Annotated in this window: 48 protein-coding genes and 5 pseudogenes (1 of these 53 running past the window's edge); 31 read left to right on the top strand and 22 right to left on the bottom strand. The window is 50.9% G+C overall.

The window, feature by feature from the left end:
• Positions 1–706, top strand: partial view of an FxSxx-COOH system tetratricopeptide repeat protein gene (gene fxsT / locus K3T82_RS19285; protein WP_236031558.1) — the end only. The gene continues 1,826 nt to the left of window position 1, outside the view; only the last 706 of its 2,532 coding nucleotides appear in the window; its start codon lies beyond the left edge, outside the window; its stop codon occupies positions 704–706.
• 156 nt (positions 707–862) lie between these two features.
• On the opposite strand, the gene K3T82_RS19280 is transcribed toward fxsT (K3T82_RS19285), so the two are convergent.
• Positions 863–2,755, bottom strand: a complete 1,893-nt coding sequence (locus K3T82_RS19280; protein ID WP_268886668.1) for a DUF7779 domain-containing protein — start codon at positions 2,753–2,755, stop codon at positions 863–865.
• Between the two features lie 200 nt (positions 2,756–2,955).
• Between K3T82_RS19280 and fxsT (K3T82_RS19275) the strand changes: the two genes are divergently transcribed.
• Complete coding sequence (gene fxsT, locus K3T82_RS19275) at positions 2,956–5,412, top strand: FxSxx-COOH system tetratricopeptide repeat protein (protein WP_220195185.1); 2,457 nt, start codon at positions 2,956–2,958, stop codon at positions 5,410–5,412.
• Between the two features lie 49 nt (positions 5,413–5,461).
• Here the strand turns inward: fxsT (K3T82_RS19275) and K3T82_RS19270 are convergent, their stop codons facing one another.
• On the bottom strand, positions 5,462–5,614 hold the full coding sequence (locus tag K3T82_RS19270) for a hypothetical protein (protein WP_220195184.1): 153 nt from the start codon (positions 5,612–5,614) through the stop codon (positions 5,462–5,464).
• Between the two features lie 372 nt (positions 5,615–5,986).
• Between K3T82_RS19270 and K3T82_RS19265 the strand changes: the two genes are divergently transcribed.
• Both K3T82_RS19265 and tnpB read left to right on the top strand, forming a co-directional pair.
• Positions 5,987–6,217 carry a hypothetical protein gene (locus K3T82_RS19265; protein ID WP_220195183.1) on the top strand — a complete coding sequence of 77 codons (231 nt, stop codon included), beginning with the start codon at positions 5,987–5,989 and terminating at the stop codon, positions 6,215–6,217.
• A gap of 1,217 nt (positions 6,218–7,434) precedes the next feature.
• Positions 7,435–8,613: an IS200/IS605 family element RNA-guided endonuclease TnpB gene (gene tnpB / locus K3T82_RS19260; RefSeq protein WP_220195182.1), complete on the top strand. Its 1,179-nt coding sequence runs from the start codon at positions 7,435–7,437 to the stop codon at positions 8,611–8,613.
• 242 nt (positions 8,614–8,855) lie between these two features.
• Here the strand turns inward: tnpB and K3T82_RS19255 are convergent, their stop codons facing one another.
• Both K3T82_RS19255 and K3T82_RS19250 read right to left on the bottom strand, forming a co-directional pair.
• Positions 8,856–9,011, bottom strand: a complete 156-nt coding sequence (locus K3T82_RS19255) for a hypothetical protein (protein ID WP_220195181.1) — start codon at positions 9,009–9,011, stop codon at positions 8,856–8,858.
• Between the two features lie 1,243 nt (positions 9,012–10,254).
• Positions 10,255–10,746: an Lrp/AsnC family transcriptional regulator gene (locus K3T82_RS19250; RefSeq protein ID WP_220195180.1), complete on the bottom strand. Its 492-nt coding sequence runs from the start codon at positions 10,744–10,746 to the stop codon at positions 10,255–10,257.
• A gap of 135 nt (positions 10,747–10,881) precedes the next feature.
• Between K3T82_RS19250 and K3T82_RS19245 the strand changes: the two genes are divergently transcribed.
• Positions 10,882–11,748, top strand: coding sequence for a TIGR03560 family F420-dependent LLM class oxidoreductase (locus K3T82_RS19245; RefSeq protein ID WP_220195179.1), 867 nt, complete (start codon positions 10,882–10,884; stop codon positions 11,746–11,748).
• Positions 11,749–12,061: 313 nt separating this feature from the next.
• On the opposite strand, the gene K3T82_RS19240 is transcribed toward K3T82_RS19245, so the two are convergent.
• The 4 genes from K3T82_RS19240 to K3T82_RS19225 all read right to left on the bottom strand — a co-directional run bounded on the left by K3T82_RS19240 (position 12,062) and on the right by K3T82_RS19225 (position 16,316).
• Positions 12,062–12,892 carry an alpha/beta fold hydrolase gene (locus tag K3T82_RS19240; protein ID WP_220195178.1) on the bottom strand — a complete coding sequence of 277 codons (831 nt, stop codon included), beginning with the start codon at positions 12,890–12,892 and terminating at the stop codon, positions 12,062–12,064.
• 690 nt (positions 12,893–13,582) lie between these two features.
• Positions 13,583–13,837: a hypothetical protein gene (locus K3T82_RS19235; RefSeq protein WP_220195177.1), complete on the bottom strand. Its 255-nt coding sequence runs from the start codon at positions 13,835–13,837 to the stop codon at positions 13,583–13,585.
• A 604-nt stretch (positions 13,838–14,441) separates the two neighbouring features.
• Positions 14,442–15,209 (bottom strand): SDR family NAD(P)-dependent oxidoreductase, encoded by a 768-nt coding sequence (locus K3T82_RS19230; protein WP_220195176.1) that lies wholly within the window; start codon positions 15,207–15,209, stop codon positions 14,442–14,444.
• Between the two features lie 174 nt (positions 15,210–15,383).
• Positions 15,384–16,316 carry an SDR family oxidoreductase gene (locus tag K3T82_RS19225; protein ID WP_220195175.1) on the bottom strand — a complete coding sequence of 311 codons (933 nt, stop codon included), beginning with the start codon at positions 16,314–16,316 and terminating at the stop codon, positions 15,384–15,386.
• Between the two features lie 316 nt (positions 16,317–16,632).
• On the opposite strand from K3T82_RS19225, the gene K3T82_RS19220 reads away from it, so the two are divergent.
• The 6 genes from K3T82_RS19220 (at position 16,633) to K3T82_RS19195 (ending at position 20,503) form a co-directional block, all read left to right on the top strand.
• Complete coding sequence (locus K3T82_RS19220) at positions 16,633–17,568, top strand: AraC family transcriptional regulator (RefSeq protein ID WP_220195174.1); 936 nt, start codon at positions 16,633–16,635, stop codon at positions 17,566–17,568.
• A gap of 617 nt (positions 17,569–18,185) precedes the next feature.
• Positions 18,186–18,563 carry an SDR family oxidoreductase gene (locus tag K3T82_RS19215; protein ID WP_220195173.1) on the top strand — a complete coding sequence of 126 codons (378 nt, stop codon included), beginning with the start codon at positions 18,186–18,188 and terminating at the stop codon, positions 18,561–18,563.
• Positions 18,560–18,706: a hypothetical protein gene (locus K3T82_RS19210; protein ID WP_220195172.1), complete on the top strand. Its 147-nt coding sequence runs from the start codon at positions 18,560–18,562 to the stop codon at positions 18,704–18,706. The genes K3T82_RS19215 and K3T82_RS19210 overlap by 4 nt, the downstream gene beginning before the upstream one ends.
• Before the next feature lie 180 nt (positions 18,707–18,886).
• Positions 18,887–19,162, top strand: a complete 276-nt coding sequence (locus K3T82_RS19205) for an SDR family NAD(P)-dependent oxidoreductase (protein ID WP_220195171.1) — start codon at positions 18,887–18,889, stop codon at positions 19,160–19,162.
• A complete protein-coding gene (locus K3T82_RS19200) occupies positions 19,150–19,452 on the top strand; it encodes a putative quinol monooxygenase (RefSeq protein ID WP_220195170.1) in 303 nt (100 codons plus the stop codon). The genes K3T82_RS19205 and K3T82_RS19200 overlap by 13 nt, the downstream gene beginning before the upstream one ends.
• A 166-nt stretch (positions 19,453–19,618) precedes the next feature.
• Positions 19,619–20,503, top strand: a complete 885-nt coding sequence (locus tag K3T82_RS19195; protein WP_220195169.1) for an alpha/beta fold hydrolase — start codon at positions 19,619–19,621, stop codon at positions 20,501–20,503.
• A 166-nt stretch (positions 20,504–20,669) separates the two neighbouring features.
• Here the strand turns inward: K3T82_RS19195 and K3T82_RS19190 are convergent, their stop codons facing one another.
• Positions 20,670–21,401: an MBL fold metallo-hydrolase gene (locus K3T82_RS19190; RefSeq protein WP_220195168.1), complete on the bottom strand. Its 732-nt coding sequence runs from the start codon at positions 21,399–21,401 to the stop codon at positions 20,670–20,672.
• Between the two features lie 442 nt (positions 21,402–21,843).
• On the opposite strand from K3T82_RS19190, the gene K3T82_RS19185 reads away from it, so the two are divergent.
• The 5 genes and pseudogenes from K3T82_RS19185 to K3T82_RS19170 form a co-directional block, all read left to right on the top strand.
• The gene (locus K3T82_RS19185) at positions 21,844–22,359 is read left to right on the top strand and encodes a MarR family winged helix-turn-helix transcriptional regulator (protein ID WP_220195167.1); all 516 of its coding nucleotides are present in this window, start codon (positions 21,844–21,846) and stop codon (positions 22,357–22,359) included.
• Positions 22,360–22,397: 38 nt separating this feature from the next.
• Complete coding sequence (locus K3T82_RS19180; RefSeq protein ID WP_220195166.1) at positions 22,398–22,619, top strand: hypothetical protein; 222 nt, start codon at positions 22,398–22,400, stop codon at positions 22,617–22,619.
• The gene (locus K3T82_RS19175; RefSeq protein ID WP_307811176.1) at positions 22,523–23,119 is read left to right on the top strand and encodes a DUF6544 family protein; all 597 of its coding nucleotides are present in this window, start codon (positions 22,523–22,525) and stop codon (positions 23,117–23,119) included. Before K3T82_RS19180 ends, K3T82_RS19175 begins: the two co-directional genes overlap by 97 nt.
• Before the next feature lie 445 nt (positions 23,120–23,564).
• Entirely contained in the window at positions 23,565–24,398 is an 834-nt protein-coding gene (locus K3T82_RS50875) for a PAS domain-containing protein (RefSeq protein WP_476630038.1), read from the top strand.
• Positions 24,353–25,785: pseudogene (locus K3T82_RS19170) on the top strand (ATP-binding protein); the annotation flags it as partial. The gene K3T82_RS50875 and the pseudogene K3T82_RS19170, both read left to right, overlap by 46 nt.
• A 487-nt stretch (positions 25,786–26,272) precedes the next feature.
• Here K3T82_RS19170 and K3T82_RS19165 read toward each other — a convergent pair.
• From K3T82_RS19165 to K3T82_RS19155, 3 genes are all read right to left on the bottom strand, one after another.
• The gene (locus K3T82_RS19165; protein ID WP_220195164.1) at positions 26,273–30,160 is read right to left on the bottom strand and encodes an FHA domain-containing protein; all 3,888 of its coding nucleotides are present in this window, start codon (positions 30,158–30,160) and stop codon (positions 26,273–26,275) included.
• A 24-nt stretch (positions 30,161–30,184) separates the two neighbouring features.
• Positions 30,185–30,628, bottom strand: a complete 444-nt coding sequence (locus K3T82_RS19160; RefSeq protein WP_220195163.1) for a CBS domain-containing protein — start codon at positions 30,626–30,628, stop codon at positions 30,185–30,187.
• 579 nt (positions 30,629–31,207) lie between these two features.
• Positions 31,208–33,064, bottom strand: coding sequence for a glycoside hydrolase family 15 protein (locus K3T82_RS19155; RefSeq protein WP_220195162.1), 1,857 nt, complete (start codon positions 33,062–33,064; stop codon positions 31,208–31,210).
• A gap of 159 nt (positions 33,065–33,223) precedes the next feature.
• Between K3T82_RS19155 and K3T82_RS19150 the strand changes: the two genes are divergently transcribed.
• The 3 genes from K3T82_RS19150 (at position 33,224) to K3T82_RS19140 (ending at position 35,919) form a co-directional block, all read left to right on the top strand.
• Entirely contained in the window at positions 33,224–33,652 is a 429-nt protein-coding gene (locus K3T82_RS19150) for an RNA polymerase sigma factor (protein ID WP_220195161.1), read from the top strand.
• 12 nt (positions 33,653–33,664) lie between these two features.
• Positions 33,665–33,868, top strand: coding sequence for an RNA polymerase sigma factor (locus tag K3T82_RS49950; protein WP_420799325.1), 204 nt, complete (start codon positions 33,665–33,667; stop codon positions 33,866–33,868).
• Positions 33,869–34,203: 335 nt separating this feature from the next.
• The gene (locus K3T82_RS19140) at positions 34,204–35,919 is read left to right on the top strand and encodes an HAD family hydrolase (RefSeq protein WP_220195159.1); all 1,716 of its coding nucleotides are present in this window, start codon (positions 34,204–34,206) and stop codon (positions 35,917–35,919) included.
• A 286-nt stretch (positions 35,920–36,205) separates the two neighbouring features.
• Here K3T82_RS19140 and K3T82_RS19135 read toward each other — a convergent pair whose 3' ends face one another.
• Positions 36,206–36,595 (bottom strand): hypothetical protein, encoded by a 390-nt coding sequence (locus K3T82_RS19135; RefSeq protein WP_220195158.1) that lies wholly within the window; start codon positions 36,593–36,595, stop codon positions 36,206–36,208.
• A gap of 435 nt (positions 36,596–37,030) precedes the next feature.
• Between K3T82_RS19135 and K3T82_RS19130 the strand changes: the two genes are divergently transcribed.
• The 3 genes from K3T82_RS19130 to K3T82_RS19120 all read left to right on the top strand — a co-directional run bounded on the left by K3T82_RS19130 (position 37,031) and on the right by K3T82_RS19120 (position 39,125).
• Positions 37,031–37,219: a hypothetical protein gene (locus K3T82_RS19130; protein WP_220195157.1), complete on the top strand. Its 189-nt coding sequence runs from the start codon at positions 37,031–37,033 to the stop codon at positions 37,217–37,219.
• 153 nt (positions 37,220–37,372) lie between these two features.
• Positions 37,373–38,242, top strand: coding sequence for an alpha/beta fold hydrolase (locus K3T82_RS19125; RefSeq protein WP_236031557.1), 870 nt, complete (start codon positions 37,373–37,375; stop codon positions 38,240–38,242).
• A 442-nt stretch (positions 38,243–38,684) separates the two neighbouring features.
• Positions 38,685–39,125, top strand: a complete 441-nt coding sequence (locus K3T82_RS19120; protein ID WP_220195155.1) for a hypothetical protein — start codon at positions 38,685–38,687, stop codon at positions 39,123–39,125.
• A gap of 286 nt (positions 39,126–39,411) precedes the next feature.
• Here K3T82_RS19120 and K3T82_RS19115 read toward each other — a convergent pair whose 3' ends face one another.
• The gene (locus K3T82_RS19115) at positions 39,412–39,864 is read right to left on the bottom strand and encodes a hypothetical protein (RefSeq protein ID WP_220195154.1); all 453 of its coding nucleotides are present in this window, start codon (positions 39,862–39,864) and stop codon (positions 39,412–39,414) included.
• A 548-nt stretch (positions 39,865–40,412) separates the two neighbouring features.
• Between K3T82_RS19115 and K3T82_RS19110 the strand changes: the two genes are divergently transcribed.
• Complete coding sequence (locus K3T82_RS19110) at positions 40,413–42,971, top strand: tetratricopeptide repeat protein (protein WP_338001098.1); 2,559 nt, start codon at positions 40,413–40,415, stop codon at positions 42,969–42,971.
• Between the two features lie 170 nt (positions 42,972–43,141).
• On the opposite strand, the gene K3T82_RS19105 is transcribed toward K3T82_RS19110, so the two are convergent.
• Positions 43,142–43,471: a zinc-binding dehydrogenase gene (locus K3T82_RS19105; protein WP_220195152.1), complete on the bottom strand. Its 330-nt coding sequence runs from the start codon at positions 43,469–43,471 to the stop codon at positions 43,142–43,144.
• Positions 43,472–43,576: 105 nt separating this feature from the next.
• Positions 43,577–44,596 carry a Gfo/Idh/MocA family protein gene (locus K3T82_RS19100; protein WP_220195151.1) on the bottom strand — a complete coding sequence of 340 codons (1,020 nt, stop codon included), beginning with the start codon at positions 44,594–44,596 and terminating at the stop codon, positions 43,577–43,579.
• A 149-nt stretch (positions 44,597–44,745) separates the two neighbouring features.
• Here K3T82_RS19100 and K3T82_RS19095 point away from each other — a divergent pair, with 149 nt between their 5' ends.
• Both K3T82_RS19095 and K3T82_RS19090 read left to right on the top strand, forming a co-directional pair.
• Complete coding sequence (locus K3T82_RS19095) at positions 44,746–45,318, top strand: TetR family transcriptional regulator (RefSeq protein WP_220195150.1); 573 nt, start codon at positions 44,746–44,748, stop codon at positions 45,316–45,318.
• A gap of 299 nt (positions 45,319–45,617) precedes the next feature.
• Entirely contained in the window at positions 45,618–46,973 is a 1,356-nt protein-coding gene (locus K3T82_RS19090; protein ID WP_220195149.1) for an NAD(P)/FAD-dependent oxidoreductase, read from the top strand.
• A 117-nt stretch (positions 46,974–47,090) separates the two neighbouring features.
• Here K3T82_RS19090 and K3T82_RS19085 read toward each other — a convergent pair whose 3' ends face one another.
• Positions 47,091–48,038 carry an AraC family transcriptional regulator gene (locus K3T82_RS19085; RefSeq protein ID WP_220195148.1) on the bottom strand — a complete coding sequence of 316 codons (948 nt, stop codon included), beginning with the start codon at positions 48,036–48,038 and terminating at the stop codon, positions 47,091–47,093.
• A 301-nt stretch (positions 48,039–48,339) separates the two neighbouring features.
• Between K3T82_RS19085 and K3T82_RS49945 the strand changes: the two are divergent.
• The 6 genes and pseudogenes from K3T82_RS49945 to K3T82_RS19060 all read left to right on the top strand — a co-directional run.
• Positions 48,340–48,465, top strand: a pseudogene (locus K3T82_RS49945) (helix-turn-helix domain-containing protein); the annotation flags it as partial.
• A 494-nt stretch (positions 48,466–48,959) separates the two neighbouring features.
• A pseudogene (locus tag K3T82_RS47765) lies at positions 48,960–49,118 on the top strand (transposase); the annotation flags it as partial.
• Between the two features lie 10 nt (positions 49,119–49,128).
• A complete protein-coding gene (locus K3T82_RS47760) occupies positions 49,129–49,506 on the top strand; it encodes an RNA-guided endonuclease InsQ/TnpB family protein (RefSeq protein WP_307811174.1) in 378 nt (125 codons plus the stop codon).
• Positions 49,507–50,174: 668 nt separating this feature from the next.
• Positions 50,175–51,846 (top strand): annotated as a pseudogene (locus K3T82_RS19075) (nuclease/transposase family protein).
• A 445-nt stretch (positions 51,847–52,291) separates the two neighbouring features.
• Positions 52,292–52,678 carry a hypothetical protein gene (locus K3T82_RS19065; RefSeq protein WP_220195144.1) on the top strand — a complete coding sequence of 129 codons (387 nt, stop codon included), beginning with the start codon at positions 52,292–52,294 and terminating at the stop codon, positions 52,676–52,678.
• Entirely contained in the window at positions 52,576–53,592 is a 1,017-nt protein-coding gene (locus tag K3T82_RS19060; RefSeq protein ID WP_220195143.1) for an erythromycin esterase family protein, read from the top strand. Before K3T82_RS19065 ends, K3T82_RS19060 begins: the two co-directional genes overlap by 103 nt.
• Before the next feature lie 271 nt (positions 53,593–53,863).
• Here the strand turns inward: K3T82_RS19060 and wrbA are convergent, their stop codons facing one another.
• The 5 genes and pseudogenes from wrbA to K3T82_RS19035 all read right to left on the bottom strand — a co-directional run.
• Complete coding sequence (gene wrbA / locus K3T82_RS19055; protein WP_220195142.1) at positions 53,864–54,481, bottom strand: NAD(P)H:quinone oxidoreductase; 618 nt, start codon at positions 54,479–54,481, stop codon at positions 53,864–53,866.
• Positions 54,482–54,503: 22 nt separating this feature from the next.
• On the bottom strand, positions 54,504–55,265 hold the full coding sequence (locus K3T82_RS19050; protein WP_220195141.1) for an SDR family NAD(P)-dependent oxidoreductase: 762 nt from the start codon (positions 55,263–55,265) through the stop codon (positions 54,504–54,506).
• A gap of 102 nt (positions 55,266–55,367) precedes the next feature.
• Positions 55,368–55,802 (bottom strand): MarR family winged helix-turn-helix transcriptional regulator, encoded by a 435-nt coding sequence (locus tag K3T82_RS19045; RefSeq protein ID WP_220195140.1) that lies wholly within the window; start codon positions 55,800–55,802, stop codon positions 55,368–55,370.
• A gap of 166 nt (positions 55,803–55,968) precedes the next feature.
• Complete coding sequence (locus K3T82_RS19040; protein ID WP_220195139.1) at positions 55,969–57,054, bottom strand: DUF4037 domain-containing protein; 1,086 nt, start codon at positions 57,052–57,054, stop codon at positions 55,969–55,971.
• Between the two features lie 426 nt (positions 57,055–57,480).
• Positions 57,481–57,671 (bottom strand): annotated as a pseudogene (locus tag K3T82_RS19035) (putative immunity protein); the annotation flags it as partial.

The following is a 57,671-nucleotide window of genomic DNA, read 5'->3' as shown; positions in this document are numbered from 1 at the left end:
TAACCACCTAGTTCTCACCGATACATTGAATAATTTGGGGCTTCTCTACTGGAAACAGGGGAAATACTCACAAGCCGAACCACTCTACCAGCGTACCTTGCAGATACGTGAACAGATGCTGGGACCAGAGCATCCTGAAATTGCCCAACCGTTGACCAATCTCGCTGCGCTTTATTGCAACCAGAGAAGGTATGCGCAAGCTGAGTCGCTGTATCAGCGAGCACTGTGTATTCAAGAGCGAGCGTTGGGGCAACTGCATCCTGGAGTTGCCCTCATATTGAACAACCTCGCCACCCTTTATCGCTCATTAGGCCAAATGACGCACGCTGAGCCCCTCTATCAACGAGCGCTACAGATCCGGGAACATGTCTTGGGCCCGAAGCATGCTCTCGTCGCCTTCTCACTGAATGGCTTGGCTGATTTGTACACAGAGCAGGGCGAGTATGAGCAGGCAGAACCGCTTTATAAGCGAGCGCTAGACATTAGAGAGCAGGCGCTAGGGCTGGAGCATTCTGATGTTGCCCTCTCGCTTGGTGGTTTAGCAAGACTCTACACAAAGCAAGATAAGTGTGCGCAAGCTAAATTGCTCTATGAGCGGGCAATCCATATCTCTGAACTGAGCCTCGGTCACTCTCATTCCAAAACTATAGAGATAAGGACTGCATATCATGCGATGTTGGGCACAGAAGAATCCGTCAAGGGATGAAGGTTTCTGAGCGCAGGCGCAAGCTCGATTAGCTATGGTTGAGTATCTCAAATGCTTTTTGGGCCTCCACAAATTTAGGTGATGGTCAGTCGATGGAATTTAAATGGAGTACGTGCTAGGCTCCGAGCTTTTTTTGGAAAAACTCGGGAAGCCTACTTAGGAGCCCGTCCCTTTTACGTGATGTGGAGCACTATTTGGAAACTCTGTCCAATGAAAATGATCTAACTCCATGAGCTGTTTGTGAAATTGAAGGATATCATGGTGGAGGTTTTCCTCTTCCATATTGTTTGCCATTCCATGCAGGAGCAAAGCTCGTCTTTGATATAAAAGTGGTAAGCGTGATGGATCGGTCGTTTCATCTATTTTCATCACCGAAAGGGCGTTTCGATAGGAAGATTCAGCTGCTTGAAATTGATGTAATCGATACTGAGTACTTCCTAAGCCTATGAAAACGAATGCGAGATCGAGAGACGTTGGCTCAAGGCATTGCTGCAAGGTGGAGAGTGCCTGTTTATAGAGCGGCTCTGCCTCTTGAAATCGCTCTCTCTGAAAGCAGTAGGCTGCCATCTTCGCAAGTAAGGACCCTAGCTCAACGGATGCTTTGTTCCAGCTGACAGCTTGCCTGACACACTGTAGTGCGTGAGGCAACAACTGCTCGTAGCGGGACCAATGCTCTACTTGGATCTGATCAGGATCAATCTGGAAAATCCGATTGAGGAGATCAATACATCGTTCATTCCATATTTTTTGTTGTGCCTCTGAGAATCTCCCTTTGAGAACCACTTGTACTAAACGATGTACACTAATGGTTTTTTGTTGCGGATGGCGTGTGATCAGAGAATGTTTCAGTAGCGCCTTCAGGATCGCATGAAACTCTAAGGCTTCCCTCTTCATTCCTTGGAGCATTGGATCTTGATACGCGATGTACTCGGTAAACAAAGCCTCTGGAATGGTATCAGGAGCCAGAAAACAGCACCAGGTAAGCAACGTTGCCGCAGCGGGCTGCTCCTGGTGTAATTTCTCAAAAGCGGTTGTGAAGGTGCTGACAACAGAATGCGGATGATCGGAAAATGTATCTCGCTCATTGAGTAACTGAAGAGGGTGCTCCTCAAAGACCTGAAGAAATTCAGCGAGGCTACAGCGCGTTTGCTCAATATAGGTCCGGGCTTGATCTAGAGCCAGAGGTAGCCCACCTAAGACCATAGCAAGCGCGAGGGCAGCATTCTCTTCTTCGACGGAGGGCGATTTCTGTGCCTGGCATTTGACAAGTTGATGGGTATTGCACTGACGAAGGAGGTGGGTACTTTCTTCCAACGACAGTGGCTCTAAGGTAATAACAGAGGCCAGATTCCCAAGAGAGGGCAGCTGCGTCGTGTAGAGAAGCGTCCCGTGCCGAGCCGCCGGCAAGAAGGGCTTGATCATTTCGGGATTGTCGATGTGATCTACAATGAGAAGCCAATCGTTATGACTGTTCAACCAATCGAGCACCGCTGCGATAGCGGTATTGTGATTTGAAAGGACGTTTGGAGAGGCTTTCAGTACTTTGGCGATAGATTTAAAGCTATCAATGAGACTCGCGTTGGTTTGGGCATTGAGCCAGAAGATGGCAGTGTAATCTTGCAAAGAGTGATAGGCATACTCCAATGCGGTTTGTGTTTTGCCAATTCCTCCCATACCTGTCAAACCAAGGGCTGCAGTGCGATCTTCGATGGGCTCTAGCCTGAAGAGTTGATGGAGCCGGTTGAGGATAGCCTCACGACCAACAAAAAAAGGGTTGCGCTGATAAGGGACATACCAGTAAGGTAAAAGGGTGGAATGCGTAAGACTTGCTTCAAGCAAGCGGCGTGACTGAAAATCATTCAAGCGCAACTGATTGGCTAGTTCGAGGACAATTCCTTTGGTATCTGGGAGGTAGTCTCCTCGCTCCCAGGCCCAGATCGTGTTGACATGCACGCCGACTTGGGCCGCCAATTGTTTTTGTGTCATTGCTTGCTGCTTGCGGAAAAACTTCAAGGTTTCTCCGAAGGTTTCAGAGTAAATGCTATCCATCAATTCCATTTTCTATGCAAACCTGCTGCTATTTTAATTGGACGTATGTTCTAGGAATACGCAAGAGCTTGTAGGAGATTGAAAACATACGGGCTGCAAGATGTTTTTATCATTGAGCAGTGATACACTTAGTGTCTCTTCTTCACCTGTTCTAAGTATAAATGGGGAGATGTTCCATTTAATGGTGAATTTTGTGTAGAATGGATAGGTGGCTAAAAGCAATCAGCGAGGTGATTATGATCAACTATAATCCAGGCTCTTTTGGTGCTCTTCTTTATACTCTTCGCAAACGACAACATCTCACCCAACAACAACTCGCAGATGCTGTTGGTATGCATCGCCACGCGATCAGCCGATGGGAACAAGGAAAAGCTCTTCCCGTCAGCAAGGCAATTGTGCTTGAATTGATTCAGTACCTAAGACTTGATGCCAATGATGCACGTCATCTGCTAGAAGCGAGCCTAACCGCTCCGGCTCCACTTTGGGGTGTACCGTTCTCACGCAATGCGTTTTTTACTGGGCGAGAAGAGACTTTAGAAACAATAAAGAATCATTTACACCCTGATCGAGCAGCCATCACTGGATCATCATATGCCTTATATGGACTAGGCGGTGTTGGTAAGACACAAGTTGCGTTGGAGTATGCCTATCGATACTCTCTCGCTTATCGCGCCGTCTTTTGGATTGAGTCAGAAACCAACGATCAGGTTTTGTTCAGCCTGCAACGCATGGCTGATCTGCTCCAGTTGCCAGAGCGGTCAGAAAGTGATCAACAACAGGTCACCAAAGCAGTTCAGCACTGGCTTGCTACACATACTCAATGGTTGCTGATTTGGGATAACGTGGAAGATCTAGAGCTCCCTCAACGAGTGTTACCACCAGACCCTCAGGGGGATTTCCTCGTCACCAGCCGTCGTCAGACACTCGAGATACTCCCCTATGGGATAGAATTGCAGCCAATGGAAGTGGATGAAGGGATTCTGTTGTTGTTACGAAGAGCGAAAGTATTGGAGCGAGATGCTACATCTGAGCAAATCCACCAGTTGATTGTGGGGATGCCTGACGAGTATACAGCTGCCACGCGATTGGTGAAACTTGTAGGAGGCTTGCCGCTCGCTCTTGATCAGGTTGGAGCCTATCTGGAAGAAACTGGCTGTGGCCTCGTTAACTATCTACATCTTTATGAACTTCAGCAACCATTCTTGTTGAATAGGCGAGGAGGACCTGGAATTTATCATCCGCAATCAGTGACCGCAACGTTTCATTTGGCAAAAGGACAACTGGAGCAAACGCAGAAAGAGGCACTAGACTTATTATACCTGTGCGCATTTCTGCATGCCGAGTCTATTCCAGAAGAGCTCTTTCATATTGGTGCCCAACACCTGGGGCCAAGACTTACACCCATAGTAGGCGATACGGTCCAGTTTGATCTGATGTTTATGACATTACGAAATTTATCTCTGGTGCACCGTCAGCCGCAGATGCGCACTCTTTCCCTTCATCGGCTGCTCCAGGATGTCCTACGAGAGCAGATGGAATCCGAAGAGATGCGGCTTTGGGGAGGGCGAGTTATCCGCATGGTGAATGCTGCCTTTCCTGAGGGGATACCGTTTGTCAATTGGGTGCGCTGCGAGCAGTATCTGGCGCAAGCACTTGCCTGTGTACCACTCATTGCAAAAATAGGAGGAGATGTACCGGAAGCGGGCGAATTGCTCTCCAAGGTAGGAATCTATTTGTTGAGGCGTGGCCGCTTCAAAGAAGCGACACCTTTACTTGAGCAAGCAGTAGCACTGGGGGAACATCAGCTTGGAGACGGTCATCCAACGCTTATCTCTCGCCTGGTAAATCAAGCGGAGTTATTCTGGCGTCAGTGTAAGTATGAGCAGACCGAACTGTTGCTATTGCGCGCACTTACCATTGGAGAGCATCACCTAGAACCTATGCACTACCAGATCGGATACATACTCAATAGTCTAGGGCTTCTTTTCAGCGAGCAGGGAAAGTATGAACAAGCCGAACTGTTCTATCAACGCGCATTGACCATTTTGGACCAACCATCTTTGGAGAGACCATCGAAACCTGAGCTTGATGGCCTTTGTGATACATTGTCTAATCTGGGCCTCCTTTACTGGAAGCTAGGGAAATACGAACAAGCCGAGCCTTTCTACCTACGAGCGCTGCAAATGGAAGAACTTTTGTTTGGACCGGAGGATCCAGATACTGCTCTCACACTGAATAATCTGGCTGCCCTCTATCGCGATCAGGGAAAATATGAACAGGCTGAGTCTCTCTACCAACGAGTATTGAAGATAGAAGAACATGCACTTGGTTCGGAGCACCCCTCTTTGGCTTTCCCGCTTAAAGGCCTGGCCCAACTCTATGCAAATCAGGGGAAGTATGGGCAAGCCGAACCGCTCTATCAACGAGCACTGCGCATTCGTGAACAGGCGCTTAGAACTGACCACCCAGATGTTGCCGCTACTCTCGATGGTTTGGCAGATATCTACGCAGCACAAAAGAAGTATACGCAAGCAGCATCGCTTTACCAACGGGCGTTGCAGATTTATGAACACCATCTAGGCTCTACCCATCTTGAAACCTTGCGCATAAAAAGTGCATATCATTATGTATTTGAGCAAAGCAAATTGATTAATTGAGAAGGTTGTTCTTTTTTGGAAGAATTGATCACAAATACGACAATTTCTATCACATTGAAAGGTGCTTGATATCTGTCCTTGTGAGGTCCCTCTGACGCGCTTCAAAGGACATCGCGCCAAGGAGTGTTGTACCGCCAACAGGCGTATCGGCAACGGCAAGTGATGAAGCATTGGGAACAATGGAGATTGATCGTGTTCTCATGATCAAGAGCGGCTCAGTGCAAAAACGTGCCGCACCCAGAGTGGGGATGCGCTACACATTTTGCACTAAAATGCACAGCCAAATTGTGCTAGCTTCCGGCTATACTCTGAATCATTGTTGAAAGTTCTCTTCTAGGTCAGGTTCACCTGAGAGAGATGTAGTCTATTCTGCCGCTGCCTTTTGCGCGAAGATTGGATGCACGAAGAAACGAACCATCTGGATGAGATGGGGTTCACGGTCAGGACTTTGCGGAGTCGGCTGAGATGCAAGTATTCTGCTTCTCAGACGAGCCCATGGAGCCTTGTACGTTGAGGTGCCTGTTTCCGGAAGCGGTCAGAAAGGCCACTTCCATGAGCCAGCCAGGAGGCTGACATGTCGGGACTGACGGTCGAAGATGTGGCGGCGCTGACGAACCAGCGGCCCGAGAAGATGAGCCGTGCGGACGTGGCGGCGCTGACGGAACAGCAGATCATGTGGCTGAGCCCCGAGGAGATGGCGGCGCTTCTGGACCGGCTGCCCGGGGTGCTGAGCCCCGAGCAGGAGGCGGCGCTGACGATCCAGCAGATCGCGGAGATCCAGCGGCGCCAGGCGAACCAACGCTAACCACCCATCACACCAGGTACTATGGCGAGCCCGGGGATCATCCCCGGGCTCGCCGCGCTTTTCCCTGAAGCCGAAGGACACCACGTGCGACCAGACCTTCCAACACAAAAAACGCTCAAGTGTGCTCTCGCCTTCTTTCCAATCACGTGCAGTTCTCTCCCATCGACCCATCTCTCCATTGCCCCTGGACAATCTCGCCGCAAAAAAATTTGTCGCACCCGTTCTTGTCTACCTGACTGAGGGAGTAATGTTTGTTTTCCCATTTCCCCAATTGGGGGAAATGGCGTTTATAGAGACGTGAGGCTTTTGACTCGCTTTGTCTCGATAATCTCACCTGCCACTGTAGTGCCTCATCTAAGAGCGTAAAAATCTCTCTGCCATTGTTGTTTTCAGTCGCTTAACTGTAAGAAATGATACGCATGGTTGACGTAGCTACTATCTGTCTATGGGAGTTCATCTAATTCGTTCATGCTTTTTTTATGCGGGCCGTTGGCATTGGCACCGCAGATGGAATGGCTGTCGAAAGACAATTCGTAGTCTTTGACGTTTCAGTTGGAGTAACGAGAAAGCAATGAGGAGAGGGAAATCCCCCTCCTGGAATTCCTTTCTGTTGTATTCCTTGAATTAAAATCAATGAGATGCTTCCTATGAGGAGTGCCATAACGACGGCTGCGAATATCCATTCCCGTCGTTGGAACATTTTTCTTGTTGACGCTCCGGTTTTCTTGTGCATGCAATAGTTTCCAATTTTCTTTCTGCATTTGGAAATGGTTCTCTTTGGGAACGAAACTTTAAGAAACAATATTCCTAATCTCAGCACATAAGCCTACGATTGGATCAACAATGATCTTTGCCTATCCATTTGTAATCAGATGAGTAGCTAAGCAAGCACTACGCTAAAGATCTCACTATCCCCATGTATGTTGGTTGTTTTATGGCAGCGAGCTGGTTCTCCTCCGGAGAGGCCGAGGAGAAGCTTCCCTAGTAGACTTTAAGGAGTATAGATGATGGAACACTCAGAAAAGCTATGATTTATCTGTAGATCTTAATTCATGAAAATTTGCGCTTTAAATGAGGAAGAGCGGTATCCATTATCATATCCGCGCCAGAAGACCGCTGGGCTTCACCCATGGGGATGAATGGCGCGTTCCTCTGTGAGGGAGAGAGGGTGTTGCACATGGTTGCTTGTGTACACGGTTTCTGCTAGACTGTCACGTATGAAACAAACACACGCCTATAAATACAGGTTGTACCCGACGGACGAGCAGAAGCACACACTTGCTCGCACCTTTGGCTGTGTTCGTTTCGTGTACAATTGGGCGCTGCGCAAGAAGACCGATGCCTTCTCCAACGAGCACCAACGCCTCTCCTACAAAGATCTTTCTGCCATGCTCCCTCAGGTGAAAAAGCAAGAGGCGTCTACCTGGCTCTCCGAGGTGTCAAGCGTCCCTTTACAGCAAGCCCTTCGCCACCTCGACAAAGCCTTCCTCAATTTCTTTGAAGGGCGTGCCAAGTATCCTCGGTTCAAAAAGAAGCGCCAGCGCCAATCGGCGACCTATACCGCCAATGCCTTCATCTGGCGCCATGGCTTCCTCACCCTGGCCAAGATGCAGGATCCCCTTGACATTCGTTGGTCGCGTCCCTTACCAGAAGGTGCCATCCCTTCGAGTGTCACCATCACCAAAGACCGTGCTGATCGCTATTTCGCGAGCATTTTGGTGGAAGAGGAGATGGCGCATTTGTCATCCAATGAGCAGGTGATTGGGGCTGACCTTGGCTTGACATCCTTTGTGGTGCTCTCCGATGGCGAAATAGTGGGCAATCCCAGGTTCTTCCACAAGGATGAGAAAAAGCTCGCCAAAGCCCAACGTCGTCATGCCAGGAAGCAGAAAGGCTCCAGGAACCGCGAGAAGGCGCGTCTGAAGGTGGCTCGTTTGCATGCCCGTATCGCTGACCGCCGCCGTGATTTTCTGCACAAGCTCTCGACTCGACTCATACGCGAGAACCAAGTGGTATGTGTTGAGTCGTTGGCTGTGAAGAACATGCTCAAGAATGGCAAGCTTAGCAAGGCGATCAGCGATGTGGGCTGGAGTGAGTTTGTGACCCAACTCGGCTACAAAGCGGACTGGTATGGGCGAACGCTGGTCAAGATTGACACGTGGTATCCATCCAGCAAGCGCTGCTTCGCGTGTGGGCATGTGCTCGATGCCTTACCTCTTGAGATTCGTCGCTGGGACTGCCCCCAGTGTGGGGTGCATCATGACCGTGATGTCAACGCGGCCAAGAATATTGTGGCGGCTGGGCAAGCCGTCCTGGCCTGTGGAGAGGCCGTAAGACCTGAGCGAGTTCCGTCTCGTTCGGGCAAGCCTCCGCGAAGCAGGAAACCCTCGAGGTGACTCGGGCAATCCCATGCTCTTCAAGCATGGGGAGGATGTCAATTTAGAAAAGGATACCGCTCTTCCATTTCATTCAATAGTGTTTCTACTTATAAGGGCCTCCAGTTGTCTAATGAGGGCCAAGCAAAGTAGTTTCGCGGCACAAGCAATGTTTGCTGAGCGCTAGTCTCTTCCCTCTTCTAGGGCCCTGGAAGAAGTGACGAGTGAGGTGCCACACCCCTCACTCGTCACCATTGCTCACATTAGCGGTCGTTGCCGCCAGTAGAACTATCGGTGCTGGTGGCGGTGCCACCAGACCGATTGATCCTCTGTGCTCGGATGATCTCTTCCCTGACACTTCGCACTGGTTGCACGCGCACTTGCTGCTTGCGTACTGGTTGCTCCTGTTCGCTCGTCATGTTGTTCACCTCCCTCCACTTATCCTGAAAGATCGAATACTCTTCTCACCAAAAGAGAAAACCAGAACAATTGAGCCTAGATGCATGAGAACCTTCATTATGAGAAGTGCCTCTGATGTTGATCAAGGACCTGATCAAGCGCTGGCTTCCGATCCACCAGCATGATGACTGGGTGGCTTCGCCGCCACTCCTGTCAACCCTCTTCGCATCAATGATGCGCAGGATGGGAGACTGGCTGCTATCGGCATATGGAGATAGCGTTTACAGATCCATTGCCTGAGCAATATATTCAGCGAAAGTGATATACTTCCTCACTATGGTGTTTATGTCCCATCTTACAGGCAGTTCCAATGAAATGCCTGCAATTTACGGGAGTTCAAGCCCGCAATTGGAACAGTGGGTGCCAGTTTGATCGGTTGCGTAACAGCGGGGACACCTGATAGGCGGCTTTTTCTTTGACACTAGGAAGACATGCCTCCTCTCATCTCTCGGAAATTACTTTTGACCAGTCCACAAGATATCTATGCGGTAGGCAAACCTCTCATGCGACAGATGAGGAATCCTTTATTGGGTGAATACGTCTATCTTAGAATTATCTCCTTCCATATTGATCGCTATCGTTGTTTGGCGATAGCTGGAACGACGGTTGGTAGTTGTGGATCTTTGTATCTTCCTTGCAATGGAACCAGCTATCAGCTAAGTTCAGCTCACATTGTAAGGAAGTGGGCTCAACGAAATCTGCTGTATGCAAAGATCCCGGAGCGGAAGCAAGTACCGGCGATAATTCGCGCTAGCCACCTGCTGGTGGCATCATGGCAGCGAGCAGGTACGAAAAAGCAAGGTTCCTCGAGGGGAACCATGGAGAAGCTTCAGCATACATGCGAGCACAATGACTGTCTACAAACAAGATCTTCCAAGGAAGAACAGCGAGCCAAGGTCTCATTGTGTGCATCGAGGAGAATGCTTCTTAAGTGTACCTAAGGAGTGTAGAAGATGGAACACTCAGAAAGGTTATGATTTCTCTGTGAGCTTCCACGCGGATTTGTATCTCTTTAAAAATTGTAAGTTCTTCTTCGATAACCCGCTCAAACTGCAGTTGTCCATTGCGCCCGATCAGACATAGTATAAATTCTGGATAAAGGCAAAGGCATGTCTTTGACACTCCTGTGCTGTAAGACATTTGCCAGGGATGGCAGCACAGCGTCATGAGAACACGTGATCCCTGTATCTCCCTTTATGATGGTTATTCTTGTACGGCCTGTGCCCGTTCCAGAAGTTCCCGGGTGATGATGCGATTTTTCATGGGCCTGGAGAAGACAATGGAAGTCGAGACGATACTAAAGCGTGAGAGTTGTTCGATGACCTGCTCCAGATGAGGCATAGAGCAAGTGACCACTTTGATCACCACACAATCGTTGCCTGTGATTTTGTAGCATTCCAGTACTTCGGGAACTGCACTAGCCAGGTCAGCGACACGGCTACAGTTCTCGCCGGCAAAGCTCCCCAGGCGGAGAATGGAGAGGACCGAGAAACCGATTTTCGTCAGGTCGACCTCTGCGTGATAGCCAGTAATGATGCCTGCTTCCTCCATTTTTCGAATGCGCTCAGCGACTGAGGGGAGGGAGAGTCCCACGCGCAGCCCCAGTTCTTTGTATGAGAGGCGCCCATTTTCCTGCAATTCCATGAGCAGACGCCATCCAGTTTCATCGAGGAGTTTTTCAATTTCTAAGGCCATAGTAGCATTTTCCCTTCTTCTCTCAGGCAAAACAACCGAAAGGGCTTCCTTTCTTGCTGTATTCTAACATACACAAAGAGTATACTAGAGCCCTGGATACGCTCATCATTTTCCATTTGGAAAGGTATAGAACCTATGGATAATCGCAAATTCCTCAGTTTCGGAATCAAAACGGGGCAACGCTATTCCACTCATACTGCGCTACTTGATGTGTGGCAGGAGGCTGATAGCATTCCCGTCTTCGAGCATGCCTGGCTCAACGATCACTTTATGGACCTGAGCAGCACTCCTCCTGGCCCCTACCTGGAATCGTGGATTCTGCTCGCAGCGCTGGCAGCCCGGACCCAACGTTTACGTATTGGCGTTATGGTCACAGACAACACCTATCGCCATCCTGCGGTGTTTGCGAAGATAGCGGCAACGGTTGATGTGATTTCCCACGGACGGCTGAATGTTGGTCTGGGAACCGGGTGGTCGGAGCAACAGCACCATGCCTATGGCATCCCGTTACCCCCGCCGGGCGAACGCGTCCGCCGGTTAGGTGAGGCGTGCGAGGTGATCCAGCGCCTCTGGAGCGAGCCAGCCGTGACATTCGACGGGAGCTACTACCAGCTGCATGAAGCCCCCTGCGATCCCAAGCCTGTACAGAAGCCGTTTCCCCCGTTTGCTATTGGTGGTGAGGGCGAGCGGACTTTACAGGTCATCGCGCGCTATGCAGATATCTGGGATTGTAGTGTCGCGACCCCGAACCTCTACGCGCAAAAACGCCTCCTTCTGGAGAGCTATTGTAGGGCTATTGGTCGCGATTCAGCGACCATCGCATATTCCAGGCATATTCCTGTTGATCCCGCCGATCTCAAGGCGACGCTGGCTGAAACGCGTGCTTTTCTCGAAGTGGGAGCTACGCACATCATCTATCATGTTCCGGTGCCTGCGTCTGGAAACATACTGCGTCGTTTGGCAGAGGAAGTCGCGTTGCCGTTGCAAGCGGAATATCAGTAAATACACCACGTGAGGTCAGCTCCCTTGTGAACTTCCGATCATCAGTGGAACCTTTGATTGCTGATCTTCTCTTACTTTTTCAAGAAAGGCCAACCAATAACTATCGGGCCAAGTAGCCACCGCTGATGTTTCCCCTTTCAGAAAAGTTGAGCTCAAGTGGGATTGAGATGGGAGCAGGCCCATGAGTATGAATGAACCGGACTATAACGCTAAGCGCTTAGCGTTATAGTCCGGTTCATTCATACTCATGGGTCTATACCGAAAAAATGTCGGGACCCCGATTGGGCATATGGAGTCAGGCTGTAATATCTTGCTACATCCTACGCTCCTGTGTGTTCAAGAACTCTAAAACAGTGCTGGTGAACAATTCTGGCTGCTCCATGCTCAGCATGTGACCAGCGCCTGACACAGTCTTTTGCTGTGCTCCGGTGATGCACGTTGTAAGCTCCTGAGCAATGACCAGTTTTTGAGGAACATCGTAATCACCAACAAGGACGAGTGTGGGCATATGAAGCTCTGCCAGGCGCTGGGCAGCTGGTGGATCGAGAGCTATCACCTCTGCGCCCTCAGGAGTTGGAATAGTAAAGGCATGATATTGCATGTCATGTACTCTCCGGCGAACAAGCGGGTCCACCTGGTCGGGAGTGCGTCGTGAACCATCGACCCACATTCGCAGGTTCAGTTCAGTCGCGCCCTCGACATCACCGCGTTCCAGCAAGGCTTCCTCTTCCTCGCCAAAGCGCCGTATCTCTTCAGATGGAGGATAACCGCTGATGTCAGGGGCAACCAGAAGAAGTGAATCAATCATCTCAGGATGGGCAAGCGCGAAATCGAGCGCAACCTTGCCGCCAAACGAGGCTCCGATCACATGAGCCTTCTCAATACCGAGATGCCGCAGAAGCGCAGCAGGATCTTCATAAAAGGCAAACGGCCTAGCAGGAACCCGAGATTGGCCATAGGAATGCTGATCGTAGCGAATGGTCCGATACTGCTGAGCAAAAACCGCAAATTGTTCATCCCACATCCGGTGATCTGCGATGCCCGCATGGATCAAAAGCAGCGCCGGACCCTGACCGGCAACTTCATAATACAAGGGAGCTTCCTGCACATCCAGGAAGCCAGTGTTTGATGTGAATTCTGTCACGAAAGTCTCTTTCTTTACAAAGGATATGATCTTAACGGTGTAATGGAGAATGAAAGAGGCTAATAGATACCAATAATAGGTATGATGTGCAAATGTGTCAGTGACAGCGAGATGCACAGAAGAGCCTCGCGTAAGAGTGAATTTTTTGAACCATCTCTATGCACCTCCTTTCGCTTGTGTTGTAGAATCGCATCGTAGCTCATGCAAAAGCCATTGTCAATATGGTGATCTTTTTTGTTTGGGAAAGGCCCTTACGTATGAATAGACCAGGATCAACATGAAGCGCGAAGAAGCGGTTTGCGTTCTCGGTACGCTGGTCGGGGAGTGCGTTGAAAGCCCCCAGAATGCTTCAAGTAGTTGAGAGTCTGTTCTTTGTTTTGTCAACAAAAACAAGGGAAATTGGTTATATGCTTCATGTTTTGGGGAGCCACAGAGCTCCAGATGGAGCGGTCGGCAATCCTACTACCAGGAGCGTTGCCCACAGATGTACCTGAGAGGCCAGCATCTCGGGTAAGGATCTCCACTTTGTCCTCTGGATGCCGTCGCTGGAAATACAGAGGGCTTTATTGTGAGGTGAAAGAGCTATGAAGTGGAAGACAGGGGAGGTGAGTGGCCTAGACAAGTTTTTCTGTCTGGGCCACTCACCTCTCCTACTTGTTGATGCTGCTGACTACACGGAGAAGTCGACGACTATTCGCTCTCTCCGCTCGCCTGCTTGTGCAGTTGCGTAGCCTTGTCACGCAACACCTTCGCGCCCGCAGCGTCGCCCTCCTTCTCCAGCGTGTTCGCTTTCAGAGAAGCAGACAGCGCCTGGGCCCGCAGTTCTGCGGCTGCCTTCTCACCCGGCTTGGACATATTGACCTTCTCTCTGTTCCTAGAAATTGTTTCAAGGTGGACATATTGCCCCAGGAGCGGAAGAAATTCTTCCAATTCCTGAGAAAACATTCGTTCTTTCGGAACGACAATCAACTCAGAGATTGGAAACTATTCTCCCATCGATCAAAAATGGGTATAAGTATTCAAAGCGATCACATCGAATACTGTTTCCTCATAACAGATGAGCATTGAAGGGCAAGGTTGAAGGGTCATGCATTTATTTACTTGCAGAGGTGGTGTCTGCAAATAAATGTGCTCGATGAACTCAAAGCGTGAGACACATGCAATCCCACCTGGATACTGAGCGAACACAAGCTGGGAACATCTGCTTGTGCTAGCTGGCGTATCCATAGCCAACTATACTGGCTCTTCACTCCACCGTAACGGCCAGAAAAAACGTTGTGAGCATACAGGCACGAATAATCACCGTTGTCTCCAAGCTTCCAGATATAAAAGTGGATGCGAGCCAAATCGACGTTATCAATGCCAATGCTCAAACTCTAGATGATAATGGTAGTATAGAGAGTGACAATCACAAATTAGGTAGATGTTGATTGTGAGAGCATAGCTTCCCTAGGGTTCTCTCAGACATAAGAGAAACCCTGTGACGTCAGGAGATCTGATCCAGAATGACGTGTAGTGTGACGTTGGTACTCAGCGAAGTTGGCATGGTCTATGGCAAACGCTTGATTCCCACTCCAGAAACCAGGAACGCTTTTCCTGCTCTCTCCTGTGGATCGCTTGCACATTCGACAACTGCATGAGCTACATCTTCTGTTGTCGGCATCGCGCCCCTGTTTTTAAGAAAGTCTGCAGGTGATAGACCGAGAGAGGACGCGTAAGCTTCGATTGCCGCCTTGCCAAGGTCTGTCTCTGGCATAATCCCCCCCGGTGCAAGCGCGAGAAAGCGTAAACTGAGATGCAAGCGATCGGATTCCTTCTGAGCATACTTCGCTAGAAACATTTGCATGCGCTTGGCCCCTGCATAGCCACCTGAAAGCGGCGAATCCCCCATAGCAGCGCCGCTAGAGATGAGAATCACGGTTGCTCCGGTAGGCAACGGTGTGGTCAAGGCTGCTTGTGAGAAGAGCAAGGACAGCTTCACATCACTGTGCCAGTTGCGGGAAAACTGCTCCCACGTTTGCTCCACCAGGGGCGCCATATGAGGGATGGACCCCGCACAAACAACGAGGATATCGGGCACGAGCCTCTCAAACACCTGTACTGGAGCACCCTCCTCCGTCGCGTCCACTGTGAGGATCTGCACTCCTGGAAATGCAGAGGCGAGTTGATTAAGTGGCTCGGCTGATCTGGCTACGGCAAGTACTTGGGCGCCTTCAGCGTAAACCGCAGCCACAATGCTACGCCCCAGACCACGACTAGCTCCGATGACGACCACATTTTTGCCCTGTAAACGCCGTGTCTGACTTGGTTCATTCATAACACACTCCTTTTGGACCTCCTGATATCCTTTTGAAAAACACATATATAGGCTTGTTGCCTCATTCTCTCCAGGAGCCATGCTCCTCTTACTTGAGACGAGCGTCAAACTAAGCTGGTACTCTATAAATGCATCCCATGCAGTGCTGCTTGAACGGCAAACATCCACTCGATATCAAGCAGATGGCAGCGTCCGCAGATCTAGAGGATGCTTCTGTCCATTTTGAGCCGCTCCCCACGCTGATGTTCCGAGAAAATCGGCGGCATGGCGATGCGCGAACTCGGCAAAGGGGGTGGGGCGAATGCCCAACGTGGTATGCGTCTCAAGATGTACCACTTCTTCACCATTGCCTTCTCGACGCAAGCTTGACTGCATATCGAGTGCATCTACAATGTAGGCGGGAATGCCTGCCGTAAGCTGGGCTTGCTTCCTTTCTTCCGGAGAGATGTTGACATAGCGAACAGTCGATCCTGTGGCAAGGGAGATCTGTTCGGCAATCTCTGTCATGTTCAGTGCTTCTGGACCCGACATCATATAGGTCTTGCCCTCATGCTCGGGTTGAGTCAGCAGCGCAAAGGCGGCTTTGGCGATATCTTCCAGATCCACCGGGGCGAGTTTTGCTTCCTCGAAAGGGAGGAAAAACGCACGTTCGGCGACGATAGTGGGTACTTCCCGCAAGTACTCCGTCATGAACTGGCTGGGGCGCAAGAAGGTCCAGCCAAGCCCGGATTGTTCGAGATAGCGCGAGATTTCTGCGTGCATCCGCGAAAAGAGAAAGGATGAATCCAATGACGTCGTCACGCCGGAAAGCTTGATAATGTGGCGAACGCCTGCCTTTTTGGCAGCGTCGATGAACGTGCATTGTGTCTCCATCATTTGCTGGTTGGGAGAAGAGATCAGCAAAACACGGTCTACCCCTGAGAGCGCGTTTGTGAGTGTCTCAGGGTGCAGCATGTCACCTTCTACCAAATCCACTGCAGTTAATGCCTCTAATGCCTGTGCCGATCTGCGGCTCCTGACGAGTGCCTTCACAGGATAACTCTGACGTGCGAACTCACGGATCATAGCAGAACCGGCCAGGCCATTTGCACCTGTCACAAGAATCATGATGCCCTCCTCGCCAGCAGGATTTGTATAGTCTAGAAAGAAAGAAAGAAGCGCCTCTTGAAAAGCCCTCTCATGTGAACAATACTCCCCTGCTGTGCTTTACTCTTGAGTAGATAACTTCAAATTGTCTATGGGATGTTTCCATCAATACTTTTCTCGGTCACTGTCCTCTGTGCTGAGCCGCAATCTCATAATCAGGCTCGACTCTTGCGGGACCGTGTGATCTTCTCGATAGAAGGAGTATATTCTTGAAAGAAGAGACAATCTATGCTACATTGTCTTAAATAGTTGTCTAATCGTCTCAAAGGAGCTGAGCGTGGACGTGCTCACAGATGTCCTGAATACTCTCGAACTGAAAGGGTGGCTCTCTGCACGCAGAGAGCTTGCCCCTCCTTGGCGTTATCAATTTGTAGCCAGCCAAGATATGATTTTTCATCTCCTTGGTAGCTTTGGTGGAGGCTACCTCACTCTCAAAGGGGATCCGACGCCTCTGCGGATCGAGGATGGAGCTGTTTTGCTCTTCCCTTTCGGGCATGCTCACTCCATCGGCGACAAACTGACTTCGCCTCTGACTCAAGTTCTGCATGTGGACTATGATTCGCAGAAGCACTATCAGAGTTTCCCTGAGACATCTGAGGAAATAGAAAGGGCTGTACTCTGTGGGGCATTCCATTTGGGGCATCCTGGTGCCTTTACCTTGCTGCACAGCTTACCCAACGTGATTCACATTCCTGTTGAACAGGGCCGCACGGTGCCGGGCTTCACCGAGATTGTCCAACTGATCGCACGTGAAGCAGCCGCACCACGGCTGGGCACCGAAGTGATGCTCAGGCGTTTCACAGAACTGCTTTTCATTCACATCATCAGAGTCTGGGTAGAGCAGCAAGCGGGAGCTTCTAGAGGATGGTTAGCAGCACTACGTGATCCAGCCATCAGCAAGGCTCTTGGCTTGATTCATCAATCGGCTGAACGGGGGTGGAAGGTGGAGGAACTGGCAGCGGCAGTGGGTCTTTCCCGTGCGGTCTTCTCTGCTCGCTTTACGCGTCTGGTAGGTGAGCCTCCTATCAAGTATCTGACCCGTTGGCGAATGCACAAAGCGACCCGTTTGCTTAAAAACAATGTCAAGGTGGAAATGATCGCGGAGCTTCTCGGCTACGAGTCAGAAGTGGCTTTCCATAAAGCCTTCAAGCGAGAGGTTGGCATGCCCCCGGCTAAGTACCGTAAGTTTGGGGAGACATTCTCCACGACGTGATTGAGAGCGTGTAAAGTCGATGACAGCGTTATCAGCACCGTGTTTGACGCAATACCGAAGTCAAACATGGTGCTGATATTCTTCGGTGAACTTTGGTTATCTCACCTTGCCCCTGTGTGCAGCTCTCTGTACCATTCCCTCTCAGTATTGCAGGTTTTGGTTATTTAGATACCAAAATATTAGATGTATCTCGCTAATATCCGTATAATTACCTCAATGAACTCTTATATTGAGAAATGGGGTAAATCATAAATGACCAACTTGTATCTTATTCGTCATGGACAATCCCAGAATGCAACCAAAGGGATCGTGGGTGATGGGGGTTTATCATATCCGCGCCATTCATCCCCATGGGTGAAGCACAGCGGTCTTCTGGCGCGAATAAGATAAGCAATCTTGTGCGGGGGAGGGTTGCCTAAGTTTCTATTACTCTTTAGATCGATTATAGGCAAAATCAGCCAGAATTTCTGTCCCAAATCAGCTCATTCAACCCTCTTTCTATATGATGACGAAAGTGATGGTCGTCATAACCGTGTCTCTTCTTCGAAAAGGCTTGAAATACACAGATTGTTATTTCATCATCGTGGAGTTCCCTTTTCAGATGAGAGGAGTTTGCTATGATCCTGGTTACCGGAGCAACGGGAAATGTTGGTCGCGAGGTGGTGAGGTTGTTGGTCAATGGCGGTGAGAACGTCGTCGCGGTCACTCGCCATCTGGTTACGGCCGCGCTGCCCACAGGCGCTCGTGTGGTAGAAGGTCATCCTTCCCACCCACAAACATTGGCGTCAGCACTCTATGGTGTTGATGCAGTCTTCATCAGCCCACGTGCCCTGGGCGATGCCACGGCTGGGGCCGCGACTGTTGAACTGCTGAAGCTTGCTGCGAGCAGGGCGCGGCTCTCGACAAAGATTTGCGTTGGGAAGAGGTCTCTCCAGAGCAGTTCCGCCAGACAATGCTTGCTCAGGGTCTCCCGGAGGATGTCCCTGACAGAATGATCGGATTCTGGTCAGGCCTCAGTAGCCAGCCAGAGATGCCCATTTCAAGTACAGTGGAGCAGGTGCTAGGCCGTCCCCCCCTGACCTTTGCCGAATGGGCTATTGAGCATGCCGCAGCATTCCACAACGGTCAGAAATCCTGAAAAATTACAAACAAACATTTTCAACGAAAAGGAAATCATGTGATAAAGACTCTCAGCGGGAAGCAGGCCGTTGTGACGGGAGGGACGAGTGGCGTTGGTGCCGCAATTGTGCAGTATCTTCTGGAAGAAGGGCCGCCGTGCTGACATCTGCTTGCTCTAATAGGGAGACCTTTTCACCAGATGCCTCGTTCGTGCAAGCTAATCTCGGCACAGTTGAGGGGTACAGTATCTAGTGGGCAGGCACTGACGAAGCTTGGTGCAATCGATATTCTAGTCAACAATGCCGCCGCAACGCAGCAATTGTTTCATGCCACCGGATTACAGGCTATCGAAGACGCAGAGTGGCAGCAGGCATTCAATGTCAACGTGCTAGCGGCCGTTCGACTCGACAAGGCGCTCCTACCGCGTATGCTTGTGAAAAAAGAAAAAGGAGAAAAGAACATATGGTTACTGTAGGGTTTCTCATTCAATTTGAGGTGAAGCCAGGAAAAGAGGCGGATGCCGAGCGTGAGCTCAAAGCAGCGTTGACAGTGGTGCAGAAGGAGCCAGCAACGACGGCCTGGTTCGCAGCCCGGGTGGGTCCTTCGAAGTATGCTGTCTTCGATGTTTTTCCAGACGAAGAAGGGAGACAAACCCACTTCAATGCCAATGTAGAGCCGTTGCGTGCGGTCGCTTCCGAGCTGTTTGTTGAAGGTTCAATGGTCATGGAGAGGGTTGATATCCTGGCAGCTAAGCTTCCTGAGTAGAGTTGCAAGGATTATTCTGCGCCGGAGGGACTATGCACCTTGCCAGGATCTCATGAGGTTCTGGCAAGCTAAATACACGAGGGACAGATGTCAGGATTCATTGAATCTTTGGAGAGATGTGAATGTTCGATACACAAATTTACGCTTGAATCTAAGGAGGAACAGATTGGTTGCGTCACTATATACAAATAGCGAGATCTCTCTCCCACAAGGTGTTGTACGGTATCGGGATGAGGGGACAGGACCAATACTTGTTTTCGTTCATGGTTTGCTGGTCAATAGCGCTCTCTGGCGTGATGTCATTGCTGCCCTTTCAGGGCAATTTCGTTGCATTGCCTTGGATTTACCTTTTGGAGCTCATACAAGCCCCCTCCATGCTGATGCTGATCTTCGTCCATCAGGAATTGCGCAACTCATAGCTGATTGCTTCGAGGCATTAGATATACATGATATTACGCTTGTTGGAAATGATACTGGTGGTGCTATTTGTCAGTTGACAATTGCCAACCACCCTGAGCGGATCTCGCGGCTCATTTTGACGAATTGTGATGCCTTTGAGGATTTTTTTCCGCTACCTCTTCAGCCTCTTGTCGTGGGAGCGCGGCTCTTTGGAATTCGCTTTGCGGACTTCCTCACATGGGTACTTCAAACCAAGCGAGCTCAACGGCTTCTGATGACCTCCGTTTCGCTTCGGCGCGCGGAAGATGCAACACTTGACGTCTACTTTTCGGCACTACGGAGTGGTAATAGAGGGATCAGATATGACCTCATCCAGTTTCTCAAGCATGTCTCGAATCGCTCTACAATAGGAGCCGCGAAATCATTTCGACAGTATCAGCGTCCTGTATTGATTGTCTGGGGTAAGAACGACCTTTTCTTTTCGGCCCGTAATGCCAGAAGGCTTAAACAAGCATTTCCTTATGCCAGCCTGGAATTTGTTTCGCAATCACGCGCGTTCGTACCAGAAGATCAACCGGTTCTCCTTGCTCAAAAAATTGTTGAATTTGTAGGTGAGTCAAGTGCAATAGAGCCCAATGGGAAAGAAAAGTAAATAGGTCACTCGTGTCATTTCTTTTGTTCCTCCCGTGCGCGCCCAGTCCAAAAGACTCGACACCATACGGAAAACACAGCAACGCTACTCTGTTTCGCCTCGCGCGGAAGTTGCTCCAATTTCAGGTGCCTAAGCCTTTTTGTACCGCAGGTCGACTTCCGATTGCTCACAGAGATGCCAGAAATTTGATCCCCCACCGTTTGAGCAGATCTGATTTCTTCAATGGATCACTATGACCATCAACATAAACATCAATGGCTTTTTCGTCTAAAAACGATGAGAGCATCGACCAGGAAGTTTTCTTGTTACTGCTCTGCAAATATCCTGGTGGGGGATAGTAGCAATCCCCTATGAACATGACATGGCTCTCTTTCACGCGCACCACGATGGAATCTGCTGCATGAACCCCTCCAACATGCTCAAGTTCTAAGGTGAGTCCATCCAGTGGCAAGGTGAGCTGGTGTGAAAAGGTAATATCAGGGAGAATGATTTGAAAATGATCCCAGACCTCATGATGCGTGCCAGGCTCGTTTTGCTGGATCTGTGTCTTTAGGGCTGCCAGTCCTCCACGCTGCTGAATATGTTGTGTGAGTAATTGCTGGCAGAGTTCATGAGCAATGACAGGAACGCCAAAGGTGCTAGCACCAAAGATGTGATCCCAATGGTGATGGGTATAGATGATCTGACTGATAGGCGGTGCATTCAGGTGCTTAAGTGCAGCCAGAAGCCGTTGTGCATGATATGGGCTATTTCCGCAATCTACTAAGACTGTTTGGGTCGAAGTGCAGATAATGCCCACATTCGGCTGGACTTTGTTTGGGTGCTTGTCACGAGGGAGTATCCAGATATTCTCAGCGAGTTGATTTAGTGCTTCCGATAGCAACGTTTGTCCTTTCATTGCTTTTCTCCCCATGTGTATACCATTCTGCCATTCACAGATCTCACACCAAGCAAAGAGATGCTAGCAGTGGAACCATTGAACAAGGGCTTGAAGAAGCGGCGTGTGCTCATGGTCTCTGTTTGATTTATTAGGAGCGAAACTTATCATGATGGAAAGCTCTTGTCAAGGAGGGCGGGTGAAGCCAGCAGTGCAACATGAGCAAAAACTTCACTACTTACTCCTTGTGCTGAGAACAAAAATGATCTCTTACTCTTATTGTGCCTTATGCAATTGAGTGCCTGGTGGTCTACCTCCAGAACTTTTCCCTGATTCATATTGACAAGTTATTTGTTATCATGTATAAAAATTGCTATCATAGCAACTTTGTTGTCAATATGTTGGCTCTCGCCTTATCCCTGCTTCCTTGCATAGGAAACAGCATACAAGGAGACATAGAGATATGAGAGATCAGGCCCATGAAGGTATCCATCTCTCCACGACAGAAGAAACACAACCAATCAGGCAAGAAATGCTTGCAGCGCTGATGGGGCTCATCGATGAGACCATTGCCACGCACCTCCAAATCCAGGTCATGACGGAGGAACTACACGCACACAGTGAGTTGTCGCGAGCGTGCCGAGGAGTGCTACGAGATCTCTCCCGGCTTGGACCACGCACTGTCCCCCAACTGGCACGTGGCAGACCAGTCTCACGCCAGAACATTCAGCTGCTAGTGAACCGTCTGATTGCCGAAGATCTCGTCGAGCATATCCGGAATCCAGAACACAAACGCTCCCAACTGGTGCGTTTGACATCTCATGGAAAGGTACTCCTTGATGAGATGGAGAAGCGAGAGACGACCTTGTTGAGTACCCTCAATCTCGATCTCTCCCTTGACGAGTTGCAAGCTGCTGGGAGTGTCCTTCACCGTTTCCGAGAAGCCCTTGAGCAGCATCACATCGAGCAAGAAAGGTAGAGCAATTGAAGAGAAACCACAAACTGGATTTGACTCCTATGAGTTCTTATCCTACTGCTGGAACGTTCGATCCTGAAACGTTGGCAAAGCAGGTACCACCAACTGGACTGCGCTACCTGAGACATGCCATTCGCCCGGGGCGACGCTCGCTCGACGGGCTGAGATTACCTTTCATGGCTTTGTACGACTCAAGCCGCGCTTCCCCTGGCTGTCTTTTCGAGGTCGAGAGATCATTGAGGCAGGCCAATCCTTCCACGTGAGAGCACGTACCTCGCTGGGTCCACTGCCAGTGACTACCCATGATGGATATGAACAAGGCATAGCAACCGCACAACTCCGGCTATTTGGCTTCATTCCGATGATGAGCCGTCACGGTCCCGATCTTGCCCACTCAGCTCGTGGCCGCTTCATCGTCGAGTCCACCTGGCTTCCTTCCAGTTTCTTACCTGAATTGGGAGCATCCTGGTCCGAAGAAGGAGACCTTGCCCAACTCACCATGCCAATCGAGAATGAGGAGGTGAAAATGACGATGCGGCTTGAATCTGATGGTCTGTTGAGGGAGCTTCGTTTACAGCGGTGGAGCGATCTCACTGATGAGGGAAAGTACGCCTGGGTTCCGTTTGCTGCTCACACGGAGGAGGAGCGAACCTTCGGCGACTATACTGTTCCCTCACGGCTCCATGCGTCCTGGTGGCCAGGAACTGACCGTGAATTTGAATTCTTCCGGGCCATGGTGGATACCATCCACTATTCGTCTTGACGAGGGTGGAGGTGGACAGTCAATTCTCACTCATTATGAAGATTCTATCTGAGTCCCTCTCACCTTGACTGGGTTCCCTCGTCATCCTCCCCTGCGCCTTTGAAAGAAACGGCGGTTCATCCCCTGGATAAAACAGGGGTTTTTCCATTCGGCTTTCTGTAATTGACAGCAACATAATTTGGGAGTAATCTCTTTTCATGCACTCGCCATTCCCTGTTGACCTTTGTGAAAAAGGCCTCTTCTTGACAGTCAGAGTGCTGGAAACTCTTGTTAGTGAGAGAGCGTCTATCTCTTTTGTTGCGCAAGGCAACTGCTCCATCAAAGAGAGGAAGGCTCACTTTGCCGTAGATCGTACGCGAAGCCGCAGTATACCATCTCTTGAACAAAGATGGCGTATTACACGTCAAGCGCAGCTCTCACCTATCATTTCATTGCGTGATCAAGCATGCCTTCTTTGCCCAAAGGACTGAGCAGTAGGGAAAGGAGAGAGTCATGCTATGTGCTTAGACAAGAATATTTCAGTGGAGACTCTGCTCACATCGGGTCCTCACCTTCCATCGCTCTTGGAAACCCTTCCCGGGCATTATTTGTTATTGATGACACCGAGACGATTGTGTATGCCAATACCAGGGCCAAGGTTATGGCAAGAGCCATATCAGAGGCTTGCATTGGAAGCGTTTTCTGGCACTCCGCACCGCAGTTGGTGAGTCCTGAGCTCTACCAGGCTCTACGCAAGACAAAACAGAGTCGAGAAGCAACCGCAGTAACGTATCGTTCTCCTGTGACCCAGCATTGGCTGCATGTCTCGCTCTCATGCACTGAGGAAGGCGTTGTACTCTTTTTCCAAGACGATCTAGAATCATTATCTCTCCTGAATGCCTTGAACCCCAACGAACAGATGTATCGGGAGTTACTGGAAAGTTTGGCTGATGGTGTCGTGATCTTGACTCCCGATGGGCTGATTCTCGACATGAATCAGCGTATGCTGGCAGATGTCGACCTTCCGCGGGAAGTTGTGATGGGTAAACCGTTTGCCGACATGCCTCTGTGGTCCTATGACCCAACACTCCAGGAGCAAGTGCGTGCGGCTCTTGCGCGAGCGAGTCGGGGCGAAAATGTGCGCTTTGAGGCCAGAATCCGTCCACGAGGCGAGAAGTATCTGGACATATTGATAACAATCACCCCCATCGTAACGCCAATCAGCACGTCGAGTACCTCATCTGTGCAGGCCGGGATATCACCGAACGCAAGCATGCTGAAGACAAACTGCGTATCCTGATCGATGCCATTCCTCATTTTGTGTGGATCATGCGCCCTGATGGCATGAGCGAATACGGCAACCAACGCTGGTGTGACTATACAGGCATGACTCTCGAACAATATCAAGGAGATGGCTGGCTCCAGGCTATCCATCCCGATGATCGCCAGCATACGCTCATGCTCTGGCGTGATGCGCTTGCCTCAGAGAAACCCTTTGAGTTCGAATATCGGGTGAAAAATGGCCGTCTGGGGACGTATCGCTGGTTTTTAGCCCGTGCGCTACCAGTGCGCGATGAAATCGGCCAAATCCTCAAATGGGTGGGCACTTGCACCGATATTGAGGATCAGAAACAGGCGGAGGAAGCCTTGCGTCAGAGTCAGGAGCGCGTGAGCGTTCTGATGAACTCCAACATTATTGGGATCTTTGTTGGCGAAAGAGAGCAGATCGTGGATGCCAACGATACCTTTCTACGCATGATTGGTTATACACGAGAAGACCTGCGCGCAGGGCGTATAAACTGGATGCGCATGACCCCTCCAGAGTATCTGGCTCGAACCAAGCAGGCTCAGCAGGAACTGGATGCCCAACAAACGCTGACGCCCTATGAGAAAGAATACGTGTGTCAAGACGGAAGTCGCCTTCCCGTGCTCGTGGGTGGGTCCTCTTACAGCGTCACCAATTCCAGGTGATCACCTTTGTGCTGGATAATTCGGCGCGTAAGGAGCTGGAACAACGTAAGGATGACTTTATCAGCATGGCCAGCCATGAACTGAGGAACCCACTTACCGCCTTGAAGCTGCAGACCACCTTACTGCACCGGCAGCTCGGCAAGCAAGGCCTCCAGGCTTCAGCTCTTTCGAGCATGGAGACCCAGATCAACAAAGTCACCCGACTGGTAGAGGAGTTGTTAGACGTCTCCAAGATCAAGGCAGGCGGACTCGAGTATGTCCGGGAGTCAGTGGATCTGGACGCATTGCTAGGAGAGATCGTCAGCACCATGCAGCAAACCCATCTCAGTCATCGCATTCAGGTGCATGGCGCGGTGCAGACCAACCTGATGGCAGATCGAGACCGGCTGGGACAGGTCTTCACCAACCTAATCAGCAATGCTATTAAGTATTCTCCCGGCGCGGAGACCGTCGAGATAGATCTCTCCACCTCCGAAAATGCGGTCACGATCCGTGTGAAGGATTATGGCCTGGGCATCCCACGCGAGCAGCGCGACAAGATTTTTGACCGCTTCTATCGAGTCACTGATCCCAAGCAGAAGGCAACTCACGGCCTAGGCATGGGGTTATACATTGTTGCGGAGATTGTGAAACACTATGGAGGAACTATCACAGTCGAAAGCGAGCCAGGAAAAGGATCGACCTTTCAGGTGATGCTTCCCTGCAAAAGAACATGAGGGGTTGTATCTGATCCGCACGGATCGAAGCACCGTCTCAAACCTGGGCGCATGGCTGAGCAGGGCGGTTACGCGGATCTGCCTGGATATGCTGCGCGCGGAAATCGCGGCGCGAAGAGTTCCTGTGCATGACATGTAACGCCTGAGGGAAGCCACCAGGGAAAGCGCTGGCTGATTAGGATGAGTATGCCACACTGCTCAAGTTCCAAAGCCGCCAGCGCTTCGTCTGTTACGCCCTGTGCGCTACCGTTATCCGAAACTTACCCAAAGATGGACAAGCCCTATCTGGCGTTCGGTTCCTGCTTCAACGAACAACGTGCCTGGATCTACCAGGTCTTACAGGATCTCCACAGGCGTCCCTTCCGGTGTCACTCACCGTACGAGGGATAATTCTAGCAGAAACGAGGGACGAATGCAAGAGCGACAGATGTCAACAGAATGGACAAATAGTCCATTCTTCAAGAAACTTGTTTTAACCCTCAACCGTTCAAATCTTTCCGCCATGACCAGGAAGACCGAGATCCTCTGGGATGGCTTCTTCGTCCAAATCGCGGGGGAGGGCTTCGAGTGTGATTCCCTGTGAAGCAATGTGCTCGGCCAATCGCTGATAATAAGCTTCTACTGTTTTCAGTGTCTGTTGCAGAGCTCGCATTAATTGCCCGCTAGCCTGTTTGACCACTTCTGCCTCGTATTGTTCAAATGCCAGGATACCCTCACGCAAGGCGATTTTCATTTCATACAAGACCCGTTTATCCTCGGCTTTGAAGATCTGGCACAGTTTGTTAATCCTGGTATATGTTGTGGCTCTAGCCTGCGGGCTGTCGCTCGCTTTCAGCCCAAACAACAGATGTTTAAGGAATGGAACAGAGTTGCGAACCAGCCGATAAGCCGCTCGCGCTCTGAGTGTATCGATCTCCGCCTGTAGCCAGCGAATATCCTGGTCTCTCGCGCAGAAACCGGTGGTCATTGCCCAGAGCACCCGAAGGTCCTCATCTATCAAGCCATCCAGATAGCTCACCAGAAACCGGCGATGAGCCTCGATCAGAAATTGCGACTTGAACGGGGTTAACTCATTGGGATCTTCACCAGCGGTAGAGGATAGACGGGCAAAATCATAGTCATTTTCCAGCGCGTTTTCCATCCCAACCACTAGGTAGATATAACGCACCCAGGCAGTAAACATATCTTCCAGTAGCATGAACTTCAGCCCGTCAGGACTTAAGATGACGCCCCAGGCATCGTTAAATTGAAGACGCCGCATATTGCCAAGCTCATACATCCCTAGCATGGCATCTACTTCTGAATTCACATGGTGGAGCACGCCTTGATAGGCACTCGTCGCGTCCATTCCGGTGTAGTGGATAATGATTCTTTCTCCACCCACATGCTGATATAGAAATTCGGTGACATCGTACACTTTGCCGCTTACCACGATCCAATAGCCTTCGCCAGGGGTATTATGCAGGACTACAGTAGAGATGTCATAGGTTTTCCCTTCCTGAGCATGACCGCTGTAGGTGGTGAAGATATCCTGCATATAACGACCCTCGGCAATCAATTGCTGAATGACGTTCTGTACCTGCGCTTCCGACCCACCACTAAACCGTCGAATGACTCCTTTGAGCGCTTCCATGACTGAAACCGCGAAGCTAGTCTTACCACAGACATAAAAGTAGCCATGCTGCCCACCTTCACGCTCGCTGCGCAAAAAGTTCCAGAGGGCGGCAGCCTGTTCATCCGCTTCGATTAGTTCGCCAATCCGCTGACGACGCCCTTTCTCAATGACATAATGCCCATCTGCCGGATCAAAGCGCGTCTTGACATCCGCTCTGGAGAATGCTATCCGCAAATGTAGTTTTCCATCGGCCTCCAGGCGCTCAAAAACGGACTGATTAAAGAGCTCGTCGGGTGTGCGTGTGCCGAAGAGAAGCCAGTTCTCTCCTGTCTCCGTCTGATGAGCGCGTGCCTGGAGAAAGCCATAAAAGGGCGCGATGCCAGAACCTGCCGCGAACATCACCACTGGGCGAGAGGAGTCAGCAGGCAAACGGAAACGAGGAGTTGGGACGATGGTCAACGAAAGCAGTTTCTCTCTAAACCTGGGGTCGCTAGTCATGTAACGCAAGAAGTGAGAAGCCGCTCCTGCCCGCGCTTGCAGATATGAATAGGGCGTATGCGGGGTCTGATAATCTAGCCCGCCAACAATCAAATTGAGCTTTTCGGCACCAGCAGCGTTATCATCCATCGCAGAGGCAATGGAATAGAGACGGAACACCTCAGGAGGTACCACCCGGCAAATGCTCTCAGGGTCCCAGGGGCCAGCTTTCCAGAGGTGAGTCACATCATATCCACCTGCATAGAGCAGGTTAAGGAGATCCCAGAATTCCCATTGGTCCTCCATACGTGCATCGATGATCCGCTTGAGCGCGCTCGACGCGCTCATTTTTAATAACCGTTTGGCAACATCGCGTGTGACAGGTCGGATCTTGCCAAAGCTGAGTATTGATCTCAGGGGTAATACTTTGATGTCGTCTGAATAGCCAGCACGAAAGCGAATAGCCTCTTGCCATTGGGTTGTGAGATGCACAATCTCACTGCCGGTTGCTTGGAGTGCTCTTAATGTCTTATGAACGAGCATATCGCTGTTTTCTGACAAAATGCCAACGCGATCACCCGGCTGATAATGGATACCCTGTCCGCTGACATCCAGTTCAATGAAGTTTGTCCAGGTACCCGTCTCTGGATCAGTGGTAACAGTGCCGCTTCGAGGGTGCACGAAATAGACTTGCTGGTTGCCAGCAATGTAACGCTCATCGCGCACTTCCGCGAGTTCACCGTCAATCTTTTCCCAGGTCTTGTCCTTGAAGAGGCCAGTAAACTTGGCCCCTGTGGTGACTGAGCGACCAACCTTAAATGCTACCTCGAGGTAACCATATGCCTTGATGCGGTGTAGCCCCATCCACCCTTTGTCGCCAATGTAGGCATCCAGAACGGCATTATACAGACCTCGCAGGGCGGTATTCTGGCTACGTTCCACAAATTGCCGCACAGAGATAGTGCCCAGGGCTTCAACAAGTTCGCGCCAGTGTCTGGGGAAGTGTCCACGGAGATACCCACTCTGCTGTCCGACCGTTGAGTGATATGACTTCCGCTCGAAAAAGGCATCCAGCGCATGAATTTGCGGCTGGGCTGTTCCTGCTGGGCTTGGAGCGCCCTCAAATATGGGCACACCCGATGTGCCAACCGTCTTGGCCCAAAGGACTTGATCAAGATGCGTTTTACTGAAGGGATTCGAGTCGAGCTGCGGATAGATGACCTGAGTCACATATTGAAGCTGGTCAAGGATGATGAGTAATGCGGCTTCCAGCGCAATGCGATCTTCCCGTACAACTGCCTCCTGTGCCTGGAGCATAGCGTTGAGAACAGGAGTGAGTTGCATCGCGAACTCAGTGGTCACCAGGTAGAAGATGCGCTCAGCCTGATTGTTCCAGGCGGGAATGAGCAGGTCCATATTATCCAGGCGACGGGGTCCAGCCGGATCGAGTAATTTCCAGTTATAGAAGAATAAATCAATGTAAGAAACATAGGGAAGAGGTTTGCCTAAGCGTCGTGAGACTTCCTTCCAAGGTTCTAAGATAGCAGCAGGGAGGGCGGCTGGTAGATCTGTTTCTACATACTGATAGGCATGAGCAAAAACACCAAGCATGCTAGAAGCCCGCAGCAGGTAGCGATCAGGGAGGGCATCTGATGTGGTTTCTAGCAGGGGCATCTGGTCAAATACCCGCCGCATAGCCAATGTTCTATACAATTCTGGCAGCCTGTCAACCATTTCATCCCAGACACGATAAGACGCAGGCAAGGCAAGTAGAGGTGGTTCTACAGGCAAGAAGCCATGCGTGATTGACAGAAACCCATCATTCTCATGTCCCTGTTCACGATTATATGCTTCCGCTGCCTCCACTACCTTACGCGCGGCGATCATTTCTTCTGGTGAGGTTGTGGGCTGCCTTGTGCGTGTGGCTGCCCTGATTTCAGGCGTGGGTGTGTAAATGACAGTTGCATCTGCTTCCTGGTCAACATAGGCCCATGAGAATTGATAGGCGCCAATTCTCATCTGGTCGCCACTCTTGAGAGCCATCCGTTGAATGCGCTCGTCGTTCACAAAAGTCCCATTGGCACTATTTAGATCACTCACGATGAGGTGATGGTCTTCCAGTTCCAGTCGTGCATGCTGCCGCGAAATGGATCTATCGGGGATGACGATAGTGTTGAGTGCTGTACTACGGCCAATAGTAACTGGTAAGTCGCAGGTGTACTCTACAACAGAATTAGTGTGTTGATTCTTACAGATCAGGTGCACTTGTACTGTTGATGACATGCCTTTGCCCCTCCCTGCATATTGTTATGCATGATAGATCACTGCGCGACAAATATCGGAGCGGGAAACGGTTCCCATAAGTTTACCATCGTCTACTACAGGCAAGCGCCGAATTTGTTTTTCTATCATGACAATAGCGGCTTGAGCTATGTCATCTGTTGTCTTCAGGGTGATAGCACTGCGAATAATCAGAGGGTCAATGGGGCGATTCGCGAGATCGCGGCCTTTCTGGACAAAGAATTTAAAAGCGTCATTGAGCGTTCCGCCCGCTTGTAGAACTTCATCGAAGCTAGGAAGGATAGTGCGGATGAGATCCCCTTCAGACAACACCCCGATAAACATATTATCGGGGTCTATTACCATCAGGTCACTCACTTCAGAGATACTGATAATTTCAGCCGCCCGGCGCATATCCGCTCCAATGCGAATATAGACCGGGTAAATGGTCATAATATCCCGTACCTGCACGTGTGCCTCTACCTCTCTTTGGCGAATGAATCATGCCAAAAATGAACTGTTACAACTTCCCAGGTGCGAGCCATCTCGAATGTGCCTGAGAACACAACTGTATTGAGATGGGTTTCAAGACGCCTGGCGGCAATGCTCTTGTCCGTTTATAAGGCTGAGTTTAATGTAAAAATAGCATATGTAAAACAACAAGTCAAGCATTTACTTTACAGAATCTTGTTAAAGTCTTGAGTGACCCTGGCGGGACAAGAAGCGAAGCTACGGCATATATAAACCATTCTTACTTCTACATCACCAGGGCTAAATAAGCAAGAGAAACGCTCCTCGGAGGAGTATATATGCCGAAAGGTTGTGAAGACCTTATATCGTCCATTGAACACCATGTCGCCCTATCTTTTATTCTCTCTGAAGATCGTGCAGGTAATCAAAAGTTGTGGTGGGATGCTTTAGATTGAGGAGAAGTGTTTGGGTGTGAATGTTGTCTCAGAAACGGCGAGATGAGAGTATGTTGTCAGTTTTTGGCACATGGTATTCCGATCCGCAATGAAGAGGGTCAAATTCTCAGTTGGTGTATAATGTCTACTCTCGCCAGTACCATCCTTTTCGCGTATTCAACGTCTCATCCAGTGCGTAGCAGGCCGTAATCAGTGCCAGATGAGAAAAAGCCTGTGGAAAGTTCCCCACAGCCTTTATGCTGGAACTGATTTCTTCAGCATATAGTCCTACATGGTTGCTCATTGATAGCAGTTTTTCCAGGCGCAGGCGCGCCTCTTCCAATTGATTTATACGCACCAGGTTTTCTATCATCCAGAAGCAACAGGCGGTGAATGCTCCTTCAGAACTTCTCCCCATGCCATCATCTGCTGCAGTTTTCTGATCATAACGACGAACGGTTGTTGTCCCAACTGTAAGCTCTTCCTGAATGCGCTTTATTGTTGCCACAACTCGTGGCTCATGTGGTCCTGTAAAGTGCTTTAAGAGCAGTAAGAGAGCGCTTGCGTCCACTGCTTCGCTGCCATAGTACTGCGTGAAACACTTTCTTTGCTCATTCCAGCCCTCTTGCATAATCTGATCATAGCTCTCCGCTCTGATTTGTTCCCAGGTAGAGAGTGGTGCGGGCCATCCCCAGTCTCTCGCTATACGCAAAGCACGGTCAAACGCAACCCAACACATCAGGCGTGAATGCAGAAATGGCTTTTCTCCTCCTCTTACTTCCCAAATACCGTTGTCCGATTCTTTCCAGTGCTGGCTGAGCCATTTTAGCAGGCGGCAGAGATTTTGCCACAGGTTGTAGGAGATCGCATCATAATTATTGTAAATATTAATGGCTTCCATCAATTCACCATAGATGTCCAGTTGTTTTTGCGTGTAGGCGCCATTGCCAATGCGCACTGGGCGGCTACCTCGATACCCTGCAAGATGATCGAGCGTTGATTCCTTCAAATCCTGCTCTCCAGTGATGCCATACATTGGTTGCAGAGTCCCGTTTTCCTTTAACTCATGGCAGCGTTCGTTTAACCAACCTGTGAAAGCCTCCCCCTCTTCTGTAAAGCCCAGTTTTAGCAAACTATCAAGTGTAAACGCTGCGTCTCGTAACCAGCTATAGCGGTAATCCCAGTTGCGGCTTCCTCCAAGCGTTTCAGGTAAACTGGTGGTTGGAGCGGCAACGATCGCACCAGTTGGTGCATAGGTGAGCAGCTTCAGCACCAGTGCTGAACGCTGTACCATTTCTCGCCAGCGTCCCTGGTAGGTACAGCTTGCAAGCCAGCGATACCAGTAGTGTAGCGTTTCGTACAACAGGTCCTGGTATGCTGTTTCCGTGAGTGGACTGGGCAAATGCTCTAGTTCGCGGTCACTGATAAGTTGAAAATGAGCGGATTCTCCTCTTTGCAATGTAAAGGTGGTTGTTACTCCTCCTTTCCCGTCTCTCTCTAGAGGGACTGGTGAGTTCAAATAGAGGTCGAACTCATGGCTGTGAAAAATTGCTCCTCCCGCAACTAATTCAACGTGATGCTGATCTCTCGCATAGTTAAACGCAGGTCGGCAGGTCAATTTGATTGGCAGTGTACCTACTGCACCAGAAATAGAACGTACAAGTGTATGTCGATACAGGGCTGCGTGCTTCTCTTTGATAGGCATGAAGTCTGTCAGCTCCCCTCCGCCGTAATCGGTGATAAAGCGTGTCAGTACGACATTCGTTTCTGGCAGGTAGATTTGGAGATATTTCGTATTTACATCATCAGACGTGAGACGGAACATACCACCCTTATCGGCATCTAGAATCGCTCCAAAAATGCTTGGTGAGTCAAAGCGCGGTAGGCAGTACCAGTCGATAGTTCCATCAATACCAACTAGTGCGACAGTATGAAGGTTGCCAATAATAGCATGATCTTCAATCGGTAGGTAATCTCTCTCAAGGTTTGAAGCATATTTCATGGCTATATCCCTTTTTCGACCCTTTTATACATGGAAGGCACAGGACTGGCGATGCTCTCAGCTAACTCTCTCATGAAAATCACGTATACGGCGTCCACTGGGTCTCATTACCAGGTATACTCTTTGTGATTGATTCCCTTTAGAAGAGTCTCTCAAGGGATGCGTCAGAACTATGATGATTTTTATATTGGTATCTCTATATACCAGAACCATATTGTCTGTAAGCTTTTGGCGTTTTCTATAGATAAACCAAAAAGGCAAGGTAAGGCTTTTGCAAATCATATGTTCTCTACTATGACGAACCATGAACTAGTAGCTCAACTCTATCAGAAACATGCACACGCACTCTTAAAATATCTGATTTCTTCCCTTCGGGAACGACAAGAGGTCGAAGATGTTCTTGTGGAGGTTTTTCTAGTAGCCCTTGAATACGAGGGGCTTGCACATTTGAATGAACACCAGCAATTTGCCTGGTTGCTCTCAGTAGCGCGCAATAAGGCCGTTGACTGGTATCGTTTGAAAAAGCGACTTCCGCAAGCGTCACTCAATCAGATGACACCATTGCTTCAGGAACCCATAAGCAAGTAGGATCAGCCTGAGATCATTGTCCTGAAACAGGACGAATATGCGCTGCTTCAGCGGCTGATCATGCGTTTGCCTGCAGTACAGCAAGAAGTGTTGCGTCTTCGCTTTAATTTGGGGCTATGTCACGCAGAAATAGCATCTCTGCTAAACAAAACTGAAGGAGCTGTGCAGGTAATCTTCTCACGAACTATTCATAGCTTACAGGCCAAGTATCAGTAACCATGATTGGATGGGAAGATACAGGCGGTTTGCGCGAGCCACGCTCATGCCAAGCTCACTTAACCTGATAGTATCTCCTCAGAAGCGAGAATAATTGGGCACTTCTGAGGAGCTTCGCTTGATAACCTTTTAGTGGGGTCCGTCCGAACGCCAACAATACCTTCTTGTTGAGGTGCAGGGCTTCCCCTGCATCACTGATTCCCCTCACTGCTACATAAGGCAAGGCAGGCATTTCGTTCACTCGCGTGTCACAAAACTGCTTACCAGGGCGTATCTCTCTTAGAGCAATCCTTTACAATACATAGCGAATCTTTACCTATGGAAGTGAGAGATCCATGCACTATTACGCACTGGCTTGTGATTATGATGGAACCCTGGCGCGGGATGGTCGAGTTGATCCGCGTACAATTGAAGCTCTAGAAAAGGTGAAGACCTCCGGTCGCGCTCTGCTTCTGGTAACTGGGCGACTCCTACCCGATCTGAAAGAGACTTTTTCACGCCTGGATCTCTTTACGTATGTCGTGGCCGAGAATGGCGCGCTACTCTATCATCCTGCCACCTCTAGCGAATATCCACTGGGTGAACCACCTCCATTTGCCTTTCTCCAGGCACTACATGAGCGCGGGGTGACCCCCTTAGATACTGGACAGGTTATTGCCTCTACTTGGCACCCTCACGAAACGACCGTCCTATCCGTCATTCGCGACATGGGGTTAGAGCTACAGGTCATCTTCAACAAAGGGGCGGTGATGATCCTGCCGGAAGGGATCAATAAAGGGAGTGGTTTGTCCGCCGCCCTTCAACGCCTGCAATTCTCGCGGCATAACGTCGTTGGGGTAGGGGATGCCGAAAACGATCACTCATTCTTGACACGCTGCGCCTGCTCGGTAACTGTTGCGAATGCGCTGCAAGCGCTCAAAGAGCAAGCTGATTACACAACCGCAGCCGGCCACGGGAAAGGCGTGGTCGAATTGATTGAACATCTGCTCGCTACCGATTTATGTGACATTGACCAGCGTTCACAGCGACACATGTTGCATCTGGGAACACGACCAGGAGGGGATCATGTATTACTGCCCGCAAGCCGTAGCCATGTCTTGATTACAGGGACCTCGGGAAGCGGCAAATCAACCCTCACTCTCAGCCTATTTGAACAACTCGCGGAGGAGGGGTACCAGTTCTGTCTCATCGACCCGGAAGGTGACTACGAGACCTTTGAGGAGGCGATTACGCTTGGCGATGCGCAACGAGAGCCGAGTGTTGGTGAACTGCTTCAGGTCTTAGAGCAGCCAGATCAGAGCGCCATTGTCAACTTGCTTGGGCGCCCTCTCACCGAGCGCCCGCTCTTCAGCCAACGACTCCTCCCCAACATCGAAGAATTGCAGTTGCGTCTGGGGCATCCACACTGGCTCCTGTTCGATGAGGCGCACCATCTCTTCCCCCCTAACTGGAATGCCGCGCCGCTGGAAGGGATACGCCGGCTTTGCAGCACATTATTTATCACATCCCACTCCGAGCATGTCTCTCAAGAGGTTCTTAAAGGCATTGACACGGTGATTTGTATTGGAGCCGAAGCATGTTCCACTCTGCAAGCATTTCAGGAAGCGGTTGGAGACGAACCATTGGACCTCTCAGACTTCGGTGATCTGCAAGGCGATGAAGCCATTGTCTGGTTCCGTACAGCGCACCAGAAGCTTCTACGTATGTATCCAATGCCTCCGAAGCAGGAGCGTCATCGCCATCGCCGCAAATACGCTGAAGGTAGCCTGGGCGAGGACATCAGTTTCTACTTCCGGGGACGGGAAGGGAAGCTCAATCTACGAGCGCAGAACCTTACGATCTTTACACAGATCGCGCAAGGCCTTGACGACGAGACCTGGCTCTTTCATCTGCATCAAGGCGACTACTCGCGCTGGTTTCGTCAGATCATCAAGGATGAGGAATTAGCAAAGGATACGGAAGTTATTGAACATGACAAGCATCTATCACCCCTGGAGAGCCGCGAACGCATCCGCATCTCGATAGAGAAGCAATATACGCTACCTGATTGATAGAGCAGCCAATTAGGTAGCATGACTATGGCACTGCGAGCTCCCGTGATTTAGCAACGGGGTTCCGGACGTTCGGTCCGCGCTTCCTATTCTTTTCGCCACAAGAGAAGAGCAGGTTGTTGAGAGCGAATTAAGCAATCGCCACAAATGGGTGGGCCAGAGGGGACGACAAGGTTTTTTGCAAAATCTCAGAGAAGCAAGGGGAAGATGTTGGCTGCCATTTTCCTGTCATGCTTGTGTGCTCACTGTTTGCAAAAATCCTTGGCATTCCCATTGCCTTATCTACTTATGCACCAGGGCGTAGCAAATAGACGAAAATCGCCAGTACCACCAGGGCAATGGAGATTTCCAGAAAAAGCGTACTCAAACGCATCCGCAACTGCTTCGTCGTGAACTGCTCCTTGTAATTATGGTTGAGGTAGCCTTCAGGGTAGAATACACGCACCGAAAAAATGATCGTGACTAACAATAAAATCAATGGTAGAGCATAGATAAAAGCACGTAAGGGCGCATCGGCACTCACCTTGCCAGAGAAGATAGAACCAGCATAGAAAGCAATCAATGCACTGGCGATAGTAATATTCGTTGTTGCAGCAGAGTCGAGCTGCTTGAGTAGTTCGGGCAGGTGATCTGCCACAAGTGCGGTAGGTAAGGCATGCGATGGCGTTGTTGACACTGATGAAGACACCTGGTGCATCTGTGACTGCCTGTCTAGGCCATGATTCGGTGCTTGCAAGGAGGAGCCGCAATGAGGGCATCTATGGGCTTCCGCAGGTACTGGTCTCTGGCACTTGGAACAGAGTTGTGTGACACTCATAATAAATCCTTTTTAGAGATCCTGATTTTTATCGAGATGCAGGAATGGAGAACCATCCGTCCCCCTAGCATATATAACGATCAATATGCTTGCTGGCAGAAAAGGGGCCATGATATGACCCAGATAGGGGAGGGGTTTCGAGCTCTCCTTTGAGCAACTTTGCCAGAGGGATGAGCGCGACGTGTTGCTTGATAGAAGCTCCTCAAACAACGCTCTGTGGTTATGATCTTCACCAGCCACGTTTTCAATTCTTTGTTTCATAAGAAAGCAGCCCAACCTCTCCATGGAGAGAGGTTGGGCGTCGGCAGTGATATCGCTATCATGGCCTGTGCCCACAGGCCATGCAACATGAAGCATAGCTTCGCCTGGGGGGCAACTGCGTTGCGCGCACTGAGGAGCAACGCGAGTCAGTGGTATGAGCGCCACCAGAAGCAATTGAAGCAGCGCTGGCTGGGGAAGATTTTGGTCGTGCAGCGTTGCTGATCTAACGCTTTGCCATACCGCTGACGTTTCTGGCCAATCCGCGCTTTGCGCGAAACGATACTACAACTGACAGTATGTGAACGTTTAATCTGGGGGAAGCCAGGACTGGGACTCTGGCTTCTCCCTCGTTCAGGAAGGAAGGGAAGCGTGAGCATGTCACAGGTGCCCTACACGACAGAGACGGTGTTGTCGGGCGGTACACTTATAGGATACCGGCAACTGGGAAGAGGGCCAGGGCTGATACTCCTGCACGGGAGTATGCAGACGTCGCAGCACTATATGCGCCTAGCCATCGCACTTTCGAGCGCTTTTACGGTGTATCTTCCCGATAGACGAGGACGTGGCCTTAGCGGGTCACATGACAACCAGAATGCAATTGCCAACCATTGCAATGATCTCGATGCACTTCTTGCCAGAACAGGCGCCCACTTTGTGTTTGGGAGTAGTTCTGGCGGACTCATCGCCCTGTGTGCTGCGCTGACACTGCCATCGATCCACAGAGTGGCCGTGTACGATCCGGCCCTTTCGCTCAATGGTTCTCTCCCTACATCGTGGATACCAGCGTATGAACGCGAGGTCGCCAGGGGCAGGTTGGCCCAGGCAATGGTAACCTCGCTTAAAGGGCTGAAGATCAGCCAGGAAGTTGATCGTCTGCCGCGCTGGTTGCTGCTTCCATTGATAAAATCGACTCTGCGGAAAGAGAAAGGGACACTTGAACCCAACGCACTTCCTCTGGAAGTGCTCATACCCCTTCTGAGAGGAGACATACAACTAAGCATAGAAACGGACTCAACCCTCGAACGCTTTAGGGTTATAAGCGCGGAGGTCCTCTTGCTGGGCGGCGGGAAAAGTCCTACATTTTTGCATGAGGCTGTCGATGCATTAGAGAACACATTGCCACGAGTTGAGCGGATCGAATACGCGGACCTGGGTCATGACGGACCAGATGAAGGCGCCCCAGAGCGTATTAGTAAAGACTTGCACATGTTCTTTGCTCACGAGGATCGCGTTCCAACTGTTTGAAGGCCTCTGAGAGCTTCGATGTCTTAGCGATGGAACATCTGATTTCAGGTGTTGGATATGAAGCAAACCAACACCTGAAATGAAATGGTCTGTTGTATCCTTTTCGCGCCAGAAGAAATTGGCACCCCTACTACCACTTTTCTAGTCTTTGTCCCAGTCACGATGCCTACCACAAAAAGCCCTGTTGACCACAGAAGCAAAGCTATTTTCCAACAAACGAATGTTTTTTTGGGGTAGATAGCATCCTCGCTTCAGATACAGCCTACCTTATATAACATTATAAGCATGAGATAAAAGTATGGTGTATCAGGGCAACGTAAGTGTGGAAGCGTATCTCTTCAAGCTTTGTTAGATGAGATGCGTTAGATGAAATGATAGCTATTGCACTTCATTCCCCTATGCTTGGTTCACTCACTGTGAAGTGAGATGATACAATGAGGTCATGAAAGTATTGATTTTTGGCCCTGCAGGAGCTGGAAAAACCTATGTCTCATCTGCACTCAGAAAGTCAGGTATCAACGCTTTTGACGCTGATGAGATAGATGGGTTATCTTCCTGGTATGATCGAGATGGAAAGAAAGTGGCTTCTCCCAAAAGTGCGGAAGAGGTATTCACGAAGCATTATTCTTTCCTTTGGAGTAGGACGTTTTTAAAAACTTTTTTAGCTCAATATCCTGATGTGTATCTTTTTGGAGGATCAGGGAATGTCACTGCGATGTTTGATCTCTTCGAGAAAGTCTATTTCCTACAGGTTGAAGCAAATCTTCAAAAAGAACGGCTGATGCATTCGTCCCGGAAAAATCTGATGAACGAGGTTCTATGGGCCAGTGGCAAGAAACGGAAGCCAGAAACCGTGGAATTCCATGTATCGATGCTTCTTTAACACCAGCACAAATTTTTGCTTTCATCACCGATCAAGAGAAAGTGTGAGGGGCAAGAAAAGAGAGCAGGCGTGCATCCTCTGGATCTTGGTGCCATCGCCGAAGAGCTAAGAGGAGTGCGGTTGTAGCAAAGATGCTGTGTTGAGAGATCACAATCATACAAGCGCTGGGGAGTCAGGCCATTGGGCTCCTCAGTGCTTGTATGATTGTAGTATGGCCGTTCAATGGACTCCTGCTTATTTCTTGGGTTTTGACTTCCAAGACTTCAGGGTGACCCAAATATTTTCCTCATGCACAGGCATTTGAGGTGCCATACCAGTTCCAATTACCTTTATTGTCGACTAAAGCAATCTCTGCATAGTAACAATCGTATCCAAAATACGATGGTGAATTGGCTATGATGTTCGGTGAATACCCATAACCGTTATGCAGGTAACCATACTTGTTGGTATACTCAACGTAAACATCGATTGTCTTCCATGTATTTGTGTTTCCCTGAAACTGAGCCAATGTTTCATCACCACAGGTATTGTTGGCAAGAATGAGAACACCCTGAAGGTGACCATATGAATCGTAAACCTTATTGGACGCTAAAGTTCTCTCAATACAGACACCACTGTGCGATGCTGCACGTGCTGTTGGGGTAGAGACAAAGGTGAGGGCAAAACCGAGCAGTCCACAGACCGCAAAAAAGAGCGAAATCCGAGCGATGCTTCTCTTTCTGGCATCCATTCCAAACATAGGAATAGCTATCCTTTCAAAGTGCTAACCGAACAACAGAATTGTTGGCGCCTCTTCCCTGAGTTCTGGCCTTATTGCATTTTCAGTGAATCTGCTCGCCGGGCAATAAGACCCTGGAAAGGGGTTTGAACAAGCCCAATCTGGTGGCTGTTCCACGCCTTTCCTTATAAATAGATTTTGCGCGAAAAATATGCAAGAATTCAATAAGTATTTTTTTACCAGGAAAAGTACTTATTTAGCTAGGCACATGATTTTCTTCTTTCTATTTCTTCATCCCTCCTTCCTTTGGCAGTAAATAATGTGCCAATCTCAGGACTCTGCGGGAAAACGAAGAGCGTTTTCGGGAGAGGTTAGGTCACCCTCGATTCTCTCGGAAGCACATCTCACAGAATGAGATATCTTCCTCTTTGAGCGTCTTTTAATTGGCATCTGTTCTATCTCAAGTATGCTTGATTAATGAGCGCAAAAGGGGTAGCATATGTTTCAAAGAGTGTATCATTCGTATCATTTTGGTGAACTCTCTTTAAGTTGGAGAGGAAGAACATTCCGTGAAGCAATCTGCAAGAACGCGTCTCATTGAGGAACGAAAAATGCGGCAGTGGTCCCAGCAAGAGGTTGCTGATCGCCTTGGTACAACTCGACCGAACGTCAGTCGCTGGGAAGCAGGCATTACTACACCTGGTCCATATTTTCGCACTAAGCTTTGCGAACTCTTCTGCAAAAATGCACATGAACTGGGGTTGTTCTCAGAGCCTAAAGATCATGCCCAGGATCTGCCAATTGCTCCTCCTTCAGATATTCCGTGTTGGGTCATTCCCTATAGTAGCAATCCCTATTTTACTGGTCGGGAAGAATGCCTCGTACAGCTTATTCAGGATCTGTGTATCAACCCAGAAAGCATACAAGTGATAACTGGCCTGCCTGGTGTAGGCAAAACATCCCTGGCGATTGCCCTCGCACACCATCCTCTAATCCAGAAGCAATTTTGTGATGGGGTCATATGGGTTGACCTGGGACCTACCCCATCGCTCATGGAAACTATGAGTGAGTGGGCAACGCTCTTGGGGATTACTCCTTCTGAAGCCCAAACCGTCACGAGCCCTGAAACAGTAGCTCGTTGGGTACATCAACGCATGCATACACGCCAGATGTTGTTTATTTTGGACGATACCTGGAATGTGTCCGACGTCGTCGCCTTGCAAGTGGGAGGAAATCGCTGTCGCTATGTGGTCACAACACGCTCCCCTTTACTCGCCTATACTATTGCCCCAAGTTCTGTGACGTCACTTCTGCCCCTTTCTGATGCCGCGAGCCACGATCTCCTTTCCCACCTTGCTCCTCAAGTATCTCAATGTTATCCACAAGAGCTAGAAGCACTTGTTCGCTCATGTGGTGGCCTTCCGCTCGCCCTCACGCTCCTGGGACGTTTTATGCATACTCAATCGCTCTATAGCTCTTCACGCCGCCTGTTACGCACGCTTCAGCAACTTCATCAAGATTTGCAAGCTCGATTTCAGGTTGCCATCCCAAAAGCTGTAGGAGATTCCCAACCAGGTTCTCTGCTGGGTACTGAGCGCTCCTTGCGTCTGGCAATTGATGTGAGTGTCCAGCAGCTTCCTCTCCCTGCTCAACGGGCGCTCTTTGCTCTATCCGTTATGGCACCGACTTCACATAGTTTTTCTGAAGAGGCTGCTCTTGCGATCTGCAACGTTCCTGCAGAGACCTTTGATGTGCTGGTTGATAGCGGCTTGGTTGAGGTTTGCCAGGAGGACCGTTATCGGGTCCATCAGACCATTCTCGATTATACTCAGCTCCAGGAGCCTGATTCTGCAGTAGAGGAACGCTTCACCATCTTTTTTGTGACTTTTGTAGAGACATACGCTCAGGATTTCCATGTTTTGAACCAAGATCTCCCCTTGATCATCTATGCCTTGGAGCGAGCCTGTGTCCAGCATCGCTATTCACTTTTGCTGCGAGGAATTCTGGCCCTGCAGCCATTCGTCGAGCAGAGGAGGCTCTACTCTCTGGCTCAAACCCTGGTGCAATGGGGGCAGCAGGCGGCGATGGCGCTCCAAGATCGCGAGGGATTGGTACGCATCTGGCTTTTCAGCGGCAACGTGGCGACACTTCGTGGCGAGGTGCAGCACGCGCAGCACGCCTATTTTGAGGGACTCGAATTGGCTCGAGAACTCCAACATCAGCAACTTCTAGGGGAGTTGCTGGTGCTCGTTGGTGGAGCGTTGGGCGAAACAGATATAAGCGGCCAGGCGGAGCGCTATCTGCTGGAAGGTTTGCAGGCACTGAAGGGGTTCGATGATAAGGCTTCTCTCAGCCTCGTCTTTCAGTATCTTGGCGAACTGGCTGATACTCTTGGGAAGAGCACAGAAGCGCTCTCTTTCTATACCCGAGGGCTAGCTATAGCCCGCCAGACGCAAAATAAAAAGATGATAAGTGCGCTGCTACAAAATCTGGGATCTCAGGCAGTGCGTTATGGTCACTATGCCCAGGCTGTAGTACATTATGAGGAAGGGTTAGCGTGTGCACGCGAGTTGGGTGATCAGCAGCGTGAGAGCGCACTATTGATGAATCTGGGTATGCTCGCCTGGTATGAAGAGCGGCAGGATGAGGCCATTCGATTCTCTTATGAAAGCTTGCAACTCGCTCGAGAGATAGGCCATCAGATGCGAATCAGCTCGGTCCTCCAGAATCTCGGCATGATGTTGCGCCATCAGAACCGCCTTACTCAAGCGGAACAATACTTGCAGGAGAGTCTAGAGATCGCGCGCCAGATCGGACACCAATGGTTGATTGGGGAAACACTCGGAGAGGTTGGTTTTCTTGCCCTCAAACAACGGCAAACGACGAAAGCCAAGGAGATCTTTACTGAGATGCACCAGCGTGCTCAGGTCATTGGGGCACCTATGTTACTAGGGTTAGCACTCTTTGGGTTTGCCCAAATTGCTGAGCAAGATGGGCAACTCTGTGAAGTTCAAAGCCTGGTTCAGGAAAGCAAGGCCAATCTCATCCAAGTGGATCACCATCTGACTCAAGAAGTGGATGCGTGGTACAGCGTTCTTGTTGACAATCATAGAGTCGAAAAAGAGTAGCATTTTTATGCTCAGTTGCCGCCTGGCCACCAATTGCACGGGCCTGGCGAGATATTCAGATAGCATATGACTCTCTAATTCTGTACCGCTATTCAGCCCGTAGAGGGTTGTTCTTCCAGCACGAACGAGATTCATGACATCTATTATGGCCTCTGCTGCTGCTGACTAGCCTATCGTAACACAGATGCTCCCGGTGTTAGCAGAGAGAGCCTGGTGGCAAGTGCTTTCCCACCAAGCGATTCGATAACCAGATGATAAGGGCCATAGGCTTGCGCCGGCGCAAGCCTATCCCCAACGATCACCTCATTGGCTCCCACTTCGTGTACTAATGCCTCGTGGCGAGCCTGGCGAGCAGTACCGGTGATATAGGTACCACTGAGCCTGGAGAGTTGATACGCGAAGAGTCCTACCCCACCAGTGGAGCCAGTAATTAACACGCGCTTGTTCAGTAATCGACCAGTCACGGATGGGTCAACGACTACTACACGTATCGAACTCATCTATAAAACCTGAAAAGGGTTCGTCTCGTTCAGGCAAGCCTCAGCGAAGCAGGAAATCTCGAGGTGATTCAAGGAATCCCTTGTCCTCCAGGTATGGGGAGCATGTCAATTTGCTATTGGAGTGGGCTGGGGACTATCTTCTGCACTCATGCGCGGCTGTAGCCCTGCTTTGCGATATATTGCGTCGATCACCTGCATATTGGCAATCGCATCGTTGGCGTTGGTCAGTACTGGTGTACCATCGTTGATGGCCTGGGCAAAGGCTCGTAGTTGATATGTATAGCTGGCGTCTCCTGCCACATGTTCTGTCCGGTGCTCTCTGGCGGTCTTCACGGTCAGGCGGTGGTAGGCTTGCGGTGCAATATAGTTCAGTACGCTCATGTGACCCTGATCACCAGTGATGCGTGCACTGATGCGCAAGAGATCGCTGGAGAATATCGAGGCCCTGATATGGCCTGTGATCCCGCTGGGGAAGCGCAGCTCGGCGTCCATGCGGCGATCAACGCCTGGGGAAGCCAGCTTTGCCGTTGCCTGCACAACTTCTGGTTCCTCCCCGCTCAAGAAGCGTAAGAGATTGATGGGATAGGAGCCCGCGTCCATAGTGGCTCCGCCTCCTAGTGCGAGGTTATAGCGAATATCGTTACGAGAAAAGAGGGGAAAACAAAGTGATGCTTCAATACGACGAAGAGTGCCTAACTCTCCACTGCTAACGATCTCCTTCATACGAGCTGCGAGCGGGTGGTAACGGTAATGGAAAGCTTCCATCAAGATCAGCCCACTCTGCTGCCCAGCCTGAGCCATACGTTCAGCCTCTACGGCGTTGGAGGCAAATGGCTTTTCGCAGAGTACATGTTTACCAGCCTCCAGTGCTCGTATCGTCCAGCGTCCATGCAGGCTATTAGGGAGTGGAATATAGACTGCATCAATGTTGGGATCGTTCAGCAGTTCCTCATAGCTAACAAAGACGTGGGGAATCTGATGTTTTTTTGCGAATGCCTGCGCACGTGTGATGTCACGTGCAGCGATCGCTGTCACTGTGACTTCGGCAACCTGCTGAGCTGGCTTAATCAGCGCTGCTGGAACGATGTTCGCAGCGCCGAGAACACCTATGCGCACAGTCTCCATATGTGGCTCTCCTGTTCTGCTTGTGCCTTACAGATGTTTTTTGCTTTCTAATAGGGAAAAGGTCATAAGTGATGACAGTGATTGACATCACTAGTATAATATCGAATGATAGTGATGTCAATCACTGTCATGAAGGGAGCGTTGAACATATGAGCCGATGGGAACCCAATGCCAGGGGGCGACTTGAGCAGGCTGCACTGGACCTGTACCGGGAACGTGGTTTTGAGCAGACAACGGTAGCGCAGATCGCTGAACGGGTTGGCCTCACCGAGCGCACCTTCTTCCGTTACTTCGCTGACAAGCGCGAGGTCTTATTTTGGGGCCAGGCCATGTTGCAAGAGCTGGTTGTCAATACAATCGCCAGCCAGCCTGATCGAGTTGCCCCAATCACTATGGTGGTTGCCGCATTCGATGCCATGGCAGCAACCTTTCCCCAGGAGCGTCGAGAACTCCTGCGGCAGCGACAGGCGGTTATTGCTGCAAATGCAGAACTGCAAGAACGTGAGTCACTGAAGTTGGCGTCACTGGCTTGTGCCATAGCCGAAGCGTTGCGGCAACGCGGGGTCACCGACCCAACCGCAAGTTTGATCGCTGAAACAGGATGCGCGGTCTCGAAGGTTGCATACGTCCGCTGGATCAGTGAACCAGGCTGGCGAACGTTGTCAGAGCTTCTCCGAGAGTCACTTGACGAACTCAAAGTCGCCCTCGGTCCTTGGGGATAAAAAGACCGAACAACAGCGCGAAGCCGCCAAGCTGCTTTCCAGGCTCATTCCCAATCCCTCGCATCTGCTCACGCGAGGGATTTGGGAGTGCGCGAACGAGTATGAAACGCCTGACGAAAGGCAATTGCCATCACCTACCATCAATTTCTACCAGTTTTCCCGCCTACTTCGTTATTCCATTTTCTCCCATAGAGTTCAAGGATTTCCATTCGCAAGATGCAAATCTCACCTCCAACAGCTGCAGTTATATGGACATGGTTCGATGATTTCACCTTCCAGTCTTCGTTATTGAGGCTCGCGTGGGTACTCCACAGGCTTTCCATGTTCATCGTCTTTTGCCACGTGGCAAAGTGATCCTTGAGCGGCTGTTTCCAGGATATATCGACGACTTGCCGTCTGTGGGTGGTTATCCGATCCTTAAAAAAACTGCTCGAATGGTGAAAAAATGGGGTGTTTTTCAGAGTTTTCAACCAGAGAAAGATGTTTCTTGTAGCAGAGCGTTACTAGAGCAGACAATCCGTCAGCGTGTTCAGATATTACCTGGCGTGCGCATTTTAGAGGGCCAGGAAGTACTTGGCCTGCGAATTTCCACTGACAATGCAGCCATTACAGGTATTACTTTGCGACCACGTGGCGAGATAGATCAGCATGCCACTATTACGGCGGAGTTGGTGATTGATGCGAGTGGGCGCACATCTAAGCTTACGCAATGGTTACAAGCATTTGGATATGAATTACCTGAAAATGAACAGGTTATCTCCTCAATTGGCTACAGCACACGTTTTTATAAAGCGTCGAAGCAAATAATAGAAGATGTGGGCACGATTGTAGTCGATGAGATGCAGGAAGAGGGAAAAATGGGGGTGGGTATCCTCCCTATTGAAAACGATAGAGTATGGGTAACGTTATTTGGCATTGGAGGGCATTTCCCATCGACAGATGTGCATGGATTTGAGCAAGAACTAGCAAATCTACATTTGGTGCAGGCAGAGATCGCAGATGCTTTGAAGCAGGCTCAACCACTTACCACGCCAAGGGGATATCGAGTACCGATATGTGAACGCCATCGATATGATCGAGTAGAACGCTGGCCCGCAGGGCTGCTGGTCATGGGTGATGCTTTCTGCCATTTTGATCCTATCTATGGGCAAGGAATGACCGTTGCTGCTGTTGAGGCAGAAACATTAGAGGGTGCCTTACTAGAGCAACAGCGTAATCCTCAGCCTGATTTTGAACGTCGTACGCTCCAACGTATGCAAGAAGCCGCGATTACTTCAGCCTGGTGGCTGAGCGCACTCAATGATCTGCGTGGCTCTGGTGTTGAATATAAAGGAGAAGAGGGGCCTCAAGGGGTGCAATTGCTTCATTGTTATCTTGATCTCTATTTCAAATACGCGCTTGAGCATCCTGTTGCACCTGCTTCAGCGCTCAAAACGTGTCAACCCACAGTTGCGAAATTAGCTTTAATGAATGGCTTGCTGGTACCTCCCAAAGAGGTTTTTAATGCTTCGACTCTTACTCTGTTGCTTGAGGAGGAGACGAGCACTGACGATTCGCGCAGATTGCACGAATTAGTAGACGCGTATAATCTCTCGCCAGAAGCGATTATGGAGCAGGTGCTTCCGGCATTTATGAGAATAACGGTGGCTAGGTAGGTACAGCGACGCATTTGCCCCATCGCGGCAGGCGATTGCCATGATCTGAATCGATACCGTAGCGAAAGGATGACTAAGGAAATCTTGAAGATACGTGCGGTGTTGTTAACAATCTGCTCAGATGGAGTGATGCTGTCTATAGGCTCGTGGCGTGAGACCTAGATAGCGTTTGAACACCTGGTTCAGGTGACTCTGGTTTGCAAATCCACTCTCTAATGCGACATGAGCAAGAGGCAGATCTCTCTCTTTAAGCAGCCCTTGCGCTCGTTCGATCCGCTGGCGCAGCACAAATTGGTGTGGGCTTTCTCCCGTCGTCTGGCGGAACAGGCGAGCAAAGTGATAGGCACTAAAGCCAGCTTGCTTCGCCAGTGCCTCAAGCGAGAGGTCTTGGCTGAGATGGTCCTGAGCGAAATCTATCACCCGCCTCATTTGTTGATGCGTCAGTCTTTGCGAAGGTTCTTTGAAGGTTTTTCCTTCAGACGAATAATGGCGCAAGAGATGAACGGCGAGCAGTTGAGCCGCGCTTTGCGCATACAGTTTTCCGGCGGGAGAGGGGTGTTCTAGTTCTCGCCAGAGAGTAAGAGCGATCTGATTCAGTAGTGGGTCGTGAAAGCCGGTACGTCGGACCAGAGAGAGGTGCGTGGGATCGAAGTCTGCCACTTCCTCGGCGGTACGAGCAAGCAGATCCCTACTCAAGTGCAAATGAAAGGTGCGGGCCGGTACAGAGGAGAGGATCTTCCAGCGTGCTTCACTGGGAGTGTCTTCGTCAGAGCTTAGAATCAAGTCTTTATGGTGGAGGTGGAGCTCTTGCCAGGGACCATGTGTGTAACGCAGCGCCATGGACATTGTTCCGCCCGTAAATAAGACCAGTGAAATATTTTGTGTGGCGGGTGTTACCACGTCCGCGCGCTCCATTGGTTCATACTCCAATGGCTCATAAAACGCCTGTGCGACCAGCCCTTCCCAGCCTGCTTCTGTGCTGGAGAGATAGAGAAGCGGAGAGGTGAGCTGGTTTGTGGATGCTCTTGTTGGTGTCTGTTGAGAAATAGCTGATGGTTCATTCATGCTGATCGTTCACGCTCTCTCATGTTACTCTCAAGAGTATACCATATGATGTTCACCACCCTGTTGATTGAGACGTCAGAAATTTTCTCTTTGCGCATCGTGAGTGCCAGGACGGGTAGCGTAGCCAGGTGGTCGCCCTGGAAGATTAGCCTCACAACCGTCACATTCATGGGGGCTATAGTTAGTTTTTATTTCTTGAGACAGGTGTAGGCAAATAGAGACATCTATCCCTCCTTGCCAAAGCTGTGGTTTTCTGGTCTATTTGTTCTACTTACGATACAGAGGGAGGAAGCGCAACCGGATGATCCGTGGGTATCGGGGAGAACTTGACCTCAATAACGCGCAGAAGACGCGCTGCCGCAAACATGCTGGAGCCGCTCGTTGGGCCTACAATTACGGTCTTCGCCGCAAACAAGAGGCCTACAAAGCCGGGCAGAAAACGCCCACCGCCATCGATCTGCATCGCGAGATCAATGCTCTCAAGCCCTCTGAGCCTTGGATGCGCGAGGTCAGCAAGTGCGCCTTCCAAGAGGGCTTGCGTGACCTGGATGCCGCCTTCAAGCACTTCTTTCGCAAGTGCCGGCTCAAAAAAGCGGGCACATGGAAAGGCACGTGTGGCTATCCCCGCTACAAAAGCCGGAAGAAAGCCATTGGAGGATGCCGCTTCACCGGCACCATTCGGGTCTTTCATGATGCTATCCAGATCCCTCGCCTAGGAGTCCTTCGGCTTAAAGAGCATGGCTATTTGCCCACCACTGTCAAGATCACCAGCGCGACCATCAGCGAAAAAGCTGGCAGATGGTCTGTGTCGATCTGTGTGCACCATGCGTCCCATGCAGATGATTTGCCACCTCTGGGAGAGGAAGAAGAAGGCCCACGACCAGCCACAGGCGAGGCCATTGGCGTTGACCTGGGATACACATGCTGGCAACGCTTTCTGATGGACGGACCTTCGAGAATCCCAAGGCATTGCGTAAGAAGATCACCGCCCTCAAGCGAGCCTCGCGACGCCACAGCCGCAAGCCCAAAGGGAGTGTCAATCGCAAGAAAGCACGCATGCGACTTGCTCGGATGCACGCCCGTATCGCCCATGTTCGCCAGAACGCCTTGCACCAAGCGACCGCTCAGATCGTGGCGAGAACCCGCGCCCGATCAAGAGCGGCCGAGTGTGATCGTCCTAGAAGATCTACACATTGCAGGTATGCTCAAGAATCGCCGGTTGGCCCGAGCCATTGCCGATGTGGGCATGTACGAGTTCAAGCGGCAGATCCTCTACAAAGCCGAACAGGCAGGGGTACAGGTGCTGCTGGCCTCCCGTTGGGAGCCCTCCTCAAAAACCTGTTCGTGTTGTGGCTGGATCAATGAGGCGCTCACCCTTTCGGATCGGGTCTTTGCCTGCCTGGAGTGTGGAAACGTCCAGGACCGAGATGCCAACGCTGCCAACAATCTCGCAGCATTGGCACAATGAACAGAGCGTACCGCAAGTTCTGCGGGAAGTGACGCCTGTGGAGCAGATGTAAGACAAGCGAAAGGCTTGCTGTCTGCGCTGAAGCAGGAACCGAATGCTGAGTATGGCCTGTCCATGTTTGGGTCAATTTCGGAGAACGGTATCCGCCTTCAATGGAGAAGTTCGCGTCTGAGCCGGTGCTTCTTTGGGAACACGAGGAGGATGGACCTGGGAACAGATGTTGTGAGAGATAAGGTTCAAAGAGAGCGCATCATGAAAAGTTTGCCGAAGAATCTGATGGATATGACGAATGGTCCGAGGAGCATATCCATCTTGGCGTTGCAGTACTTAGAAGTTATCGCCCATGATATAGCAGCCTCAGAGGTTATCTCGTGAGGCTGCTAATATATATTTGGGATCAATAAAGTAAGCTATGGCCCTGATCGATGGATTGTTGTGAGAGGAACGCCATGCGGAAACTTTCATAAACATCTTGCAACTTTACAAGAAACCGAGCGAGAAAGCCCTGCTCATTGATGGCAGGGATGCATCGCCGTTCTTTGAAAGGCTGAGGGGAGGGGCGGATCCTCGCAACAGCGGATGTTGGGGCACTTGACGAGATGTTTCCATGCTGCTATTCTATGGAACAGATGGTCTATTCACAAAGCGCCATGCACAGGAGAGATGGGATGATGAAGCCTCAGGCTGCAAGCACCCACACACAAGCAACCACTGTCCGCACACCCACGTTTCTGCTGGAACTGCCCCTCGTGGTGAACCAGGGACAGTCCAAGCGGGTGCGTGCCCATCTGGAAGCGGCCCGCCAGCTCTCCAATGCCATCCTCTCCCTCGGGCAACGACGTCTGCGCTGCATGAGAGCTGATCCCGCCTGGCAGGAGGCTCGTGCCCTTCCTCGCGCCCACAAGGCAGAGCGAGCGGTGGCGTTCTCTGCCTTGCGCAAAGCCCATGGCTTCACCGAAGCCGCCCTGCATCAAGCGGTCAAAGGCTTGCGCGTTGGGTGGATCGCTGAGCACATTGAGGCGGTGCTGGCTCAAACCCTGGCGACCCGCGCCTACCGTGCCCTCAATCGTGTCTGCCTCGGCCACGCCAGGCGAGTGCGTTTTAAGAGCCGAGGGCGAGGCTTCTCCAGCATCGAGAACAAGCGCAATGACACCGGTCTGCGCTTTGTCCTGCAGCCACCCGAGAAGGGAAACGCAGGGTTTCTGCTCTGGAACGGGAACCGGTTGCCAGCCCTCATCGATTGGCAGGATGAGGTGGTGTGTCATGGCCTGAGACATCGCATCAAGTACGCTCGCCTCCTCCAGCGTCCCGCCAGCAGCAAGAGAGCGGCGGGAGCCGATGCAGAAGGGGATCGCTACTGTGTGCAGCTCGTCCTGGAGGGCACGCCTCACCGCAAGCCCAAGCACACGGTTGGACAAGGGGCCGTTGGCGCTGATCTGGGGCCCTCAACTCTGGCGCTCGTTCCCCAAGAGGGGGAGGCCAGTCTGCAGGTGTTCTGTGCGGAACTGGCACCTGATGAGAGAGCCATTCGCCGTTTGCAGCGACAGATGGATCGACAGCGGCGAGCAGGCAACCCAGAACACTACGACGCGAAGGGACGCATCAGAAGGCAGGGTACGAAGAAGCTGCGGTGGAAACAGAGCAAGCGCTACCAAGCGATCAGGCGACGCAAGGCCACCAAAGAGAGGAAGCTGGCGGCGCACCGCAAGAGCCTGCATGGCCGTAAAGTCCATGAGGTGATGGCGCTGGGCAGCACCATCATCCTCGAAAAGATTTCCTACAAGGCATGGCAGAAGCAATTTGGCACAAGTGTGGGGCTGAGAGCACCAGGGATGTTTGTAGCACTGTTGAAACGCACCGCCGTGCCCCCTTTGGGGGTTGCAAGTACGGGCGGCATCCTGGTGGCGCGTTCCCACACGCACCACGGCTCTGAGCCAATGGTGTCATGGCTGTGGCAAGAAGGTTAAGAAGCCGCTCTCAGAGCGCTGGCATCAGTGTGCCTGCGGTGTGGGTCCCGTGCAGCGCGATCTCTACTCAGCGTTTCTGGCCGCCTACCTTGATCCAAGAGACCCCATCCCCTCGTGTGCCCGATACCAGGCGTATTGGGAAGGTGCGGAGGCGCGCCTGCGGGCAGCACACGAGCGTCTCATCCAACGTGCGAAAGAGGGGCAGGTCCTGCCCCGAAGCTTGGGCCTAACCCGAGCCAGAGTGCGTCTGCCCAAAAGTTCAGAGGAACCTCCATTAGAGCCAGTTCTTCATCTTCAGGATGAGGAGCTGGAAGCGTGGGACGAACCTCTGGAACCCCCGCTGCTTGAGCACGGGGTGCTTCAGTTCTGGTGAATAATCTGGTTCCTGTAAAAACGATCTGGTGAGAGGCTCATTTCAGCAGCCTTAGAAAGATCCACGAGTATGGTGTAGTCAAGCATCATGTAAAACCATCAAGTCCGAGTTTGAGGCTTTTTTGTGATATACCCTCCACGTTATCTTTCAGAACTCCACGTATATTGAGTGATTTTGAGATCCATTGCTCTCCAGGCGTATGCTCGTAGTTCACTACCCTCTATTATTGCATCTGTGTTGTACTGTAGAGATGTGATCTAGAAAAAGCTGGCCAGCTTGGATCGCAGATGCATGCATGCAGCCTCCTGTGAGACCTGTCAAAGCCTGCAGAGCGTCTCATTTATCCTTGCTCCCATGCTCTCGAGAGCAGTAGATGAGAGCATGGAATAAAGAGGGAAAGATTGTATTGGAAGGCTTTTATAGCAAAAACACCGGGAGTAGATCCATGACGTATGCAGCAGGAGTGTTTGCGACACTCGACGACTGGATTGCAGCCGAGGCAATCCCATGCTCGCTCGATGCTCGCCCAGATTTCAAAGCCGCCGTCGATAAGGTGATCAGCACACTCGACGATGAAGTAGTATTGCTTGGCTTTGGAGAAGCACTTCATGGAGGGGAAGAGCTGCTTGCCCTTCGCAATCAACTCTTCCAACGCCTTGTAGAAGCCCATGGCTACAGCGCTATTGCCATTGAGAGCAGTTTTCCTCGGGGGCCATCGTCAACGACTATGTGCTTGGTCGCGGTCCGGTTTCCTATGAAGAGGTGCAGGAGACTGGATTTAGCCACGGGTTTGGAACACTTGAAGCGAATCGAGAACTTGTCGAGTGGATGAGGCACTACAATGCTGATCCATCGCACCAGAGAAAACTCCAGTTCTACGGTTTCGATAGCCCAACCGATATGACTACAGATAGCCCCCGTCAGACATTGCACGTTGTACTTGATTATCTCTGCTCAGTTGATGAGTCCCTGGCTCAGGAGTACCGAAGCCGTATTGAATCACTACTAGGACAGGATGCGGCCTGGGAAAGTCCGGCTGCCGTACTCGATCCGACGCAAGCAATAGGTCGATCACCGGAGGCTACTGCATTGCGGATCGAGACCGAGGAATTGATTTCAGAGCTACTCGTGCGCCGTCCCGAATTCATCGCGAAGAGCAATGAGCGCCGCTATCAGGTAGCCACTCACTATGCCGTGATGGCTCGGAACCTCCTGAACTATCATGCTACGCTCGCGCAACCGTCGATGAAACGCCAGGAGAGACTCCTCGGCATCCGTGCCGCAATGATGGCAGAGAATCTAACGTATATCGCCTCTCGCGAACAGGGACGAGGTAATGTCTTGGTGTTTGCCCACAATAATCATCTCAAGCGTGGAGTGGTACAATGGCAATGGGGGAATGAGACGGTGAGCTGGTGTCCCGTTGGATCGTATCTTCATGAAATGCTTGGTCGCCGCTATGTCGTTATCGGCTCAGCGGTAGGCGAATCGTCAGCCAACGGGATTGGTCAGCCAGAAGCCGGGACACTGGAGGCGCGGCTCACATCTGCTCCTGGGCCGGTGCGATTCATTCCCACCCATCAAGGGCAAGGGCTGCCTACAGAGGAAATGGCGGCACTTCCGATTCGCTCTGGCAGTAAGAAGAACAGAAGCTATATAGAACCACTGGGTGTTCAAAGCTTCACCGATTTCGATTGGTTCGCTGTCCTGGATACAACAACCTACAACGGGTGGGGCCATTTTTAGAAGGCTGGTGTCAAGCCATCAACGAAAAGCAGGGTCCTGTTTTTGCCTTTTATCAAGCACAAAGAAGCTCTTACCACAGAAGCGCGAGCTGGGTTGTAGAGGATGAAAGTCAAAACGGTTATGAGAGAGCTTTCTACTGTTGAGAGTTCAGAGGTGCAGTCTCCTGATTTGCCTATTGTAGGGATAAAAATACATGCAGAAAACGGCTCTCTGGTGTCTAGGACATCAGAGAGCCGTTTTCTGCATGTTTGTCTTTGGGTTTGTTTTCCCTTTACGCTCGGAGTTGCTTGGGGCCAAGTCGAAGCGTCACTTCTGCTACCTGCTGTCCCAGGTAATGAGCCACGTCAAGATCATCTTTGGAGAGGGCATGGCCTGCGGCCCCACCGGCAATTGCCATCGCCCCATACGGCGAGCCTGTACGTTGGAGCAAAGGAGTCGCATAGCCACATGGCACCATGAGCATGCCCAGGTGCATCAGTTGCACCATCATCCCCAAAGCGGCCTGTTCAACGCCCCCATGTGGGGTTGAAGCCACCGCCATCACTCCGGCAGGACGACCAAGCAGGGCATTGCTCCTCCATAGGGGGCTCGCTTTTTCCAAAAAGGCTTTCATGGCTGCTGACATTCCGCCATAGCGTGTTCCTGAGCCGAGAATCAGCCCATCAGCGTGCGCCAAATCATCTATACGCGCCACGGGAAGCGGATGGATACGTTCTGCGTACACATGTCCCGTCCAGGGATGGGCACGCAAGCCTTCCTCTGTTTCCAGTTCAGGAACTCGTTTCAACTGAGCGCTCATTCCTGGCACACTTTCTACGCCTCTTTGAGCATGTTCGGCCAGCGTTAAACAGTTGCCACCTTGTGAGTGGACGAGAACGAGAATATGCATCTTTTCTTTCTTGCGCTTTCTATTAGATACCGCCAGTGCAACGAATCGTTTCTCCATTCACATGACTGTTGGCCACCGAACCAAGAAACACGATCAGGGCCGCAACATCCTCCGGTTTTGTCAGTCGTCCAGTGGGCGTTTGTTGCGCGACTGCGGTTTGCATAGCCTGCGGGAACTGATCCCGATTGCGTTCGGTTAGCGTGAAGCCAGGCAAGACAACATTGGAAAGAATCCCCGCTGGTCCCAGCTCACGCGCCAGCACGCGTGTGAGACCATGTAATCCTGCTTTTGCTGCGGCATAGGCACCAGTGCCAGGAATCCCATCCTCAGCGACATTGGAGGAGATATTTACAATTCTTCCCCAGCCATGGGCACGCATGAGAGGCACTACCTGTTGCAGGGTATGATAGACACCTGAAAGCTGGAGATCCAATGTTGGTTTCCAACTGCTCATTGGCACTTCCTCAAAGCGTTTGCTCATATCTTCAAGTGATCCCCACTGGACGGCATTGTTGACAAGGACATCAATGTGGCCCCACTGTTGCCCCACTATTTTGACTGCCTCTTTGATCGTTTCCTCACGTGCCAGATCATAGGGAATGACGACTGCCTGACCGCCAACTTCGATCACGCGTCTCGCCGTTTCTTCAGCCTGCTGACGTTGAGAACGATAGGTAATTCCCACACAGGCACCTTCTCTTCCAAAGGCAAGAGCGGTTGCCCGACCAATGCCTGAGGAACTTCCTGTCACCAGGACAACCCGATTCGTTAAGCCTAGTTCCATATCTATGCCTTTACTTCTCTAACCGGTTAGTTAATAGGTTAAAAAACTAACCGGTTATATATATGCGTAAAAAGATGAGCCAACGTGATTTGTGGCTCGTCATCAGTCTTCTTGCGCCGTGCTTTGCTCAAGGTTGTGCAGCATTTGTTGGAGAACCCGCTCAAAGAGCGCACGCTCCACGTCTGAGATGTTCATCAACAATTTCTTTTCGACCTCTGACATCGCGTGCGGAACGAGTTGTTGAAGCTCTTTGCCTTTGGGGGTCAGCCTGACAATCACCTGACGGGCATCCGTAGGATGCGGATACTTCTCAACCAACCCCTGCTGGCTCATGCGTCGGACAGTTCGGGTAATCGACTCCCCAGATGCATGCAGTCGACTCGCGATCTCTCCAATTGTTAAATCCTCTGAGGTGTTCCAGAGGAGATCGAGGAGAAAATTCTGTCCAGCGTAGATACCATATGGGTGGAGTTTGCGCTGGCAGGCTTCCTTTGTCTCGCCCGCCACGCGAGCGAAGAAGGCGATGAAATCACTCATGCTGTACTCTCTTCCTAACCGGTTAGCTGATGTGTAGTATACCTAGCATGAATGCATGTTGTCAAGAGAGCGATGATCCACATCTTTAGACGGATGCAGTCGCCATCGTGGGAAACTGCAGGTGAGACGAAAGAGGAAGTTTCGCCTCACCGCGAGTGAATCTCAGTTACCCATAGAGTTGGAGAAGCTTTTCTCGCGCCACTCCTCCCATATCGGTGTTATCGCTCCACTGATCGATGTTCCCAATCAGCCGCCCTGCCGCAAGCTGTCGGACTGCCGGGTCGGCAATCTGCGCCACAAGAGCTTGAGCGAACCGCCCTCCGTGAATGACGGGAAAGGGACGGCCATAGAAGTGAGATACAGTCGATGGTTGTGTTCGACATACCCCTAGCTCGTTCTGTAGGCGGGCTAGCACCTCATACGCCTTGGTGAGCGCTTCGCTGCGTTCATTCCAGGAGCTCGCGATCTGGGCGCGCCAGAGGAGGGGCGTGAGCTCCTGTGCGCTGTGTAATCGCCCAAAGGCAGTGCCAAACCATTTGGGGTAGGGAGCATACTGCCTCTCCAACAGAAAGCATAGGTTCATGATATCGCGCACCAAGCGCGAGCCGATGAGTGCCGAGCCAAGCTCGTCCCCCACACTGCCAGCGCGTGGCATCAGATGCTCTTCCTGCCCGATTCGCTGCCAGCCACAGGCCAGCAGGTATAGCCACACATCATGAGGATACCAGGTAAAGCGTGTGCGGACCGCTGTGAGTTCACCCACCTCGTCCTGATAGACCTCCCCGGCAACCAATTCGCCTAGCACATGCGACCGGAAGGTGAGCCAGTCGGCAGCCTCCAATGGTTGGGTCAGATCGTAGCCAAGCTGAATGCGTACAAAGTCGCGTACAGTGATCGCAATCACACGATGCTTGATCGGTCCGGAAAGCGGCCTGCTCATAACGCGCATCCTTGGCTCGACAGGGGCCGGGAACGAGACAGGATACGCCGCAAATGTTTCAGGGAGGCTGTGGCTCAATAGGCCGCCAATCGCGTCCCTTTGCTCGATATCTTCCTCTTGTAGGAGAATGAACAAACGTGGACCCCAATCGTGGTCAACAGAGAGCTCATTGTCGAAACCAAGCACCTCGCTGCCTTGACCAAGCAGGGCGGCAGCATAGCGCAGGTCGGGGAACACGGAGGTTATCAACGGACGAACCGCCTCGTGAAAAAAACGGCGGCTCAACTCAAGACCGGACATAAAAACGGGCATAGTTATTCCTTTCCACAAAGTCAGTGGGAAATCGACGAGGAATTGGAAAGGAAGGGGAGGCAGGAGTACAGAGACTCCCTCGACTTTAGAGGAGTCCGGCTGATCTGTTCACCAGAGAGCGATGCTCTCGACTATCGCACATAGTGGGAGCTCAAAACTCAAGCCAGGGTCCCTTCCAGAAGGTTGAGGTGCAGAGATAGAGTTTTCATGGGAATAGCCCTCCTTTGCTTGATTTATCTTATAATAACTGAAGAGCATGCTAGATGTCAAGACCTCTATGCGAGATTCTGCTCACAACGTACTGACCGCCCACTGTTGCGTGCCATATCGCGTATGCTCAAGATGAGGTTTGCCATTCTGTCAGCTTTTTGGCAAAGAATGTTATGCTCAAACACTGAGGCAAGCAATATACTTCTTAAAAGTTGATTAGCAGTCGAATACCAACCAGCAGATGTCGTTTCGCAACCGCTGATCATCCAGGACCAGTTCGCGGATCGCGTTAGGGAGTTGGTCACGCTGCCATTGGCACTCGAGCCGTCCGGAGTTCTCACTCTCGCCTTCAGGAGCGGCTGCACGCGCTGCCTTGATTGCGTAGGCTGCCGCTCCAAGCTCGTGCG

The organism is Ktedonospora formicarum, assembly GCF_016587355.1.
In the GTDB taxonomy this organism is placed as follows: Bacteria; Chloroflexota; Ktedonobacteria; order Ktedonobacterales; family Ktedonobacteraceae; genus Ktedonobacter; species Ktedonobacter formicarum.
Note: the sequence above shows the minus strand (reverse complement) of the source record. Positions and strands in the feature narration are given on the sequence as shown.

What these genes read in the sequence shown, in the direction of transcription:
- K3T82_RS19280 (WP_268886668.1), bottom strand. Translation starts at nt 2,755, where the DNA reads ATGGATAGCATTTACTCTGAAACCTTCGGAGAAACCTTGAAGTTTTTC.
- fxsT (WP_220195185.1), top strand. Translation starts at nt 2,956, where the DNA reads ATGGATAGGTGGCTAAAAGCAATCAGCGAGGTGATTATGATCAACTAT.
- K3T82_RS19270 (WP_220195184.1), bottom strand. Translation starts at nt 5,614, where the DNA reads ATGAGAACACGATCAATCTCCATTGTTCCCAATGCTTCATCACTTGCC.
- K3T82_RS19265 (WP_220195183.1), top strand. Translation starts at nt 5,987, where the DNA reads ATGTCGGGACTGACGGTCGAAGATGTGGCGGCGCTGACGAACCAGCGG.
- tnpB (WP_220195182.1), top strand. Translation starts at nt 7,435, where the DNA reads ATGAAACAAACACACGCCTATAAATACAGGTTGTACCCGACGGACGAG.
- K3T82_RS19255 (WP_220195181.1), bottom strand. Translation starts at nt 9,011, where the DNA reads ATGACGAGCGAACAGGAGCAACCAGTACGCAAGCAGCAAGTGCGCGTG.
- K3T82_RS19250 (WP_220195180.1), bottom strand. Translation starts at nt 10,746, where the DNA reads ATGGCCTTAGAAATTGAAAAACTCCTCGATGAAACTGGATGGCGTCTG.
- K3T82_RS19245 (WP_220195179.1), top strand. Translation starts at nt 10,882, where the DNA reads ATGGATAATCGCAAATTCCTCAGTTTCGGAATCAAAACGGGGCAACGC.
- K3T82_RS19235 (WP_220195177.1), bottom strand. Translation starts at nt 13,837, where the DNA reads ATGTTTTCTCAGGAATTGGAAGAATTTCTTCCGCTCCTGGGGCAATAT.
- K3T82_RS19230 (WP_220195176.1), bottom strand. Translation starts at nt 15,209, where the DNA reads ATGAATGAACCAAGTCAGACACGGCGTTTACAGGGCAAAAATGTGGTC.
- K3T82_RS19225 (WP_220195175.1), bottom strand. Translation starts at nt 16,316, where the DNA reads ATGATTCTTGTGACAGGTGCAAATGGCCTGGCCGGTTCTGCTATGATC.
- K3T82_RS19215 (WP_220195173.1), top strand. Translation starts at nt 18,186, where the DNA reads ATGATCCTGGTTACCGGAGCAACGGGAAATGTTGGTCGCGAGGTGGTG.
- K3T82_RS19210 (WP_220195172.1), top strand. Translation starts at nt 18,560, where the DNA reads ATGATCGGATTCTGGTCAGGCCTCAGTAGCCAGCCAGAGATGCCCATT.
- K3T82_RS19205 (WP_220195171.1), top strand. Translation starts at nt 18,887, where the DNA reads ATGCCTCGTTCGTGCAAGCTAATCTCGGCACAGTTGAGGGGTACAGTA.
- K3T82_RS19200 (WP_220195170.1), top strand. Translation starts at nt 19,150, where the DNA reads ATGGTTACTGTAGGGTTTCTCATTCAATTTGAGGTGAAGCCAGGAAAA.
- K3T82_RS19190 (WP_220195168.1), bottom strand. Translation starts at nt 21,401, where the DNA reads ATGAAAGGACAAACGTTGCTATCGGAAGCACTAAATCAACTCGCTGAG.
- K3T82_RS19185 (WP_220195167.1), top strand. Translation starts at nt 21,844, where the DNA reads ATGAGAGATCAGGCCCATGAAGGTATCCATCTCTCCACGACAGAAGAA.
- K3T82_RS19180 (WP_220195166.1), top strand. Translation starts at nt 22,398, where the DNA reads ATGAGTTCTTATCCTACTGCTGGAACGTTCGATCCTGAAACGTTGGCA.
- K3T82_RS50875 (WP_476630038.1), top strand. Translation starts at nt 23,565, where the DNA reads ATGCCTTCTTTGCCCAAAGGACTGAGCAGTAGGGAAAGGAGAGAGTCA.
- K3T82_RS19165 (WP_220195164.1), bottom strand. Translation starts at nt 30,160, where the DNA reads ATGTCATCAACAGTACAAGTGCACCTGATCTGTAAGAATCAACACACT.
- K3T82_RS19155 (WP_220195162.1), bottom strand. Translation starts at nt 33,064, where the DNA reads ATGAAATATGCTTCAAACCTTGAGAGAGATTACCTACCGATTGAAGAT.
- K3T82_RS19150 (WP_220195161.1), top strand. Translation starts at nt 33,224, where the DNA reads ATGCGTCAGAACTATGATGATTTTTATATTGGTATCTCTATATACCAG.
- K3T82_RS19140 (WP_220195159.1), top strand. Translation starts at nt 34,204, where the DNA reads ATGCACTATTACGCACTGGCTTGTGATTATGATGGAACCCTGGCGCGG.
- K3T82_RS19125 (WP_236031557.1), top strand. Translation starts at nt 37,373, where the DNA reads ATGTCACAGGTGCCCTACACGACAGAGACGGTGTTGTCGGGCGGTACA.
- K3T82_RS19120 (WP_220195155.1), top strand. Translation starts at nt 38,685, where the DNA reads ATGAAAGTATTGATTTTTGGCCCTGCAGGAGCTGGAAAAACCTATGTC.
- K3T82_RS19115 (WP_220195154.1), bottom strand. Translation starts at nt 39,864, where the DNA reads ATGTTTGGAATGGATGCCAGAAAGAGAAGCATCGCTCGGATTTCGCTC.
- K3T82_RS19105 (WP_220195152.1), bottom strand. Translation starts at nt 43,471, where the DNA reads ATGAGTTCGATACGTGTAGTAGTCGTTGACCCATCCGTGACTGGTCGA.
- K3T82_RS19100 (WP_220195151.1), bottom strand. Translation starts at nt 44,596, where the DNA reads ATGGAGACTGTGCGCATAGGTGTTCTCGGCGCTGCGAACATCGTTCCA.
- K3T82_RS19095 (WP_220195150.1), top strand. Translation starts at nt 44,746, where the DNA reads ATGAGCCGATGGGAACCCAATGCCAGGGGGCGACTTGAGCAGGCTGCA.
- K3T82_RS19085 (WP_220195148.1), bottom strand. Translation starts at nt 48,038, where the DNA reads ATGAATGAACCATCAGCTATTTCTCAACAGACACCAACAAGAGCATCC.
- K3T82_RS47760 (WP_307811174.1), top strand. Translation starts at nt 49,129, where the DNA reads ATGTTCGCCAGAACGCCTTGCACCAAGCGACCGCTCAGATCGTGGCGA.
- K3T82_RS19065 (WP_220195144.1), top strand. Translation starts at nt 52,292, where the DNA reads ATGACGTATGCAGCAGGAGTGTTTGCGACACTCGACGACTGGATTGCA.
- wrbA (WP_220195142.1), bottom strand. Translation starts at nt 54,481, where the DNA reads ATGCATATTCTCGTTCTCGTCCACTCACAAGGTGGCAACTGTTTAACG.
- K3T82_RS19050 (WP_220195141.1), bottom strand. Translation starts at nt 55,265, where the DNA reads ATGGAACTAGGCTTAACGAATCGGGTTGTCCTGGTGACAGGAAGTTCC.
- K3T82_RS19045 (WP_220195140.1), bottom strand. Translation starts at nt 55,802, where the DNA reads ATGAGTGATTTCATCGCCTTCTTCGCTCGCGTGGCGGGCGAGACAAAG.
- K3T82_RS19040 (WP_220195139.1), bottom strand. Translation starts at nt 57,054, where the DNA reads ATGCCCGTTTTTATGTCCGGTCTTGAGTTGAGCCGCCGTTTTTTTCAC.